This is a genomic window from Pseudomonas sp. Pseusp18 (genome assembly GCF_059506005.1).
Map to the genome: position 1 here is coordinate 1,097,843 of NZ_CP169240.1, position 57,671 is coordinate 1,155,513.

The window sequence follows — 57,671 nt, forward strand, 5'->3', positions numbered from 1 at the left end:
GTTCAAGAAACTGACAGTCATGCACCTGTGGGTGGCGGCTCTGCTGGCCAGCCCTTGGGCTTATGCCGCCAAGGAAACGCACGTGTTTGAGGTGTACGTGACGATTCCGACCCAGGCGTTCTATGTGATTCCCGCCGACCCTGGCTGGATTCATCGCGAGCAGCGCCTGCCGTGGAACCTCTCGGCGTCGACACTGGGCAGCCTGCGCAAGCATTTTGATGTGAAAAATGAAGCCGGTTCGATTGAAGCCAGGCTTGAGGGGCGGCCTTATCTGTCGAACGGTACCGATGCCCATGACATCGGCTTGCGCGTGCTGTTCAACGGCGTACTGCTGAGCGAGCTGGATAACCGCGAAGTGCTGCCAATGAGCGAAGCGGCGCTGGGTAAACGGGTGCCGTTGGAGATCGTGCCTGTACCGCCGGTTGATGGGGTTTACAAGCCCGGCAATTACTCTGGCAGCGTCAACATGATCTTCAACGCGTTGATGCCAGGTGCTTGATACCGACTTTACGAGGTTGAAGGGATGAACCGTTTCCAGGTGTTCAAACGATGTGCAGGTGCGGGTTTTTTCCTGTCGATGTGGTTGTCATCCGCCTGGGCTGAGGAGGTGTCGATTCAGGCTTCGTTCAAGCCGGATTCGGCGAATCCGCAACGCAATAATTTCAACAACGATACGCCGCCCAGCGGGTATTGCGCCACTTTCCCTCAGCAATGCATTGACAACGCAATGTTCAGCTTGCGAGTACCGATTCGGTTCGACTCCATTACACCGATTCTGGCCAATCATCCATCTGAACGTCAGGGCGCCATGTTCAAAGTCCCGGCGCAATGGCGGGACCTCACGGTTTTTCATGAGAGCACCGGTGAAAGTGAAACGCTGAAAGTCCGGATTGCCGGACTCGGTTCGAAGTATGTGACCGAAGACATCATGAAGTTGGTTGGCCCTACTGCTACTCCCCGGGATGCGCATTGGAAGTTGTGGGACGGCACATGGGTTAACGCACCGCCGCCCTGTACATACAGCGGCGTGGGGATAGTCTGGCCAAACGCCTACGGTTTTTTCTGGAAGACGCCCACGGATGGGGTGTGCTCAAGGCAGGCGAAGTTTGATATCCCGTGGCTGCAATATGAGTACCTTGACTTTGCCTATGAACTGGTCACCCCTAACCCGCTGGACATGTCCTCGGGAAAGTACTCCGGAAAACTGATCTACACCCTGGGCCCCGGGATGGACTTCGACATGGGCGACATCATGCAGCCCAGCAGTTCGACCCTGGGCTTGAACTTCGTTCTGGACGTTCAACACACGCTAAAAGTCGATGTACCGCCGGGCGGCAATCGCATTGAACTGATACCCCAGGGTGGCTGGCAATCGTGGCTGACGCAGGGGCGAAAACCGACGCGCCTGTTCCGCGACCAGACCTTCAATATCTCCGCCAGTTCGCGTTTCAAAATGCAGATGGAGTGCCAATACAGTCAGGACAGCCAAACGTGCTCATTACACGACGCGATGTCTGGCCATGCTGTACCGCTGAACGTCAGCGTCAGCCTGCCCCATGGATTGACCGACGCCGCAGGCCAATCGGTCAATCGCCGGCCATTGCGGCGCGATGGCAGCGGCACTGAACTGTTCCAGCCAGGGTTTTATGTAGATCGCAAGCCGGGCACTTTGCATTTCGAGATTCCTGCGAGTGAAGTCGCCGAGATGATCCACCCCGGTGTACAGCGGCAATACAAGGGGAGCGTGACGGTGATCTGGGATTCGGAAGTTTAGGAGCTTGAGTCTGTGATACGGAGTGTAAGAGTCTTGAATACAATAAAGAAATTTGGCGCCATTACTGGCTGGGTGTTGGCAGGGCTATTTTCGATAGCGCTCGTGAATTCCGTCAATGCAGTAACGCTGGAGATGAGCGCGGTGTTCCGTCCAGACCCGGCAAACGCCATGCGTAACGTTTTTGAGAACACCACGCCGCAAGGGGGGCATTGTAAAGATCACCCGACTTATTGCGCACCCGGAGTCTTCAGTATTGGCGTGCCGATACGATTCAAGGCATCCGCGCCTATTGAGGCTAAGCATGAACAGCGTCAGGGGCCGATGTTCCAGCTGCCGTCCTCCTGGAAGGAAGTGGCCGTCATCAATGATAGTACCGGCGATTCCGCGATCGTTAAAATGCGAATTAGCGGTATGGGGGCCGCCTACACAATCAAGGAGCCCCTGCTTAGTGGCCACTGGACAACGAGTTGGGGATGGCCAAATCCTCCCTGTGTCAGCGGTGGAGTCAGTTACGGTAGTCCGTTTTTTTACGCTTTTTTCTGGCAAGTGCCGCTCAAGGGTGGTGTTTGTTCCAAGCAGGCTCAACTGCCGATCACGGAGAACTACGGCTTTGCGTATCAAAGTTTGAGTTTTTCATACGAAATGCAAACGCCGAGCCCCCTGGAAATGATCACAGGTACATACCGGGGCGTACTGAATTATACCGTTGGGCCTCATGGCGATTTCGACATGGGCGATATCATGTTGCCCGACGACGAGTTGATCACCCTCAATTTTACGTTGAGTGTCGAGCACACATTGAAAGTCGATGTCCCGCCCGGAGGCAACCGCATCGAACTGGTGCCGCAAGGCGGCTGGCAGGCCTGGCTGTCGCAGGGGCGTAGACCCGCTCGGTTGTTTCGTGACCAGACATTCAACATTTCCTCCAGTTCACGCTTCAAAATGGAGGTCGAATGCCAACACACCCCGGATAACAAACGCTGTGGTGTGGTTGATCCTGTGTCTGGTCAAGGCGCGGAGTTGAACGTCAGTATCAGTCTTCCCCATGGCTTGACGACCGCCAGCGGACAGCCTGTCAATCGCATGCCCTTATTGCAGGGCGATGGTATCGGACCAATCGTGCCCGGTTTTTATGTGGATCGAAAACCGGGAACCCTGCATTTCGAGATTCCATCATCGAGTATGGAGTCGATGATTCGGCCTGGGCGACAACGGCAGTATTCAGGAAGCGTGACCGTCATCTGGGATTCGGAAGTCGGGTAAGCGCGGGATGTGCCCTGAAGGCGTTGTTTGCCTTCAGGGCACTGGTGACTACCCGACGCTTTGCAACGCCTGCCGGGTCAGACGCCTACCCAGTTGTTTTTCCTCGTAGCCAAGGTCATTCAGCAATCCGTCGTAGACCTCGTCGCTCATTTCTTCATCGGTGAGCACAAGGTTCTCCTGGACGTTCAGTTGCCGGGCCAGCCCCAGCAGTCGTTGTCTGAGCGCCTGTCTCTGTGCAATCACCCGTCCTTTGGAGTTCGCCCACGCGCGTTGGGCTTCGCGCAATTCCTCCACTAGCTCGGTCCTGAGCTCGTACGTGCGGGCATTACGCCTGAATTCGGCGGGATAGGTGTCGTGCAGGTATTTCTCCCAGAACGACTGTTCTAGCATGTGGTTGATCAGTCCATCGCCGTTTTCCATCGACATCACGGTGTCGAACGCCGTATCGAGGGTTTTGGCACTCACGCCAGCAATCGGCCGGTAGAGCATGCTCTGCGACTGCCAGGGTAAGTCGAGACGCTGGGCAAGGCCGGTCTCGTAAGCGAGGAACACTTCGACTTCATCAGGATCACCTTCCCGGCTGGCGAAATCGGCCCGGGCGATGTCATCCACCCGTTCGAGACGGGCGGCGCCTTTTGCCAGGGCCACTAATTTGCTTTCAAGGATCGCGGTTGATGTCGACTGGGCGTAGGCCTCGCTGACCAATACTTTGATGCCCATGTTGTTGAAGACCTGGGCGCCGGCGTCAGCGCACGTGGTCGGTGTGGTCGCCATTTCGAACAGTTCCTTGCGCAATGCCTTGTCCAGGTCGATGGCTTCGATCATTCGCCATACACGGTCACTTAGTTGTTTGCGCCGCTCACCACCGGCGAGGTAGTCGGCAGACTCGGTCTGCTTCTGGATCAAGCTAAAGAACCCTCGGGAGTGTGGTTCGGTCATCAGGTCGTGCCAGGCTTCTACCCTGAAGATGCCCACGCCTGCGGCCTTGTCGCTCCACCATCGCGAGTCGTCAGCCATGGGCCACTGATTGATCGCCCGGTCCGCAAGGGCGGAGTAAGGATGTTCAGGGCTGATGCCCACTGATCGTCGGTAGTCTTTGTAGACAATCAGGTTGGTGTCAGAAAGGTCTGTCGGAAACAGTCGCGTACGTGCCACGAGGCGCGCGTCCTCTGAACCGGGAACGACCAGGGGGATGTCGCGCAACGGGTTTTGCATCAGGTCCAGATAAAACCCGCGTGGGCGGCGCCTTGTGAACAGGCCTTCAGGCCAGGCGGTTGCGCCGGTGTTGCTCAAGCTCAGAATCTTCAGTTTCGGCATCCGTTCGACGCTCGGCAGCAGACCCAACTGCGGGTTGTCATCGAGCCTGAGCGTTTCCATATGCGTCAAATGCCGCAATCGCTCGACCGACGACCGGGTCAACCGGATCCGGTTGTTGATCAAGCGCAGTGTGCGCAGGAAATGCATGTTGCCGATGGCGACAGGTAGCTTTTCCAACCCGCAGCCTCGGGCACTCAGTTGCCGAAGATTAGGGAAGTCCTTCAACAACCCCGTGGCGCTGCTGGAAAAGCCGGTACGGTCCAGATTGAGCGTATTGACTTGGTCGAGGTAGTACTTGAGGTCAGGCAGTTCACGCCACCATAGTTCAAGATCCAGAGTGTTGAAATCTGTTGACAGGTCCAGCACATACCCACCTTCGAGTGTGAAGCTACGCTCGCCAAAGGCCGTCGACTTTCTTTGAAAGCAGGCGATGAGCCGCTCGGAAATATGCAGCCCGCCGCCATTCACGAACCCGTTACGATCCGGGCCCCAGGCTTCAGGCTGCTGATACCGCCATTTGTTGAGTTTGACTTGAAGATCGTCCAGTTCGCGGTCAAGTCGATCGAGGGTCTTGCGTGCCTGAGGTTCTTCGCCCAGCGATCGGACAAAGGTGCTGACCTCGCGCTCGTTCAAGTGCGGGTAAATGTCCTGCACCCGTTCCGACAAAGTGGCCTTTTGTATGGAAAAGCCCGGGCCACGCAACAGCAGCAGGGTGTCGGGGTCGGCGATCAGGCGAATCGGCGGTTCTGCCAGTGCGATCCGACGCTCGGCGGGGGCCTCGGTTTTGACCATCACCCATTGTCTGAACCAGGTTCCCTGGCCTGGACGATAACCCAGTTGCGTGCGTTTACTGGCCGGCAGGGCATTGAGCACCGATTCGTAAAAGTCGTCGGCTTCATGCAGTTTGTGGTTGTCGGCGTCCCACACTTCGTACCGTGCCCCGTCATCCTTGATCAATACCCGGATGACCGAAGCGTCTTCCGCACCCACGCTGCATCGTAAGGGCCCGATGTCGGAACCCTGCCGAATGTCGATACGCAAATCGCCGAACGCGTCGGTGTGAATTCTGAGTGCGTTCAGCACCAGTCGCTCCGTCTCTGGAACCCAACGGGCAGCATCGGTGAAACCTTCATAGGCGTGGTTGGCCCGGGTTTCGAAGGCCGCTTCACGGGCCTGGTTTTTCAGGTCCAGCGGCAGGCGTTGGTCCCGGGCCATGCGTTCGAGTTCAGCGCTGCCGGCCTTGTTGAGCAGTACCGTCGCCGCGCGGGTCGGCAGCTCTGGAGCCACGTCGCGTAGCTGTTGAATCTGCGGGTTGGCGCTCGCTTGTGTGGCCTGATAGCGCTGATTGAAGATATCGGGCCGGAGGCGGTCTGCCTCGTCAGCCAGTTGATTGCGCAGAGCCTGGATCCGTTCTCCCCTGGCGACGCCTGGGCCGATCAGCACTTGAAGTTCTTCTTCGCTCAGGAACTCGACGAGCTGCTTGGGCAGATCCCCCTGCATGAGTTGGGTGAGGCTGGTGCCGAGCGTGTGTTCGTCGCTCGCCTGGGCATTACCGTAAGTGCGAAACCGGCCTGTCAGGTCGGTGTTTTCGTAAACTCTCAGGGCCTTGTCCGAGGGCCAGCCTTCAAGGTAAGTCGCCAAGGGTTCGAACCAGTAAGAATCGGGATCGAGAGGCCGTCCGGAGCGAATGTCATGAATAGCCTGCTCGGTTTGCTGCTGAATACCTGCGCGTTCAAGGCCATCGGTGAGCAACGGAGGCGGGGCGGTGTTTTCGACGTACATTCGGCGTAACGCCCCCGCTTCGGTGCCGCTGGCAATACGAATTTGTTCCAGTTGCGCATCGTTGAAACCGTCGACGGAGTGACCGAGACGCCGCATCAGCCTGGGGCTGTCCCAGTCTCGCGGGTTTTCCGCTTCATGTGTCCAGGCGCCGTAGCCGTTGTGTTTCAGCTCAGGTGAATAGGCCTCACCACGATGGGGGTGTTTGACACGATAGGTGCCCGTTTTCGGGTCTTTCTGCACGGCGTACTGTTTTTCATCCAGCGGCAGAATCTTTTGACCTTCGTGGGTATGCAAACCCAATGCGTCAGGCGTGGAGTCGGCCGGTAACCCGACGTTCGGCTGCTCGTAGGGCTTGAGGTCGGGATACCACAGGCGTTGCTGGCCGTTGGGCAGTTCCACCGGCTTCATGCCTTCGATCAGTGGTGAGAGTTTGAGGCGTGCGAGCTGGCCGATCTGCGCACCGGCGGCGAAAGCGGCCAACTGAACGACGTCCGTCACGACCCCGACAATATGTTCGGCGGCTTCAATCCACAGGCCGAGCGCCAGGTCCACGGCGGATTCGACTACGTCGGTAGTGATCTGGTAAGCGGTGTACGCCATCATCAATTCACCCAGCCCCGGGACGAACGGGGTGGCGACCATCAGCGCGGCATTGAAGATGTCCGAGACAATTTTTTTGAAGTTCTCCCACCAGGCCCATCGGGCATTGCGATCGGTATCGGCGGTGGACACGGCGATGTTTCGCGCATCATTGAGGATTTTGTTCAGCTTTTGCTGATAGAGGTACTCCCACAATTCACCGTTGATCGGTGTGGCGTTGAAGTACAGGTAGGGGTTGTCGACCGGTTCTTCCCGCCAACTAGGGCGTTGGTCCAGCGGTTCCTTTTGATGCCATTTAACCTCGAACAGGCGTTGCTCCAACCCGCCGAAAAAATGCCCGCGCTCGGGTTGGTTTACGAACCGGCTGAAGTACTGACGATAGGTCATTCCGGTAGACGATAGGGTGTTGTTATCGCGTAGCTGGCGAGTCAGCTCATTCATGAACGCGGCGGTTGACGGGTACTCTTTCAGTGGATGCTCCGGGTCTTGCGGGACGTAAGCAAATATCGGTACGACATCGCGGGTTCGTTCCAGGTCCGGCGTAATCAGCACGATCCCGGTCAACGGGCTGTCCATGATGGACAATTCAGCGAAGTGCATCACCCGGCCTTTACGGGTGAGATTGCGCTGACCATCAAGCATCTTCAGGATCAAATCGCGGGCGTCGGCGTCAATGTCATTGGTCATCACGGCCTGTTGAGCAGCCGCTTTGAACGCGGTTTTCTCGTAATTGACGATGTTGAGTTTCAACATGACCTGTGCAAGGCCGTCACTGGGCAGCAACTGTTCTTCGAGGTATCGGGTGTAGCGGGCGCCGATGTCCAACTCGCGACATAAGGTCTGGAACTGTGCGATGGACATTTTGCGTTTGATCGGCTGAATGTCGAAGTGCCCGCGCGCATCGGGCTGACTGATAAAGTCCGAGCCCGATTCGCAGGTTTCGGTCAGCGCAAAGTTGTGCAGGGCGGCGTCCAGCAGTGAGACCGTACGGGTCACCACGCCGCCGGAGAGGTCAACGACATACCAAGGGCGCTCTTTGGGTAAGTAAAGATGCAAGCAGGTTGTCTTTACATCAACGTCGACACCGTACTGTTTCAACAACGCGTCGGTCAGCAGCGGCTCGGCGAACTTATAAATGTTTTGTAACTCTTCAAGAATGCGGTCCACTCTGTTCTGAGCGGACCAGAGTTTAATGTTGGATTCTTGTAACCGGGTGTGATCGATGTCTGTGGCGGTCTTTATCCATGTCCCGATTGCCGTTTGAGTGAGGGTTAGTCCCTGAACCCTTTGTAAAGAGGCGTTTTTGAAGATGGGGTGGATCCGGTTCTGGATAAAATCGTAATGGCGGCCTTTTAAATCGGCAGTTTCCGGTAATGAACCACCTAATATACTTCCTTGTATTTCAGACATGTTTTTATAAAGCCTTGAATGTTTATAGGAGTCACCAGCCTAACTCCCAAGGCTCAAAGTAAAAGTCTGAATTACTGTTCTTGAATACGTGTGGATACTTGCCGACGCATTGAGATTATCAATGCCGAAAATAATTAATTACCACCCGTGATCAGTGTCGGGCGACTTCAACAGGCAGGCATCCTGTATGACTCCCCGGTTGCAGGTAAGGCATCAGAATCGGCGCCATGCCCTTGAGCACTTGCACGGGCAACGCCGAGGTAAATTTGAAGGCTTCGGCCGAGCGCCCCGGCACGTAGGCGGTCAAGGTGCCGAAATGGCTATCGCCGATGTAGAACACGAACGTTGCAGTGCGGTTGATCGATTTCGAACTCAGAATCCGCCCTCCCGGACCGATGGCTTCGATGCGGTTGTCGCCGGTCCCGGTTTTGCCGCCCATGGCCAACGGGGTGCCGTTAGCCAGTTTGAAACTGCCTGCCACGCGTTTGGCCGTGCCGGCATCCACCACTTGCGACAAGGCCTCGCGCATGGCGGTTGCCACCTCGGAAGGCATCACGCGTTTGCCGACGACCGGATTGTTCATCAGTTGGGTTTCATAGGGCGTACCGGCCGCGAAGTGCAGGCTGTCGATACGCAGCGTCGGCAGGCGTACACCGTCGTTGAGGATGGTGCCGATCAGCTCCGCCAGCGCGGCGGGGCGGTCGCCGGAGCTGCCGATGGCGGTGGCCAGCGAGGGCACCAGGTGATCGAACGGGTAGCCGACTTTCTGCCAGCGTTGATGAATGTCGAGGAACGCCTCGATCTCCAGCATCGTGCGGATGCGGCTGTCACGGGCGCCCTTGTGTTTGCTTTTGAACAGCCAGCTGTAAACCTCCTGGCGTTCGAATTCGCTGGCTTTGACGATCTGGCTGAACTTGGCGTCGGGGTTGTTCAGCAAGTAGCCCATCAGCCACAGATCCAGCGGGTGGACCTTGGCGATGAAGCCCTGGTCCGGCAGGTCGTAGCTGCCCGGGCCGTAACTCAGGTACAGGCGTTCGAGGCGTTCGTCGGTGAGTTTTTCCGTGAGCTTGGCGCCCTTGAGGTGTGAGCGCACGAAGGTGTTGAAGCTTTCCTGGTCGGCCTGCGGGAACAGGTAGCGATGCACGGCAGCCATGCGGATCGGTGTCGGGTGCATGCTGTCGAGGAAGGTCTCGAGGCGGGTCTGGGTGTCCTTGTTCTGGTACTTCTTCCAGAACCGCAACAGGAATGCGGTGCCTTCGCGGTCGGCGAACTGGGCCAGGTATTCCTGACGCCGCGGGTCGCGGTCGTCCTTGAGCAATTCGGCGCTGCTGTTGGGGCCTGCGTAGGTGCTGTAGCGCACCAAATCACGCATCAGCCGGATGAACGGCAGGTTGATCGACTCACGAATGGCATCGCGCAGGGTCGGCATGCGGCCGTTGTCTTCCTTGCGGAAGTTAACGAACGTGTGCAACCCGCCACCGGTGAAAAACGCCTCGCCGGGGCTGGCGGAATATTTGCGATCCAGTGCGGCGCCGAGCATTTTTGGCAGGCTGCGGTCGGTGTTCTGAATCATGTAATCGACGGCCCAGCTGCTCAGGCGATCCTGTTCGGCGACTTCGGTTTTCTTCAGTTCGGCAACGGTCATGCCTGCGTAGCGATCGTGCAATTCGGAGATGATCTGCAGGTAAGTGGTGAGCACACGCATTTTGGCGGTGGAGCCCAGTTCCAGCTTGCTGCCTTCATTGATGTCGAACGGTTGGTCGGTGCTGTCGGTCTGCACCCGCACCCGCGAGCCGTCCGGGGTCAGTTCGAACAGGGTGAAGCTGTAGCGCACCTGCGTGGTGCTGGTGGGGGTGAGCAGGCGTTCGCCGATCAGGCCGATTTCCGCTGCATAGGCTGGGTCGGCCAGATGCTTGAGGTATGCGGTGGCCTGGGTTTGCAGCTCGCCTTGCAAGGTGCTGGTGGCGGAAAGGTCGAGGCGGTCGAGGTCATACAGCGGACGGTTGAGCAAACTGCCCAGGCGACTGCGCGCGACACTGATGCCTTTGTTGGTTTCGATCGGTTGGATGGTGGGCTGGGTCTGCCAGTCGCGGTAGGTCACTTGGCTGGACAGTGCCGCCGCCGCGAGCGGCGCATCGATCACCCCATTTTGTGACAGCAGGCGAATATGGCTGTCGGTCAGGCTGGCCAATTCATCGCGGCCCTTGGTCAAGTAGTGCGAAGGGCGGCGTTGAGCAATCATCAGCGACAGCATTTCACGCAGGGCCAGGCCTTTTTCCGCCAGGCTTTTCTGATCGGTGTCGGTGCTGGCCAGCCGTTCGTTGGCCTTGTTGAAGTCGGTGCCGTACCACACACGCAAACCTTCGGCCATGCCGTGCACTTCACCGTGGCCCGGTACCGCGGACAGCGGAACACTGTTGAGGTAATCGCGAATCACATTTTGCCGTACCTGAAGGGTTTCCGGCCCCGTCTGATAGGCCCGCACGCTGGCGGAAATCATTTGGCGGATTTTTTCCGCGCCCGACACGGTCAAGCCATCGGGCGAATGTCGATATTTCTCAAGCTGTGTCGCCAGTGTACTGCCGCCCGCCGATTGGCCGGGCAGGCGCAACAGCTTGGCTACCTGGGACCACGCCGCCATGCCGAACCGTGGCCAGTCCACGGCGGGGTTGGCCAGGGGCTGGTGCGGATCGAGCAGAAAGCGGTTTTCGATGAACAGCAAGCTGTTGACCACCACCGGCGGGATCGCGGCAAAGCTTGAATAGAGCTGTTGTGGATACTTGAACTGATACAGCGGGGCCGCACGGCAATCTGTGATCGACAGCCCGGCCTGGATTTTCTCGGTATAGGGAATGAAAAAGCCCTTGTCGCTGTACTTCATCAGCGCAGGCGAAAAGCGGGTTTGCGCCGCTATCACGTAATCGCGCTTGAGCAGGCGCGGCAGAAATTCATCCAGGGAGCTGTAGCCCAGACGCTGATCGAACGGACCTTCGCCAGGGTAGCGAATCGCGTCGCTGGGGCCGGGTTGCAGTTCGTATTTCAGCGAGGCGGCATATTTGCTGATTTCCCGGGCCTGGAACTTGGAGGTGCGCATTTCCTTGGCTGCGGCCAGGCCCAGGACAATCAGGATAATCAGCAGCAGCAACCAGAACGCCCCCCAGCCGTGTCGTGAGCGACGGGGTTTTTCAGGTAAAGGCGCTTCATCCACACGTTCAGTCGGAACCACAGTGTCACTCGAATCGGTTTGCCACAAAGCGCCCATAGTCGACTGATCCATTCACGCAGATTGATCGGACTTGTTTGAAGCTTAGACGGTGGTTGGCATTGGTGAAAAAATTGTGAACAACCAAATATCAGATGCGCATCATTACCTGTGGAGAAGGGCTGTTGTGGCCAGGGAGCTTGCCTGTGGCGAGGGAGCTTGCTCCCGTTGGACTGCGCAGCAGTCCCCAAAACCACCAACACCGGATTTTTTCAGACACACCGCATGTACAGGATTCACGACTGCTGCGCAGCCGAGCGGGAGCAAGCTCCCTCGCCACAGGGTTATGGTGCTGCTGGGTTCATAGCCAACAGGCATCCCATAGTGGGTAATCGCCAATTTTATTGACCAACCCTGCGCGCAATGGATTGGCAACAATGTAACGAGCGAATGGCAGGAGTCCTTCTCCATCGCGGATTGCCCGGTCGTGGTAGCCGCTTTGCCAAAAAGCCCCTTCATTGTTTGACGCTCGGTTGATGGAGAGTGTGCTGCGAGATTTGGTGGCTTGCATGAGTTGCGCCAGGGAGTGTTGTTCGAGTTGTACCAACCAATGGAAGTGATCTGGCATGACGACCCACGCTATTGAGTTGACCCATTTCTGGTCGTGGGCCCGCTTGAGTTCGGCAACTAACAGACGTCCCAACCGCCAATCAGTGAATATTCGGCGGCGTTGGTGCACAACTGCTGTGATGAGATAGGCCCGACCCTGTTCTGAACATCGTCCATGGCGTAGCAGATGTGAATTTGGTTGTGGATGCATTCCTTGCGCCCTTTTGAAGTTCCCCTTTGACCCTAGTCCCTATCTCCAAACCTGAATCTGCAACATTTGACTGAAATTTCCGAGAACCATGCAGGATCCAATTGGGAATAGCGCTTTTGTGGCGAGGGAGCTTGCTCCCGCTGGGCTGCGAAGCGGCCCCAATTCCGGACTTGTCTGATAAATACGATTCACCGGGTTTGCGACTGCTGCGCAGTCGAGCGGGAGCAAGCTCCCTCGCCACAAGGGGGAGGTCGTCTGAAAGGGTTGAGCTAGACGCATCAGCGAGGTAAATGCTGCCTAGGTAGGGGCATGACGATGCACCATTGCTGTGCAATACTCCGTGCGGTTTCAGTGGCGAAAAAACCTGCATAAGCCAGGTAATGCCACTCCGTTTTACGCGAATTACCCGTTAGTTATCGCTGAATATTGTGTTTTATATAGTTAAAACACCTGTCATTAGCTTTTTATACTGCACGCCCCGCTGATCTTGGAGGTTTTGTCCTACAAGACGTGTCTGTCCACAAGACAGGCCCGGTTTCACCAGGCACTGGCTTATCGGCCGGCGCTTCGACACTCGGTGGTCATATCCAATAACAAGACGAGGTTGCACCCCTATGCCAGTCGGCAATCACCTGCCTCACGGCGAGACCGCTCAGGGCGGCCCGCTTAAACGCGAACTCGGCGAACGGCATATTCGCCTGATGGCACTCGGTGCCTGTATCGGCGTCGGCCTGTTCCTGGGTTCGGCCAAGGCCATCGAAATGGCCGGCCCGGCCATCATGCTCTCCTACATCATCGGCGGTCTGGCGATCCTGGTGATCATGCGCGCCCTCGGCGAGATGGCCGTGCATAATCCGGTCGCCGGCTCGTTCAGCCGTTATGCCCAGGATTACCTCGGGCCTTTGGCGGGTTTTCTGACCGGCTGGAACTACTGGTTCCTGTGGCTGGTGACCTGCGTCGCGGAAATCACCGCAGTGGCGGTGTACATGGGCGTCTGGTTCCCCGACGTGCCGCGCTGGATCTGGGCACTTGCCGCGTTGGTCAGCATGGGCTCGATCAACCTGATCGCGGTGAAAGCCTTCGGTGAGTTCGAATTCTGGTTCGCCCTGATCAAGATCGTCACCATCATTGCGATGGTGGTCGGCGGTATCGGCGTGATCGCGTTCGGCTTCGGCAACGACGGCGTCGCCCTGGGGATTTCCAATCTGTGGGCCCACGGCGGCTTCATGCCCAATGGCGTGCAAGGCGTGTTGATGTCCCTGCAAATGGTGATGTTCGCCTACCTCGGCGTCGAGATGATCGGCCTGACCGCCGGTGAAGCGAAGAACCCGCAGAAGACCATACCCAATGCGATCGGCTCGGTGTTCTGGCGGATTCTGCTGTTCTACGTCGGCGCCTTGTTCGTGATTCTGTCGATCTACCCATGGAACGCCATCGGCACCCAGGGCAGCCCGTTCGTGATGACCTTCGAGCGTCTGGGCATCAAGACCGCCGCCGGCATCATCAACTTCGTGGTGATCACCGCGGCGTTGTCGTCCTGCAACGGCGGCATCTTCAGCACCGGGCGCATGCTCTACAGCCTGGCGCAAAATGGCCAGGCCCCGGCCGGTTTCGCCAAAACCTCGAACGGCGGTGTGCCCCGTCGTGCGTTGCTGTTGTCGATCGGCGCGTTGTTGCTGGGCGTGCTGCTCAACTACATGGTGCCTGAGAAGGTTTTCGTCTGGGTTACCGCGATAGCCACCTTCGGCGCGATCTGGACCTGGGTGATGATCCTGCTGGCCCAGCTCAAGTTCCGCAAAGGCCTGAGCGCCAGCGAACGTGCCGGCCTGAAATACCGCATGTGGCTGTACCCGATCAGTTCGTATCTGGCGCTGGCCTTCCTGGTGCTGGTGGTCGGCCTGATGGCGTACTTCCCGGACACCCGAGTGGCGCTGTATGTGGGCCCGGCGTTCCTGGTACTGCTGACGGTGTTGTTCTACATGTTCAAGTTGCAGCCGACCAATGTGACGCAAGGCGCGGTGCGTTCGGCTTCGTAAGTTGTAACGCCAGCCTTACAAAAGCCCCGGTCAGAATGATCGGGGCTTTTGCATTTGGAAGATCAAAAGATCGCAGCCTTCGGCAGCTCCTACGGGTGAAGCGCGATCTGCTTTTGTAGGAGCTGCCGAAGGCTGCGATCTTTTGATGTTAAACGGCTGCCACGGGTATCGGCATGTTCAACCGCTTATTGAAATCCAGCCAGGCCCCCAGCAACGCCATCAACCCGACCCCCAGCATTGCGCTGAATAGCTGCATCGCCAATACGTTCCCACCCAAGGCATTGAGCATGTCCGCCAACGGCGCCAGCAACACACCAAAACAGAACACCTCCAGAGAATATCGGCCCATGCGACAGCTTTGTCGTGCCAGCCAGTGTTGCGTCCAGCCCGTGTCCGGCAACAACCTGGCGGTGACGTAGGCGAGGGCGAGGAAGTGCAGCAGACGCGCCGGTGAGAGGTTGGTCTTGCTGATCGGATAGAGCCATTCGCCGAGCCATTGGGGCATGAACGCGTCATGCACGGTCGGCCATTTCCACGACAGCGCGATCATCCCGGTCATTACCAGATAGGTCAGAGCCGCGATGAGAACCGGCTGTCGAGTCAGCGGTCGAGGTTGCGGCGCCCGAGGCCTTTGCCGGTGAATCGCCGCCGCGCCCCCGAGAATAAACAGCAGCTGCCAGGCCATCGGATTGAAAAACCACACGCCCCCGTCGGTGCCCGCCAGGTTCCACTGCAACCATGGCGCCAGCAGGTACAACACCACCGACAGCCCCACCACGTATTCCGCCTTGCGCAGCAGTATCGGCAGTACCAGCGGCAGGCCGAGCAGCAACAGAATGTACAGCGGCAACGGGTCCATCAGGTTCGGCTTGAAGCGCAGCAGCAACTCGTCCATCAACGCCTGCTGCGGATTGCTGAGGAAATACTGCAAGCCCATTTCCTGCACCAGATCGCGGGTTTCCACGTGGCTGTTGGCGAAAAACACGATGCCCATCAGCAGCGCCAGCAAAAAGATGTGCACTACATAAAGCACCCAGGCGCGTCGCAGGATTTTCACCGTGGCGACCATGAGCCCGTCGCGCCGGGCGATCTTGCCGTAGGCCAGCACGGCCGCGTAACCGGCCAGGAACACGAAAATCTCCGCCGCATCGCTGAAGCCGAAGTTACGCACCGTGAACTGCGCGAGCGGGTTCTGCGGCACGTGGTCCCAGAAGATAAAGATCAGGGCCAGGCCGCGGAAAAAGTCGATTCGGTGATCGCGTCCAGACGTCATGAAGGCGGGCTCTTGAACGGGCTGTTGAATAAGGAGTTGCCGGCGCCGCAAAAGAGGGGGCGCCGCACATTGGCGGCGCGCAGGGTGCCGTTATTCACAGGCAATTGCAAAAGGCTGGATATTACCGAATGTCTCAGCTGCTTATAGCGAACGGATCGAGCGGCGTGGCCGTCGGTCTGCCGGACAGTTCGCGTACCGGAACTCCCCATGATGGCATCTGGCGAGCATCTACACTTCGGTTCTCAGGAGTGTGAAACGTGAAGGTTTCGCTGATTGTTCCGGTATTCAACGAAGAGCAGGCGATCAGTCTGTTCCACCAAGCGGTGCGTCGTGAGTTGAAACTTGACCCTTATGAAGTCGAGATCGTGTTCATCAACGACGGCAGTACCGACCAGACGGCTGAGCAGGCCAAGGCGCTGGCCCAGGTCGATGAACAGGTATTGCTGATCAATTTCTCGCGCAACTTCGGCAAGGAGCCGGCGTTGTTTGCCGGGCTGGAGTACGCCACCGGCGATGCGGTGATCCCCATGGACGTGGACCTGCAGGACCCGATCAGCGTCATCCCGCGGTTGATTGCCGAGTGGCAAAAGGGTGCCGATGTGGTGCTCGCCAAACGCCGGGATCGTACCAGCGACAGTTATTTGAAACGCCACAGTGCGGCAATGTTCTACCACCTGCTGAACAGGATTTCCTACACCCGTATCGAAGAGAATGTCGGGGATTTCCGCCTCATGGACCGCAAGGTGGTCAATGTGATTCGCGCACTCCCCGAGCATCAGTTGTTCATGAAAGGCGTTCTGTCGTGGGCCGGTTTCACCACCGTGGTGGTGGAGTACGAGCGGGCCCAGCGGGTGGCGGGACGCAGCAAATTCAATGGCTGGAAGCTGTGGAACCTGGCGCTGGAAGGCATTACCTCGTTCAGCACCGTACCCTTGCAGTTGTGGACTTACATCGGCGGCGGCATTTCAATCTTCGCGGTGCTGTATGCGGTGTACATGGTGCTGGACAAGATTTTCTTCGGCAACAGCGTCCCCGGTTACCCTTCGTTGATGACGGCCATATTGTTTCTGGGCGGTGTGCAACTGATCGGCATCGGCATTCTTGGAGAGTATGTCGGTCGCATCTACATCGAAGCCAAGCATCGGCCCCGGTATGTGATCAAAGACGTCATCGGTGGCAAAGACCGGGTCGGGCTTTAGCATGGGCAGACTGAGCGATTTTTTTAGCGGCGAAATCGGCCGTCGTCGGGTCTGGCTGTTTTTTCAACTCGCGACGCTGATCTATGTCATTCCGCTGATCCTCGCCGACTATCCCTACATCGATGACAACTGGCGTTCGCTGTCCGCCGGCACGGACTGGGTGGGGCAGGGGCGGTTGTTCACCGAGCTGTTCTACAACGCGCTGACCTTCAGCGATGCCGCGCCGAACATCTTTCCGTTGCCGCTGTTGATAGCCTCCCTGGCCATGACTTTTGCGTTGACCAGCCTGACGTTTCATTACTACCCGCAGCCGACGCTATCCTGCTGCATGGTGGTGTTGCCGCTCTGGTACAACCCGTTCTTCCTGCAGAACCTGTCGTATCAATACGACGGACCGACCAATGCCTTGAGCCTGGTGGCGGTGATCTATGCGATCACGTTTCGTCATCCTTCGCGCATCCTGCAATGGCTGGTGCCGGCCTTCCTGATTGCCCTGGGGCTGGGGCTCTATCAGGTGAGTATTAATGTGTTTCTGGGCCTGTGTTGCCTCGAACTGCTCAGGGGCGCGAACGATAAATGGGCCTGGCCGCAATGGTGCGAGTTGATCGGCTGGAAACTCGCGCAGGTGGTGCTCGGCGGCTTGATCTACAGCGTCACCGCTTATCCATACATGGATCAGACCCGTGTTTTGTTCCTGAACTGGGCGGCAGCACCCTGGCTGCAACTGGAAATCAACATTGGTCGCGTGCTGGAAAAAGTCGTGCTGCTGTTTCACGGTGGATTCACCTGGGTGTTCGCCGTGCTGCTGTTGTGCGCCATCGCGGGCAGCGTGCAGCTGGCCCGGAACGTAGTGGCACGCCAGGACACAGGGTTGAGAAAAGTCTTGATGGGCCTGGCGTGTGTGTTGACCGTGCCGGTCGTGATTTTTCTAGTGTCGGGGGCTGTGTTGTTTTTCCGGGATTTCAATGAAGGCGCCAGAACCTTGATGGGGTTCGCAGTGCTGTTGGTGCTGCTGTTCTATTTGAGCCATCTGGCGCTGGCACATATTCATGAGCGGCTGACGCTGCTGTTGGTGGTTCCGCTGCTGGCCATGCTTTCGATGTCCTACGCCTATGGTCGCGTACTGTCGGTGCAGAACACCTTCGCTTCCAGCGCGTTGTTTTCCCTGGGGCATGACATTGCATCCCATCGGCAACTGCGCGAGGCCAAGCGCATATACATGTCGGTGAGTTATTCCGATCACTGGCTGGTGGAGGCTGCAGGCTCGTTCAAGCAGATGCCGGTTTTGCATTATCTGCTGAACATCAACTTCTACATGCTGGCGGAAAACCTGCCGAAAGCGGGCATCACCAACGTGGTAGCGGAGCGGGAGCGACGCAACGCGACGCTGATGGGTTATCAGGGTTATCCACCGCTGGTGGATAACAAGTTCTACAGCCTCTATCTGTTGGGTGACTACGGTTTCATCGTGATGAAAGAGCCGACGCCGATCGCCGCGCTTGCGTGGTGAAATCGGTGAGCTTCTCTTCGATCTCTCTCAAAAACGTTTCATCCAGAGTGGCCGAGGGGGCAGGTCTGCTGGCGGTGCTGGCGATCGCGCTGTTCGCCAGGTTTCACGCCATCACCGTGCCGGTCATCTGGTATGACGAGGCCTACAGCATATTGCTGGCCGAGGGTTCGCCTGCGTATATCTGGGCCACGACGGCTCGGGATGTTCATCCGCCGCTTTACTATGTCTTGCTGCATTACTGGATGTTGCTGTTCGGTCATGGCGTGTTGTCCGCGCGGTCCCTGAGCGCGCTGGCCGATGTCGGCACGCTGTTGCTGGGCATTAAATTGATGAGCCTGTTGGCGACGCGAAGGGCGACATGGATCGCAGCATTGTTGTTGGCGTTGCTGCCGATATCGGTGCGCTACAGCCAGGAAGTGCGAATGTACACCTTGTTGGGGTTCTGGCTGATGGGGGCGACCGTGGCGCTGGTGTGTTGGGTCAAGGCGCCGGATCAGAAGCGTTACCCGGTCGTTTACGTGCTGTTGATGACGGCGGCTTTTTACACGCACTACTTCGCCGCATTGTGCGTGTTGGTGCATTGGCTTTTTTGGTGGCGAGTGCGCAAGGTCCAAAGCACGGTACCTGTATGTGCGTGGATACTGGCCAACAGTGCAATCGTCGTGTTGTACCTGCCGTGGGCACCGCCTCTCATCAGTCAATTGTTGCGAATGGACGGGCTCGAATGGATACAGCCACTCACCTGGCCGACGGTGCTGACCTTCGTTTGGCAACTGGTGGTGATGGAGGGTTCGACCAGTGACTTATGGCGCGTGACACCCTTGGTCTTGATCATTGTTTGCGCCGCTGCGGTACTGCTCAAAGCACGTAATGAACGACCTTTCAGCGTCTTGCTGGTGAGTTATTTCTTCGTGCCGGCGCTGACCGTGTTTCTGGTGTCGCTGATCGTGCCGGTTTTCAATGCCAGGTACCTGGTATTCGCCGCCGCTGCGTTGCCTCTTATCGTTGCGCTCGCACTGGACGCATTGAGCCAACGCCACGCTGTCCTTGCTGCTGTCGCCATGGTTTTTATTGTGTTGGTGGAAGTGCACGGGCTGTCGGCGATTTATGCACAAACGGATGAGATGAACGGCACCAGCATTCGCAGAGACGCCAAGCTGGACGCCGTGGTCGCAGATCTTGGCCGCGAAGTGCATCCGGGTGACGAAATCGTTGTGGATAACCTGTATTGGTACTTGCCGTTCATGTACTACAACTCGACAGGCATTCAGCCGAGGCTATACGTCTTCAAAACAGCGACCGGCACCCTGTGGGGAACCGCCGAATACGGTGGCTGGGCACTCATTCCCCGTCACCTGCACTCGATTTTCTTCAATGACTTTTCGACCCTGAAACTCAATGCCAGGAGAGTCTGGTGGGTAACGGGTACGGCTCGTCCTGAACATGACGCCTTGTTTCCGAAACATTGGAAGCAGGTGCTGACGCTAAGGGAAGGGGGCAGTGAGGCTCGTTTGTTCATCGTGGAGGACGCGCCAATCCCTGAGATTGGCGCGCAAACACAGCCTATGCCTATGCAGCCGCCGCATCATTAGGCTCAAAACTATCCGCCCGTGCCATCTGCCACATCCGCGAATAAAACTCGCCGTTCACTTCACCCGTGAGCAATTCCCCCGGTTTCAAGAACACATGCAACTGCGAGAACAGCTTGATCTCGGTCGCCGACATGCGTCGCACCAGATGCTTGGCCGACAGCTGTGAAGGATGATCGAGCCCCGCGGCGGCGAGCATTTCGGCCAGGGCTTTGAGCGTATTGCGGTGGAAATTGAACACGCGCTGGGCTTTGTCCGGAACCACCAGGGCGCGCTGGCGCAGGGTGTCCTGGGTGGCGACGCCGGTCGGGCATTTGTTGGTGTGGCAGCTTTGCGACTGGATGCAGCCGATGGCGAACATGAAGCCGCGCGCCGAGTTGGCCCAGTCGGCGCCGATGGCCAGGACGCTGGCGATGTCGAAGGCGCTGACGATTTTGCCGCTGGCGCCGAGTTTGATCTTGTCCCGCAGGTTCAGGCCCACCAGGGTGTTGTGCACGAACAACAGGCCTTCACGCATCGGTACGCCGATGTGGTCGGTGAATTCCACGGGCGCGGCGCCGGTGCCACCTTCCTTGCCGTCGACCACGATGAAGTCCGGGAGGATGCCGGTTTCCAGCATGGCCTTGGCGATGCCCATGAATTCCCACGGGTGACCCAGGCAGAACTTGAAGCCCACCGGTTTGCCGCCGGACAGTTCACGCAGTTGTGCGATGAAGTGCATCATTTCGATCGGCGTGGAAAACGCGCTGTGGCGCGACGGCGAAATGCAGTCTTCGCCCATCGGGATGCCACGGGTTTCGGCGATTTCCTGGGTGACTTTGTGCTTGGGCAGAATCCCGCCGTGGCCGGGTTTGGCGCCTTGGCTCATTTTGATTTCGATCATCCGCACTTGCGGGTTCTGTGCCTGGGCGGCGAAGCGTTCCGGGTCGAAGCGGCCATCGGCGGTGCGGCAGCCGAAGTAGCCGCTGCCCAGTTCCCAGGTCAGGTCGCCGCCGTTTTCCCGGTGATAGGGGCTGATGCTGCCTTCGCCGGTGTCATGGGCGAAGTTGCCGAGTTTGGCGCCCTGGTTCAACGCGCGAATGGCGTTGGCGCTGAGGGAGCCGAAGCTCATGGCCGAGATGTTGAACACCGACGCCGAGTACGGCTGGGTGCACTGCGGGCCGCCGACCATCACCCGGAAACTGCTCGGGTCGCTCAACGGTGCCGGGCGCATCGAGTGGCCGATGAATTCGAAACCCGACTGATACACGTCGATCAGCGTGCCGAAAGGTTTGTCGGCGCTCTCGTTCTTGGCTCGCGAATACACCAGCGAACGCTGAGCCCGGGAGAAGGGCAGGGCATCGCTGTCGGATTCGAGCAGGTACTGGCGGATTTCCGGGCGAATGCCCTCCACCAGATAACGGATATTGCCCAGGATCGGGTAGTTGCGGCGCACCGCATGAGGACTTTGCAACAGGTCGAACAGACCCACCAGGCTGAGGACGCCGGTGACGGCGGCGATCGGCCAGAGCCAGTCGTATGCCAGGAAGGGCAGGCTGGCGAGGGTGAATATCACACAGACGGCAAAGAAGGCGTAGCGGCTCAGGAGTGACAGGCTCATACGGTTTCCTTGGGTTCGGACTCGGTCATATAGGACCGTGGTATACAGGCTTTTGTGGCGAGGGAACTTGCTCCCGCTCGGCTGCGCAGCAGTCGCAAAACCTGCTGACGGGATTTGTCTGACTGAACGCATTGCCTGTTTTGGGATCGCTTCGCGATCCAGCGGGAGCAAGCTCCCTCGCCACAGAGATCTCCTGTGTTAGCACAGAGCGTCAGGCATTCTGCGCCTGGAGAATAAACGAAAACAGCCTGGATTGAGATTTGATCCCTTGTTCGGCTGGTCAGACAGCCGCTTTCGATTGGCGCATCGGCAGCTCGACCCGAAACGTGGTACCCACGCCGACTTCGCTGCGTACCGAAATATCGCCCCGGTGTTTTTTCACGATGCCATAGGACAGTGACAACCCGAGCCCTGTTCCCTGGCCCACCGGTTTGGTGGTGTAGAACGGGTCGAATATTTTCTGCAGGCATTCCGGTTCGATGCCTGATCCGGTGTCCGCGACTTCGATCGACACCGTTTCACCTTCAAGCCCGGTACGCAGGGTGATGGTGCCCCGTTCCGGACCCATGGCCTGAGACGCGTTGACGATCAGGTTCATGATCACCTGATTGATCTGCGACGGCAGGCATTCGATGTCAGGCAGCGTTTGATACTCCTTCACCACATCGGCCTTGTACTTGAGTTCATTGGCGACGATGTTCAGCGTCGACTCGATGCCCTGCTGCAGGTTGGCCCACTGCCATTCCTGATTGGAGTCGACGCGGGAGAAGTCCTTCAGGTCCTTGACGATCTGCCCGACCCGATTGATCCCGTCCTTGGATTCCTTGATCAGCAGCGGAATGTCTTCGCGCAGAAACTCCAGCTCGACCTTTTCACGGAGCTGGCCGAGACGTTCGAGAACCTCGCTTGAGGTAATGGCCGCCTCCGCCTCCCGATAGGCATCAAGCATGGCCTGCAGTTGTTTGAAATAGCCATCGAGGGTGCCGAGGTTGGAGGAAATGAAACCGATGGGGTTATTGATTTCATGGGCGACCCCCGCCGCCAGTTGCCCCAGCGAGGCGAGTTTTTCCGACTGCACCAGTTGGCTTTCCAGTTGTTTGCGCTCGTCGATTTCCCGCTGCAATGCTTCGCTGGCCTGTTTGAACTGGGCCGTGCGCTGGTCCACCAGATGCTCCAGATGGCTCATCTGGATAGACGCTCGTTCGGTCATGTCCCATTTGGTGAGCAGGGTGTTGGCCATCTGCTGGACTTCAATGTTGTCGAACGGTTTTTTCAGAATCAGCAGGCGGTCGTGGGCGTGCAGGCGCTCCAGCAGTTCATCCCACGAATAGTCGGAATAGGCGGTACACACCACCACTTGCAGGCTCGGGTCTTCCTGCCACAGGTGTTCGATCGTCTGTGCACCGTCCCAGCCCTCGGGCATGCGCATGTCGACGAAGGCCAGGGCGTAGGGGCGGTTTTCCTGTAAGGCCTGGACGAGTTTGCCCAGGCCCTCCTGACCGCCATAGGCTGAATCCAGCTCGAACAGAAGCTGGGTGGATTTCACTTCGCTGCCGAACAGCGCGGCCTCCATTTCGTCCAGTTCCGCATGTTTGGCCGATGTCGGGGTGAGGATCTTGCGAAAGTCATCATGGATGGACGGGGTGTCGTCGATCAGCAGAATGCGGCGGTTCGAAAGGTCGCTCATGCTTCCTCCATGACGGGTTTCAACGGGATCTGCAAGGTGAACAGGGCGCCCTTGCCCGGTCCGTCGCTGTGGGCGGTGAGATGGCCGTTCATTTCGATCGCGGCCAGCGCGCAGCTGTGCAGGCCGAAGCCGTGGCCTTCCTTGCGGGTGGTGAAACCGTGGGCAAAGATCCGCGTCATGTTTTCCGGCGCAATGCCTTCGCCGTCATCCTTGACGCTGATTTGCAGGATCGTGTCCTCGACGACTTTTACCCCAAGGGTGATCTGTCGGGCTCGGTTGCTGAGGTCGGACATGGCGTATTTGGCGTTGCTGATCAGGTTGATCAGGATCAGCAACAAGCGGTGCTTGTCGCCCATCACTTGCGGTACGTCGCCGTACTCCTTGACCACTGTGACGTGATGCCGGGTCAAGGCGCCTGCGTTCATGCGCAGGGCGTCCTCGAGTAGTTCGCTGATGTACAGCGGTTCCACCAGGTTGTTGGCCCCCGCGTAGGACTGCTGGGTGGCGACGATGTCTTTGATGTGATCGACGCTTTTGCTCAGCTGCGCGAGTTCCTCGGTCATGCCTTGCTGTTCGAGGGCAATCGCCTCCACCAGTTGATTCAAATAGCCGGGCAGTAATTTTCCTTTCTCGTTCTGGGTCAGAAAGGTCCCGAGGTCGCTTTGATGCTCGTTGATCAGCTGCATCGCCTTGCCCAGCCCCTGGGCCTTGCTGCTACGCAGCCGGCGGCTGACCAGATCGGCCGAGATGTTCACGCTGTTGAGCACGTTGCCGACGTTGTGCAGCACGTTGGTGGCGATTTCGGCCATGCCGGCCTGACGCGCGGTGTCGAGCAATTCGCTCTGGGTATCCTTGAGTTCGCGGGTGCGCTCTTCGACCCGTTGTTCGAGGACTTCGTTGGCGTTTTGCAGTTCCTTGTTGACCCGCTGAGTCTCCCCGAAGCTGCGCATCAGGCGAATTGCCAGGTACACCAGCACCAGCACCAGCAGCGTCGAAAACACCAACATGTAGAAGTGGTAGCGCTGGTCGATGGCATCGGATTGCTGCTGGTCTTTGTTCAGCAGGCCGGTAATGTCGTCCAGTCGTTCGGCCACGGGAATGGCCTCGATGTTTTCCAGTAACCGATTGACCACCGGTTGTTCACGCAGGATCAGCGCGATGTGGTTGCTCAAAATATCGATCGGGCTGTGAAACTGCTCCGGCAATCGCTGCTTGTTCACCCCCAGTTTGTTCAGCCCCAGCAGAATATCCGCCGCTCTATCGTCGGAGGTGACCTGGGCGAACTCCAGGCTGCTGAGCAGCAAGTCGTAGGTGTCGGTGGCAATGTTCTGCAGTTGCAGTTTGTCTTCATCGGGCAGTCGGGTAAGCGGTTGCTGGATGTCGTCTTCGGCCGTGGGCAGGAACGCCAGTGAGTTGCGCAGCACCGCGTTGTGGGATTTGAACTGCTCCACCAAGCGGGTTTTTTCCTGGATGGCGGCAAGGTATGCCTCATGACTGGCACGCCAGGTCGGCGTGTCGTTGCGGCCGTGACTGGACTCCATGCTCTCGAACCGCTGCCACAGGCGCGTCATCTCGCTCAACGGTGTCACCAGTGGATCGTAGTTGTGACTGATGGCGATCCTGGCCTTGAGAATCTCGGTTTCCCATTGCGCGTTCAACTGTTTGATCCGGCCGATCAAGTCCCGGGACTCGGCGTAGGTCGACGTCTCGCTCGAACTGGATTTGAGGTACAGGAACAACAGCGTCGAGGCCAGCAGCACGGCCACGGCACCGAGCAGTGCCAGGTTGCGGCGGGGGAACGTTTTCATAAAGGTTTGCCTCCCCATTCACCGGTCAGGGTCTTGAGGAATTTGATGATCAGGTCCTTGTCCTTGTCGGAGGGCACACGGCCGAGCTGGAACTTGAACATCACGTCTACCGCCTCTTCGAGGGTTTTAGCCGAGCCGTCGTGAAAGTACGGCGCGGTCACCGCGACATTGCGCAGGCTCGGCACCTTGAACACGTTGCGGTCCTCTTCGGCCTTGGTGACCAGATAGCGGCCCAGATCGGCTTCGGTGGGGTTGCCACGAGCCTGAAAGTAATCACCCATGACCCCGAATTTCTGGAACATGTTGCCGCCGATGTTCACCCCCTGATGGCAGGCAATGCAGCCGTAGTCCTTGAAGCGTTGGTAACCGTACTTCTCGTCAGTCGTGAGAATGTCGGTATTGCCCGACAGGTATTGGTCGAAACGCGAGTTGACGCTGATCAGCGTGCGCTCATAGGTGGCCAGGGCACTTTGCACATTGTTCATGGTGACGCCGTCCGGGTAGGCCTTGGTGAAAGCGCTTTTGTAATCCGGGTCGGCGGACAGCATCTGGACCACATGCTCCCAATGACTGCCCATTTCACTGGGGCTCTGCACCACTTCGTGGGCTTGGGTTTCCAGAGAATCGGCGCGGCCATTCCAGAATTGCCGGAAGTTCAGGCTGGCGTTGAACACGCTCGGGGTATTGATCGTCAAGGGATCGCCCTTGAAGCCAGTGGACAATGCCTTGTCGTCGGCGCCGCCGATTTCCAGACGATGGCAACTGGCGCAGGACAGGCTGTTGTTGACCGACAGCCGTGGTTCGTTGAACAACCGGCGACCGAGTTCGACTTGCAAGGGATTCTGCTCGGGCACTGCGGGCAAGGGTTTGAGCGGTTCGTCCAGCGGTGCGCCACTGGCTATCAGACAACAACCGAGTAGAGGCGCAAGGAGCAAGTAGCAGAAGGAACGTGACATCTTGTGATTCCTTGGCTCAGGGCCTGTGTGTCGTTGCACATCGTTCAGGAGATTGGCTTTACGGAGGTCAGGTATTGCACGAAGGCGTCCGGCTCCACGGCTTTGCTGAAGTAGTAGCCCTGGCCTTCCTCGCAATGGAGCGCCTTGAGAAAATTCAGTTGTTCGAGGGTTTCCACCCCTTCGGCAATGACCGTCAGATTGAGGCTTTTGCCCAGGCTGATGATGGCGCCGACCAGGGCCGCGTCGTTGCTGTCACGGCCCAGGCCACGAATGAATGATTGGTCGATTTTCAGTACATCGATGGGAAACCGTTGCAAGTAACTCAGGCTGGAGTAGCCGGTGCCGAAGTCATCGATGGCCAGCCGTACGCCCAAAGCCTTGAGCCGATTCAGCGCGACCATCGTGGCATCGACGTTCTGCATCAATACGCCCTCGGTGATCTCCAGCTCCAGCAACGCGGGGTCCATACCGGTTTGCTGGAGTATCTGTTCGATGCCTTCGACAAAATCCCGCTGGCGGAAATCAATGGCCGACACGTTCACCGACATGCACAGATTCGGCAGGCCATTTGCCTGCCAGGTACGGGCTTGCCGACAGGCCTGGGCCAGCACCCATTTGCTCAATGGCACGATCAAGCCGCTGTCTTCGGCCACACCGATGAAGTCTGTCGGGTAGATCCAGCCTTGCCCCGGTTTTTGCCAGCGGATCAACGCCTCGGCGCCGACCACCTTGCCGCTGCCCAGGTCGAGTTTCGGTTGGTAGTGCAGGACAAACTCGTTCCGCTCCAGTGCCAGGCGAATCCCCGACTCGATGGTCTGCTGTTCCCGGGCGCGCTGGTTCATCTCATCGATGAAAAAGCTGAAATCGTTGGGGCCGCTTTCCTTGACGTTGCGCATCGCGGTTTCGGCTTTCTTGATCAGAGCGATGGCATCGAAACCGTCATCGGGATAGATGCTGATGCCCAGGCTGGCCGTCACGCTCAGGTCATGTCCGGCGACGTGCTGGGGCGCACGTATGGCGTTCAACAGTTTTTCGGCGATGCCCTTGGTCTGTTGGGGGTGGTGGATGTCGGCCAGGATCACCACAAATTCGTCGGAGCCGTAGCGAAACACCGAGTCGGAGGCGCGCACGCAGGCCACCAGGCTTTGCCCGACGCGCTTGAGCATCTCGTCACCGGTCGGGTGACCCAACGCATTGTTGATGCGCTTGAAGCGGTCGAGCCCCAGAAACATCACCGCCAGTTGTTTGTCATGGCGCCTGGACAAGGCCAGGGACTGGTTCAACCGGTCACCCAGCAAGGTGCTGTTGGGTAGCTCGGTCAACACGTCGTACTGCAACAGATGAGACACCTTGAGCAGTTCGTGGACCCGTGCTTCGATGGTTTGCTCCAGGCTCAGCACTTTCATCGCCGCGTCCTGCGCCATCTGCCACTTCCAGGTCAGGGCGCTGGCCATCTGGCGGATTTCCAGGCTGTCGAAAGGTTTTTTCAACACCAGCAATTGATCGCCGAACTCCAGCCGTTCGGCCATGGCTTCCCAGGTGTAGTCGGAGAACGCCGTGCACAGCGCGATTTGCAGGTTAGGATCGGCTTTCCAGAGCCGTTCGATGGTTTCCAGGCCATCCCAGCCAGGCGGCATGCGCATGTCGGTGAACGCCATGGCGTAAGGGCGACCTTCTGCCTGGGCTCGCTTGACCAGTTTGAGTGCTTCCTGGCCTTGATAGGCGGAGTCGAGCTGGAAGACCAGCCGAGTCGTTTGTGGGGTGTCGAACAGCGCAGCTTCAGTGCCGGCGAGGGTGAGTTCATCGTCGGTATCGGCGCCCAGAATCTTGCGGAAGTCCTCATGGATCGAGGGCGTGTCATCGATGATCAGAATGCGCCGGTTGGCCTGGATGAACGAAGTTTTCATTCCTTGTCCTCCGTGGCACGTTGCGAATCGCCCGGCATTGCTCCGGGATTTTGATTCGCGTGCACGATGCTCCCGGCCTTCAACAGTTCGGCGGCCTGCTGGCTGCTGACCGCTTTGCTGAAGTAGTAGCCCTGGGCATTCATCGGTGAACCGGTGGCCATCAGCGAAGTACGTTGCTCCTGGGTTTCGACACCTTCGGCGATGATGCCGATCCCGACGTCGCGGGCGAAATTGATAATGGCCCGCAAGGTGGTGGCGCTGGCCGCGTCGTGGGCGGCGGTGTCGATGAACGCCTGAGCGAGTTTCAGGTGATTGACCTGGTAAGTCTTGAGGTAGTCGAACGAAGAGTATTCGGTGCCGAAGTCATCGATGGCGATCTTCACCCCCAGCTCATGCAGGCGCGGCAGGATATCGTTGTGCGTCCACTTGGTCTGGGCCAGGGTCGCTTCGGTGACGTCGAAACGCAGGTCCCACGGGCACAGATCCCAGCGGGCAGTGGTGCGCAACACGTCATAGATCAGCTCGGGACCACTCTTGAGCTGGGCCAGGGACAGTTTTATCGCCACCACCGGTGGTGCCATGCCTTCGTCGCGCCACTGGTGCATTTGCCGACAGGCGCGCTCCAGCACCCAGTGACCGAGGGCGATGATGATGCCGGTCTTTTCCGCCGCAGGCAGGAATGCCGGGGCTTCCAGTAAACCGCGTATGGGGTGATTCCAGCTGACCTGCGCTTCCATGCCGAGGATCTTGCCACTGCTCAGGTCTACTTCTGGCCAGTAACGCAGTTCGAGCTCGTCGCGTTCGATGGCGGTTTTCAAGTCGTTGGCGATGGTCATGCGCTCGACCACTTCCTGATTGATTTCCTCGGAGTGGAAGTGGTACTGGTTGCGGCCCTTTTCCTTGGAGCGATACAGCGCCATATCGGCCTGGGTCAACAGGCTGTCGGCGCTGAGGCTGACCTGGGTGTAGCTGCTGATGCCGATACTGACCGAGACCCGCACGTCGTTGCCGGCCAGGGAGTAGGGCAGCACCAGCGCATCGCGGACCTTGGCGGCCAGGGCCGCTGACTGGGTCGGATCGCCGACGTCCAGTTGCAGTATCGCGAACTCGTCGCCCCCCAGGCGGGCGACCACGTCGTTTTCCCGCACGCAGGTTTTGATCCGTCGGGCGACCTCCTGCAGCAACAGGTCACCCACCGGGTGGCCCAAGGTGTCGTTGATGCGCTTGAAGTGATCCAGGTCCAGGTAAAACATGGCGAACGGGGTGGCCCCTCGCCGGGCGGCGGCGAACGCCTGATGCAGGCGCTCGATCAGCGTCGCGCGGTTGGCCAGCCCGGTCAGCCCGTCGGTGCGGGCCAGCAGGGCAATCTTTTCCTCGGCCAGTTTGCGTTCGGTGATGTCGATGATGATGCCTTCGACTTCCAGCAAGCGGCCTTCATCGTCGCGCACCGGGATGTAGCGGTTTTCGACCCAGCGCCAGTCACCGTCGCCGGTGCGCATCCGGAATTCGATGGAAGCACCGGCTGCATGGCGGTCCAGCACCCGCGCCATGGCGGTGTCGACTTTCTCTTGATCGTCGGGATGGATCAGCTCCTGAGCCCAGTTGGACGAAGCCACCAGGGCCGCCGCGATGTGGCCGTATTTGGTGATGTTGTGGGAGATATACATCAACGGAAACGACGGTTCGCCCCGCAGCCGATACAGAATGGTCGGGCTGTTCTGCACAATGATGTTGGCGTCGGACAGCTCCCGGGTGCGCTCCTCGACCGCTTGCTCCAGCAGGGACATCTTCAGCGCCGCGTCTTCGGTCATTTGCCACTTGGCGGTCAATGCGCTGGCCATCTGGCGGATTTCGATGGCATCGAACGGTTTTTTCAGGATCAGCAGGCGATCGCCCAGATCCAGGCGCTCGTCGATGTCTTCCCAGGAATAGTCGGAATACGCGGTGCAGAGCGCCACTTGCAGCTTGGGATCGACCTGCCACAGGCGCTCGATGGTTTCCAGGCCGTCCCAGCCCGGCGGCATGCGCATGTCGATGAAGGCCATCGCGTAGGGCGAGTCATTCGCCAGCGCGGTCTCGACCTTGTCCAGCGCCTCACGGCCCTGAAACGCGGATTCGATGATAAAACCTTGCGACGATACCGACACGGGGGTGCCGAACAGGGCGTTTTCAGCGCTGGCCAGACTGTCGTCTTCGATCGATGACGGGCTGAGAATCTTGGCGAAATCCTCGTGGATCGACGCGGTGTCGTCGACGATGAGGATCCGACGATTAGTCCGCGCAAGCAGCGTATTCACTGACATGCGCCTGTACCGACAGCAGTTTGGTGCGATGAGCTCATAGAGGGTATCCCTTCCCTGAGTGCTGGACGGAGCGGGCATCGTTTGGATCCGAGTGACCTGAGCATAGTCGTCCGGTCGGATATTCGCCCGGTTGACTGAAACGAATCATTTGCGGAGTCGGTCGGAAAATCATCTAGCCTGTAGCTCAGGCTCGGGAAAGTCAGAGGAAGTTTTTTCGCGCCTGACATAAAGAGGCTGGTTTCACTTGAGGTATCGCCATGGAAGAGCAGCTCCCCACGACTGTGACCGATAAACCCACGTTACTGCTGGTCGACGATGAGGAGTCGATTCTCAACAGCCTGCGCCGCCTGCTGCGCAGCCAGCCCTACGAGGTGCTGCTGGCCACCAGCGGTGCCCAGGCCCTGGAAATCATGGAGCAGCGGTCGGTCGATCTGGTGATGAGTGACGCGCGAATGCCCAATATGGACGGCGCCACGCTGCTGGCCCACGTCCATCAGCGCTACCCCGACACCACCCGGATCATGTTGACCGGTTATGCCGACCCCTCGGCTATTATCAAAGCCATCAATGAAGGGCAGATCCATCGTTACATCAGCAAGCCCTGGCACGATGAGGAAATGCTGCTGACGCTGCGGCAATCGCTGGCCTATCAGTATTCCGAGCGTGAGCGGTTGCGTCTGGTGCAGGAGACGTGGGACCAGAACGAAAAACTGAAGCTGCTCAACACCACCCTGGAAAAACACGTCGCGGCCCGTACCAGCGAGCTGCAACAGACCGCTGACATGCTGGACCTGGCTTACGAAGAGCTCAAACGCAGCTATGTCACCGGCACGGAAGTGTTTTCGTTGCTGGCCAACCTGCGCCTGCCACCTGCCAAGCAGACCAACCGGCAGATCATCGAACTGGTGCGGGTGTACTGCAAACTCCATCACCTGGACGAAGGCACCAGTCGTGATCTGACCATGGCGGCGGCGCTCTACAACATCGGTAAGTTGAGCTGGACCGACAGCATGATGGGCACGCCTTCGGATCTGCTGCATCACAATGACCGCGAGCGCTATCGGGGTTATCCGAAGCAGAGTGAGTCGCTGCTGATGACGCTCGACCCGATGAAAGATGCCGCGCGGCTGATCCTGCACCACCAGGAGCGTTGGGACGGCAGCGGTTTTCCCGATCGGCTCAAGGGCGAGGCCATTCCGCTCGGTTCGCGGTTGCTGAAACTGGCGGTGGATTTCATCGAGTTGCAGCGCGGGCTGATCCTCGAACGGCAGATGAACAGCGATGAAGCCCTGGTGTATATCCGCCAGTACGCCGGTCGGCTCTATGACCCGGAACTGGTGGAGGATTTCATTAAGGTCTGTGCTGCTTACCTGAGCGATGTGACGCTGGCCGATCCGACGGTCAAGGTGCTGACCACCCGGGACCTGGCGGCGGGCATGATCCTGGCGCGCAACCTGAATGCCGACAACGGCATGCTGCTGCTCAATGCCGGCAAGGTGTTGAACGGGCCGCTGGTGGAGAAACTGATCGCGTTCGAGGCGATGGAAGGTGCCAAGTACAGCATTTTTGTGAAAGTGCCGGAGGAAGTGGCGATTCTCGAGACGAGTTGAGCTTTCAGCACTGATCAACAGTGGGAGCGGCCTGTGGCGAGGGGGCTTGCCCCCGTTTGAGTGCGTAGCACTCACAAGATCTTTGATACATCAGAGACTTTGGGGCTGCTTCGCTGCCCAACGGGGGCAAGCCCCCTCGCCACAATGCTTTTTGGCGTGACGAAAAGCCGGCGCTCATGTGATCCTTGCGCCTTTTACCCAAGGCCAATCCTGATCCATGACGCTTTCATCCACCGCTTCGCCCCGCATCATCCACATTGCCGCTGCCCTGTTGATCGGCCCCGACGGTCGCACCTTGCTGGTGCGCAAGCGCGGCACCCAGGCGTTCATGCAGCCGGGGGGCAAGATCGAGGCTCATGAGCAACCGGTCCACGCCCTCGCCCGTGAGCTGGAGGAGGAGCTGGGACTGGTCATCGATCCGGCGCACGCCACCTACCTGGGGCCATTCTCGGCACCGGCCGCCAACGAGCCGGGTTTTGTCGTACAGGCCGAACTGTTTCAGCTGACTATCGACTCTGACGTTTGCCCGGCGGCGGAAATCGAAGAGGTGCGCTGGATCGACCCGGCTACCGACGGCGATCTCACCCTGGCGCCATTGACACGCGACCTGATCTTGCCGTTTTATCGAGCTTCACTGATCGAAACCGCCTGATTACCCAGACGGTCTGACTTCAAGGACAGGATGCCCATGATTCCACTTCAAGACTTACTGATTTTTGCCGCCGCGGCGTTGCTGATGGTACTCACGCCGGGGCCGAACATGATCTACCTGATCTCCCGTTCCATCTGCCAGGGACGCAAGGCCGGGGTGACGTCATTGCTGGGTGTGGTCGCGGGATTTCTAGTGCACCTGTTCGCTGCCGCAGCGGGTTTGACCGCGGTGTTCATGGCCGTGCCGGTGGCTTACGAGGTGCTGAAGTGGGCCGGTGCGTTGTACCTGCTGTGGCTGGCCTGGCAGGCGGTCAAGCCCGGTGCGCGTTCGCCGTTCGAGGCGCAGCAGTTGCCGGCGGACTCGTCACGCAAATTGATCACGATGGGTTTTCTCACCAGTGCTCTGAACCCGAAGATCGCGGTGTTTTATCTGTCGGTGTTTCCACAGTTCATTTCCCCTGAGCACGGTTCGGTGTTCAACCAGAGCATCATCCTCGGCCTGACCCAGATCAGCGTGAGCTTCAGCGTCAACCTGCTGATCGCGCTGTTCGCCGCAGGCATCGCCTCCTGGTTCGTCAACAACCCGAACTGGCTGGCGATGCAGCGCTATTTCATGGGCTTCGTCCTGTCCGGGCTGGCGGTGCGGTTGATGTTTGAGCAGCGGCGAGTGGCCTGAACATGTGGATTCAGCGGCTTGATGCCAGTCATGCCCTGGATTATCGGGCGCTGATGCTCGAAGCCTACGACTCGCATCCCCAGGCGTTCACTTCCAGCGTGCGCGAGCGCGCCACGATGCCGCTGGGGTGGTGGGAGTCGCGCCTGACCAGCAAGCTGGACCGGGTGCTCGGGGCGTTCGAGGAAGGGGAACTGGCAGGCATCGTCGGCCTGGCCTTCGAGTCTCGGGAAAAGGCCCGGCACAAGGCGACGCTGTTTGGCATGTACGTGACCGGCAAGGTGCGCCAGCGCGGGCTCGGTTATCAACTGGTACAGGCCGCATTGGCTGAAGCGCAGGCCCATGAGGGCCTGAGGCTGATCCAGCTGACCGTCACCGCCGGCAACGAAGCCGCCTTCAGGTTGTATCAGCGCTGCGGCTTCGTGCAATTTGGCCTGGAACCGTTGGCGGTGCGGGTCGGCGAAGACTACTTCGACAAGATCCACATGTGGCGCGAGCTCACCCCTGAGCCTTGATCGTTCTATCGGACGGCACTAACCCCATCCAGCGTCGAAAACGACGTGTCCTTGGCCGTCAGCAAAAAGTCGCGCATGTACGGCGCATCCAGCATGTCGGCGCGGATCCCGGCATACAACGTCGCAAACAATCCTTTCTCCCCCAGTCGCTTGGCCTTCACATAACCCCGTGAACTGTACTCATGCAGCGCCCAATGGGGCATGCCGCAGACACCGCGACCGCTGGCCACCAGTTGCATCATCATCACCGTCAGTTCCGAGGTGCGCACCTGCGCCGGTTCGATGTCGGCCGGCTCCAGGAAGCGGGTGAAGATGTCCAGCCGATCGCGTTCAACCGGGTAGGTGATCAAGGTTTCCGTGAGCAGGTCTTCGGGCACGATGTACGGCTTGCTCGCCAAGCGGTGTTGGTTCGCCACCGCGAGCATGGCTTCGTAGGTGAACAACGGCACGTAAGTGATGCCCACCAGTTCCAGCGGATCGGAGGTCACCACCAGGTCCAGGTCGCCTCGGGCCAGCGCCGGCAGCGGGGCGAAGGAGAAACCCGAGGCCAGGTCCAGCTCGACTTCCGGCCAGGCATCGCGGAACTGGTCGATGGTCGGCATCAGCCACTGGAAGCAACTGTGGCACTCGATCGCCATGTGCAGACGCCCCGCCGTGCCACCGGCCAGCCGTGCAATGTCGCGCTCGGCACTGCGCAGCAACGGCAGGGTGGCGTCGGCCAGTTGCAGCAGGCGCAAACCGGCACTGGTGAAGCGCACCGGTTTGGTCTTGCGCACGAACAGTGGCATGCCCATGCGTTCTTCCAGCTCCTTGAACTGGTGGGACAGCGCCGACTGGGTCAGGTGCAGGCGGTCGGCCGCATCCACCAGGCTGTCGGCTTCGCGCAGGGCGTGCAGGGTTTTCAGGTGACGGATTTCAAGCACCGAGGGCTCCATGAGGAAAACTTGTGATCAACACGAAAAGGTTGAGTTTGTCTCATGTTGGCTGAGCTGTCGACAATAGCAGCATGTTTTACAGCATCCTTTATAGAGAGAAATTCACCATGGCCCTGGCCCACACACTTGGTTTTCCGCGCATCGGTGCCGACCGCGAACTGAAAAAAGCCCTCGAAGCCTACTGGAAGGGCGACCTCGACCAGGACGCATTGAAAAGCGTCGGCCGCCAATTGCGCGCCACCCACTGGCAATTGCAGAAAGACGCTGGCATCGACCTGCTGCCCGTGGGCGACTTCGCCTGGTACGACCAGGTGCTGACTCACTCGTTGACCTTCGGCGTGATCCCCGAGCGTTTCGACAGCGCCAAGGATGAACGCGGCCTGCCGACCCTCGACACCTTGTTCGCCATGGCGCGTGGTGCCACCGCGACCTGCTGCGGCGGCGAACATGCCAAGGCGCAATACGCCCAGGAACTGACCAAGTGGTTCGACACCAACTACCACTACCTGGTCCCGGAATTCAGCGCAGACCAACCATTCAAACTGAGCTGGGAACAATTGTTCGATGAAGTCGAAGAAGCCAAGGCCCTCGGCCACAACGTCAAACCGGTGATCATCGGCCCGCTGACTTACCTGTGGCTGGGCAAAGCCAAAGGCAACGACTTCGACAAGCTCGACCTGCTGGAACGCCTGCTGCCGATCTACGGTGAAATCCTCGGACGCCTCGCCGCCCAAGGCGTGGAGTGGGTGCAGATCGATGAGCCGATCCTGACCCTCGACCTGCCACAGTCCTGGAAAAACGCCTTCGAACGCGCTTACCACATCCTCCAATACTCGCCGCTGAAAAAACTCGTGGCCACCTACTTCAGTGGCCTGGAAGACAACCTCGGGCTGGCCGTCGGCCTGCCTGTACAAGGTTTGCACATTGACGCGGTGCGTTCGCCGGATCAGCTCGGCCAGGTTTTGGATCGACTGCCGACCTACAAGATTCTCTCGGTGGGACTGGTCAACGGCCGCAACGTCTGGCGCTGCGAACTGGAGCAAGCCCTGGCACAACTGCAGTTTGCCCAGGAGCGCTTCGGCGATAACTTGTGGGTCAGCAGTTCCTGCTCGCTGCTGCACAGCCCTGTGGACCTTGCGCATGAAGACAAACTCGACCCCGAACTGAAAAGCTGGCTGGCGTTTGCCGTGCAGAAGTGCGGTGAGATCGCCGTGCTGCGCGATGCCCTGAACGATCCGCAAGCGCCCAAGGTGCAAGCCGCCCTGGCTGAAAGCCGTGCCATTGCGGCCAGCCGCGCCCAATCGCCGCGTATCCACAAGGCGGATGTTCAGGCCCGCATCAACGCCATCGGCGCGGCAGACAGCCAACGCCATTCGCCGTTTGCCAAACGGATCGAGCAGCAGCGTGCGCGCTTGCAGCTGCCGGCATTCCCGACGACCACCATCGGCTCGTTCCCGCAAACCGGTTCGATCCGCCTGGCTCGTCAGGCCTTCAAGCAAGGCAAACTCTCGGCCAACGATTACACCGATGCCATGCACAGCGAAATCCGCCACGCCGTGCAAATCCAGGAACGCCTGGGGCTGGACGTGCTGGTGCACGGTGAAGCCGAACGCAACGACATGGTCGAGTACTTCGCCGAACAGCTTGAGGGGTATGCCTTCACCCGGTTCGGCTGGGTCCAGAGCTACGGTTCGCGCTGCGTCAAACCGGCGATCATCTACGGCGACCTGAGCCGCCCAAACGCCATGACCGTCGACTGGATCACCTATGCTCAGAGCCTGACCGACAAGGTCATGAAAGGCATGCTCACCGGTCCCGTGACCATGCTGATGTGGTCATTCCCACGTGAAGACGTCTCGCGCAAAATCCAGGCGCAACAGTTGGCGTTGGCCCTGCGTGATGAAGTGGTCGACCTGGAAGCTGCCGGCATCAAGATCGTGCAGATCGACGAAGCCGCGTTCCGCGAAGGCCTGCCGCTACGCCGGGCGCAATGGCAGGAATACCTCGACTGGGCGGTGGAAGCGTTCCGCCTGAGTGCATCGGGTGTGCGTGACGAAACCCAGATCCACACCCACATGTGCTACAGCGAATTCAACGACGTAATCGAGTCCATCGCCGCCATGGACGCCGACGTAATCACCATCGAAACTTCGCGCTCGGACATGGAATTGCTGGAGGCCTTCGAAGCCTTCGACTACCCGAACGACATCGGCCCGGGCGTCTACGACATCCACTCGCCACGGGTGCCGGACACGGCCGAGATGGTCAAGTTGATAAGCAAAGCGGTGAAGCGCATTCCGGCCGAGCGGTTGTGGGTAAACCCCGATTGCGGGTTGAAGACCCGGGCGTGGCCGGAGACCGAGGCGGCGTTAGTGAACATGGTGGCGGCGGCGCGGCAGTTGCGGAGTCAGTTGGCTTAAGGACGCAGCAGGCTCTCTCCAACATTAAACGGGGCCGTGCGCAGTGATATTCGCTGGGCACGGCCCTACTGTTTTGGTGAGACTTCGGTCTAGCCATAGGTCACCGACTGAGTGAAGACTTTTGAGATTGGATAATTCCCGTATATCCCTTGAACACTGATTTGGTATACGCCCGAACCCACTCCAAATAGTCCCGACTGCCAGAATCCATTTGCACCTACGTAAATTCGGTCTAGAACGATCCCTCCATTAAGCAGTACCCGCACCTGGGTGCCGGGGGCGGCAACGCCATTGATACTGATGCCATAGGTTGTGGTGCGCTCGTTGTCATACAGGTTCTGACCTCTGGCATTAAGTGCCAGCAAGATATGGGGTGTGATGGGCTGAGGTTGAGGCGCCAGGACACTGAACGTCCATAGGTTCGAGGGCTTCCCGTCAGGTTGCACTTGAACGGTCAGCCGATGAAACGACGAGGCCGTCACGGTGAAGGTGTAACTCCAGTTGCCGTTGGCGGGCACTTTGAATGTGCCGATGGGTTTCGGGACATTATCGTTTTGGAGCAGTGTAAGTGTGCTACCCGGTTTACCCGTGCCGGACAACGTCACACGATTGGTTTTGGTGCTGCCGCCGTTGAGAATCCGAGCGCCTGTGTTGGCATCGATCGCTTTCTTGATGAGCAGACTCCGTGTCTTGTTCAGGATGGTTAATTCACGAACAGGGAAAAACGTGTCGACACCACCCTTATCGCTGAAGTTTGCAATCGATAATCCCATCGCCTGGGAGCCATCCTTGAACAGCTCCAGTTGTTGACGGTTAATGACACCGCTCAACCCACTTTTCACATGATCCGCAGTAATCACGCCATCGAACAACATGATGAGGTGATCAGTCTCGGCCGCATTGCTTCCACCCAAGGCTACGCGCATTCGCGTCCCGACAGCGATAAACAGCCAGGGCGCCAGACTCCAGCGCGCATCGCCTTCAAACGTACTGAGGTCCAGCGTCTTGTGATCCGGCGCTTGTGCAATGCTCAGGCTCGGAAAGACGATGGCTTCATCGGGTATCGCGGTGACTTCATAGGTGGTGACGCCGGAGAATTGGTCAGGTAGTCCAGGCTGCGAAACACGGTAGTAGAGCTTCATACTGTGGCGGAGGTTGGCGGGTACGGTCATCAGTCGCAAGCTGATTCGCAGCGTGCCGCTGGCATTCCCTTGTTGCGTTGGCACGACCGGGCTACCAAAGCCCGAGCGCCCAGCGACGATTAACGTGACTTTATGGACGGTGGACATGCCCTCGTAGGCGATCTCGACAGTCGTGCTTTTTTCGGTGTGCCGCGGATTGATTAGGTTACCAGCAGGTACTTCAACAAGTGTCGGAGGGGCAAGTCCCAGAGCCACATTCCCAATGAGCAATACCAGTTCGGTTGCCGTCAGCGGCAGTGCCCGGTTGCGTTCAATGTGCCAGTCGATACGGATGACCTGGTGTTTCAGCGAGTCGATCAGTTCGAATGCCAATCTGAACTCAATGTCTTTACCGATGTGAGCGGCGGTAATCGGTAGCGAGTCGACCCAGACAAGTCTGTCATCAGCGGTCCACACCTGGAGGTAAACCGTGTCGCCAACCTGGGTATGGGCCTTTGCCGGGCAAATGGCCGGCGTGCCGAAAGGAATGTCCTTGGGATCGAGTACACCGTTTACATCCTTGCCGACATCGACGACACCCAAGGTGTTTTTGACGGGGCCGATGTGCAAAAGCAACGCATGAGATTCCAGAGGGGCGAGGTGATTTCCCCCGGTTACAGTGTAGGTAACCCGGAATGTGCCACTCCGGTACGTGTCAAAGTGCCTCGTATCGATCTCGAACGGCACGACGGTTCCCACTCCTGGAATCACCATCGATCGCGTGACAAATCGCTCAAAGGTTTGCAGGCGAGTGGTGCCGCCTGCGCTCGTACTCAGACAGGTCAACGTTACCTTATCGCCAATTTCCAGCCCCTTGATGTCCGGGCCGACATACACCACCGTCTCTGCAAGGTCTGGCGACAGTTCGCCGCCATGGGCCTGAGGGGCTGTAGGGGCGGGACCGCGATATTTTTCGCCGACCAGCTCCAGAAAATAGGAGAAGGACGGGGTGCGCTCCTCTACACCCGACACCTTTCTTATACGTTCGTAGTAGAGCTCTATAGTTGCCGGTGCCAGATTTTTCACTGTTTCGTAAGGTACCTCGATCACGAGGGTGCCTCTTTTGTAATCAAACGGACCATAGGATCGGGTGACTCCGGTCGTGGGGTCGTAGAGAAAGCATTCCACTTTATCTCCAGCGACGGCATCGGCGCGTTCCACGAAGATTTCGACTTTCATGGAGGCCTGGTCGAGGTGGTCGAGGTGGAGAACATCTTTTATTGAACCAGGCACTGAAGGTGCTTCTAGATAGGTAACTTCCGGAATCAGCGTTCCTTTACCTGTTTCGGACGTGAGGCTGCTGTTGTGTACCTGGTCACGGATTTTGTAACGCACCAACAACGGGTCAGCGGGACCGATTCGCTTGAGGATGGCAGACGACACGAACATCACAACGTTCTGGCCCACCTCATCATTCTTGAGGGTGTATTCGACGATTTGATTGCCGATCGTCAGGGTAATAACGTCACCGACGGTCATGATTGGCCAGGCAGGAACAATGACTTTAATCCCAGCCTCTACCATCGCCTGATCGATAATCGATGGGAACTCAGGGGCTTGCAAAGGCACTCGTTCGCTGGAGTTGCCCGTCGGATCGAGGCTGTCCGGGAAGGTCGGCTTGAACCATACGACGATTCCGTCCGAGGGTTCGGGACCATTGCCACTGGTGCGCTCGACGGTGTACCACATCCAGTGGATGCCCGGTCTTTCAACGGCGGCTCTGGGAATGAAACCGACTATGTCCTGGCTGTCGTGATCGGAAGGGACCACGACTGTCTTGATCAGGGTTCCTTCCTCTGTCGGATCCGGGACCTGGCCCGGCTCAAGGCGTTTGCCCATGTACAGCCGTATCGTGTCTTGCGCCGCCATCAATTTGTAGGAGATGAAGAGAATCCACCAGCCAATTCCGGCGCCAGCCGTTTCGTCAGCGTTGACCCCGTACGATGCCACGGGATAGTCGACCTTGTGCCAGCCAGGAATCAGGGCAGGAAACAGATTGAGTATTCCATCCAGCGTAAATACCCCCTCTGACTTTATCTCGGCGAAAAGATCGACCGGTTGCAGCGGGCTTTCTATTTGCAGTGCGGCCAACTGTTCGGCTGTAAAAACGCTCATAGCATGCTCCGATTTTGAGATGGTGCCTGAACAGCTGCGGCATTGGTGCGTCAGAGGATTGAAGTCTCTAAGCTGGAGGCTGGCTACTGTCAGAAATAACAGGTACGGGGTGTTTTCCGATGAGTGGTAGATTTCTCATGCTCCACGACCGCTCGGCACTCTTCATCAAACTGTCACGTAACTGTGGCAGCGCGCTTGAACAAACTTCATCAGACTCGCGCTCTACTGGGGTTCTGCGTTTCGGTGTTTTTCATGCGTGCACGATTTTTATCCACAGCGGTCTTTCTGATCGCTGTGTTGTTCAATTTCCCGTCTTTGGCGGCGTCTCGTTGCGATGTCAATGTTCCGACCGAACGGGTCGATCTGGATCAGGTGAGTCTGGCGTACCAGAGCATCGGCCGTGCGTCCGACCCTGCGTTGTTGCTGGTGATGGGCCTGGGCGGGCAGTTGATTCACTGGCCGGACGAAGTGGTGGTCGCGTTGTGTCAGCAGGGTTTCCGGGTGATTCGTTATGACAATCGTGATGTCGGCCTGTCCACTTGGCGCCAGGCGCCGGTTGAGGCCAACCTGACGTTCGAAGTGCTGCGCTACAAGCTCGGTTTGCCGGTGGCCGCACCTTATACGCTGACGGACATGGCCGATGATGCACTGGGGTTGATGGACGCGTTGCACGTCGAGCAATTCCACGTTTTGGGCGCGAGTATGGGTGGCATGATTGCCCAGCATATGGCAGCGATGGCGCCGCAGCGGGTCGAGAGCCTGACGCTGTTGATGACCAGTTCGGGGGCCGAAGGCTTGCCGGCGCCGAGTGCGGCGCTGGTGCAGTTGCTCGCGCGACGCGGCGCGCCGAATCGTGAAGTGGCGCTGGAACAACAGGCTGATCTGCTGGCGGCGCTGGGCAGTCCGTCGGTCACTGATGATCGGCAAGCGTTGCTGCATCAAGCGGCGCTGTCTTATGACCGGGCGTTTAACCCCGAGGGCGTGAAGCGCCAGATCATGGCGATCCTTGCCGAGCGCAGTCGTGTGGATCTGCTCAACCAACTTCGCGTGCCGACGCTGGTGGTTCACGGCACCGCCGATCCATTGTTGCCGGTGATGCATGGCGTACACCTGGCGGCACACATTCGTGGCAGTCAGTTGAAGTTGATTCCGGGGCTGGCCCATCGATTTCAGGAGGCGTTCAAGGCGCCATTGCTGGCGGCGGTGTTACCGTATTTGCAGGCCCACCGCGAAGATACTTCGCACTGGGCACAGATTGATCCGGTGGTTGAGCACAACCTTCTCTGACACTTGAAGCCAATGTGGAGTCCCTGATACCCCCATGTAGGAGCTGCCGAAGGCTGCGATCTTTTGATCTTGATCTTCAGCGATCTGGAAGAAGATCAGGATCAAGGTCAAAAGATCGCAGCCTTCGGCAGCTCCTACGGGTGTATCGTTCGAATTTTGCGGCATGATTCAAGTCTGCGAGGTGAGCGATGAGTACCCCCCTGAAAATCGATTTCGTCAGCGACGTGTCCTGCCCCTGGTGCGTCGTCGGCCTGTACGGCTTGACCAGGGCCCTGGATTTGCTGGGTGACGAAGTCCAGGCCGAGATCCGTTTCCAGCCATTCGAACTGAACCCGAAGATGGGCCCCGAAGGGCAGAACATCACCGAACACATCACCGAAAAATACGGCTCGACGCCTGAACAGTCGCAGAAGAACCGCGAAATGATCCGCGCGCGCGGCGCCGAGGTCGGGTTTGCCTTTCGCACGGACGGCAACAGCCGCATCTACAACACCTTCGATGCTCATCGCTTGCTGCATTGGGCGGGGCTGGAAGGGTTGCAGCTCAACCTCAAAGAGGCGTTGTTCAAGGCGTATTTCACTGAGGGCGGCAATCCGTCCGATCACGGGCAATTGGTACAGATCGCCGAAAGCGTCGGGCTGGACCGGCAGCGGGCTGAGGCGATTCTGGCTTCGGACGAATTCGCCAAAGAGGTTCGCGAGGAAGAACAGTTGTGGTTGTCGCGCGGCGTGAGTTCAGTGCCGACGGTGGTGTTCAACGGGCAGTACGCCGTCACTGGCGGGCAGCCGGTGGAGGCGTTTGTTGGCGCGATACGGCAGATCATGAGCGAAGAAAAAGGTGGACGCGTGGACTGATCGCGGTCGCGGAGCGCTTTTGTGGCGAGGGAGCTTGCTCCCGCTGGGCTGCGAAGCAGCCCCAATAACAGCGACTGTTTCCGTCAGAGATACCAGGTACACCGGTTTTGCGGCTGCTGCGCACCCGAGCGGGAGCAAGCTCCCTCGCCACAGTTCACAGTTCACAAGTCACAGATTTCAAGGAAAGGGGGTTAGCCGTGCAGGCGCACCCACACGCTGACCAGCACCGTCGCCGCCATCAACCACGCCACTGCCGCCACCGCTAGCGAAGCCTCCAGCCGCATCCGGTCGACCATCACATACAAGGTCGCCAGATAGACGAAGTACGGAATGATCGACCACATGCCAAACACGATGGTGGTCTTCAGGTCATCCAGTGAACGTCCTTTGCCGACAATGTAGTGAGCGATCAGCGCAAAGGTCGGAAACAGCGGCACCAGGCCTGCGATGTAATAGTTTTTGGTCTTGGCCAGCATGGCGAGGATCACCACTACCGCCGCGCCCAGGGTTGCTTTGAAAATCAGGTCCATCAGTGGCTCAGCCCGTATTTCTTCACTTTGTCGAACAGCGTGGTCTTGGCCATTCCCAGCTCCTGGCTGGCTTGGGTCAGGTTGCCGCCGCTGCGCTGCAAGGCATCGCTGAGCAGGTTGCGTTCGAAAGCTTCCACCGCTTCGGCGAAGGCCAGGCCCTGATTGCTGCCGCTGGCGCCGGTCTTCTTGAAGGCCGGCAGGCCGAGGGCGAAGCGTTCGGCGACGTTGCGCAGTTCGCGCACGTTGCCTGGCCAGTCGTGGCTCATCAGAATCGACACGGTCTGGTTGTCCAGTTCAGGCAGCGAGCGGTCGAAGCGCAGGGATGACTGCTGCAAAAAGTGCTCGAACAATTGCAGGATGTCTTCGCGGCGTTCGCGCAGCGGTGGCAGTTCCAGGGTGACCACGTTCAGGCGGTAATACAGGTCGCTGCGAAACTCGCCAGCCTTGCTCGACTCATCCAGATCGGACTTGGTCGCGGCGATCACCCGGCAATCCACCGCCACGCTCTGGTTCGAACCCAGGCGTTCGAGGGTGCGTTCCTGCAGCACCCGCAGCAGTTTGATCTGCAACGGCAGCGGCATGCTTTCCACTTCGTCGAGGAACAGCGTGCCACCATCGGCGTGTTCGATCTTGCCGATCCGCCGTTTGCCGGCACCGGTGAAAGCGTTGGCCTCGTGGCCGAAGATTTCGCTTTCGAACAGATTCTCCGGCAGGCCACCGCAGTTCAGCGCGACGAACTGTTTGCTGTGCCGGCGGCTGAAGTCGTGCAGGCAGCGCGCAACCAGTTCCTTGCCGGTGCCGGTCTCGCCTTCGATCAGCACGTTGGCCGACGTATCGGCGACGTTGGCGATCAGTTCCCGCAGGTTTTGCATGGCCGGCGAGCGACCGATGATCCGGCCTTCGAGGGAATCACGCTCGAACAGTTGTCGACGTAACGAGGTGACTTCCCGCGCCAGGCTGCGTTGCTCCAGCGCGCGGCGGGCGACGTCCACCAGGCGTTCGGGGGAGAAAGGTTTCTCCATGAAGTCGTAGGCGCCTTTCTGCATCGCGCCGACGGCCATCGAGATGTCGCCGTGGCCGGTAATCAGCACCACCGGCAGGCTGCGATCACGGGCCTTGAGCCGGGTCAGCAGTTCCAGGCCATCGATGCCCGGCAGGCGGATGTCGCTGATGACGATGCCGGCGAAGTTATCGCCCACCCGCTCCAGCGCTTCTTCGGCGCTGCCGACGCCGATGCAGGGAATGTCTTCGAGCGTCAGTGCCTGTTGGCAACCGAGCAGCACATGGGGGTCGTCTTCGACGATCAGCACACTAAGGTCGTTGTTCATATTGGCTCGGCGGGAGTGGGGCTTACCAACGGTAAACTGAGGACGAAGGTGGTGCCACCGCTGGCCGGGTGTTCGACACCCAGATGCCCGCCCGTGGCGGCTGCCAGGCTCGCCGACAGGGTCAGGCCGAGGCCCAGGCCCTGTTCGCCGGGTTTGGTGGTGAAGAACGGTTCGAACAGATGCTTGCGTGCTTCGGCATCGATGCCGTGGCCGTTGTCGCGCACCCGCAGGCGATACTTGCCGTCGTATTCCTCGCCTTCGAGCCACAACGTCGGTTGGGGCTGCGACTGCATGGCATCGAGCGCGTTGCCGATCAGGTTGACCAGGATCTGCTCCAGACGGGTCTGGTCGATCTGCACCTGCACGTCGGCAAAGTCGCGATGCAATTGCAACGGCACGTTCTCCATCCGGCTGCCCAGCAATTGCAGGGCGGCGTCCACGCCTTTGCCGAGGCTGGCCTGGCCTTGGTCATCGCCACGCCGGGCGAAAGAACGCAGGCTGGCGGTAATCCGGCCCATGCGGTCGATCAGTTCATTGATGGTCTTGAGATTGGTGCTGGCTACATCCAGCTGACCGCGCTCCAGAAAGCGCACGGTATTGCCGGACAAGGTCCGCAAGGCTGCCAGCGGTTGGTTCAATTCGTGGGCGATGCTGGTGGACATCTGGCCGATGGCCGCCAGTTTGCCGGCCTGGACCAGTTCATCCTGAGCGCGGCGCAAGGTTTCTTCAGCCTGTCGACGCTCACGAATCTGCCCCTTGAGCCGTTCGTTGCTGGCACGCAGGTCAGTGGTGCGTTCGGTAATCCGACGCTCCAGTTGATTGTTGGCTTCCTGCAAGGCTTCCCGCGCCGCGAGGCGGGTGGCGATCACTTTGCGCCGCTCGTTCCAGGCGATCAGCAGGAAGGCCACCAGGGCAAACGCCACCGCCACCAGAATCCCCTGATTGATCGCTTCACGCCGCAGGTCTTGCAGGGGCGTGAGCAGGGTGAAATTCCACGGGGTGTCGCTCAGCGGCCGGGTTTGCGACAGGTAGCTGATGTTCTCTTCATCGGACACCAGTTCGCTGTTGGCGGGGAAGGTCAGTTTTTCCTCGCCTTCAGCCAGTTTCTCTCGGGCCAGCGGTTGCAGTTCATTCAGCGGATACCAGTAGTACTGAAGGCTGCGGGCCAGGCGTTCCTTGGTGTCGTCACTCAACGGCAGCACCGACTTGAGCCGCCGCGCCGGATCGCTGGAGAGAATGATGATGCCGTTCTCGTCGCTGACGAACGCTTCCAGGCGCGCGCGCTGCCAGCGTTCTTCCATGGCTTCAAGGCGCACCTTGACCACCGCGACGCCGGTGATCTTGCCGTGTTCCTCCAGGCCATGAGCCAGGTAATAGCCAGGTTCGCCGCTGGTGCTGCCGATGCCGTAGAACCGCCCCGGCTGGCCGCGCACGGCGTTCTGGAAGTAGGCGCGGAAGGACAGGTCTTCGCCCAGATAACTGTCGACATCGCGCCAGTTGCTGGTGGCCAGTACGCGGCCGGTGGTGTCCATCACATAAATGGCCCGACTGCGGCTGCGCCGGTTCAGGCCTTCGAGGTATTCGTTGACCGTCTGCCGGTGTTCCGGCGACGGGTCGGCCAGCAGCTTGGAAACACTCGATTCGAGTTCCAGCAGGCTGGGCAGGTAGGTGTATTTGCTGATCTCGCTTTCGACGGCGCGCGCGTGCAGTTCCAGCTGACGCTGGCCGTTCTCGCTGAGGCTGCGAATGCCATAGTGTTCACTGACCCAGAAGCCGATGTAACCCAATCCGATCATCAGGGCGATGATCAGCGGCGGCAGGAACAGATGGCGAATCAAACGGGGTTTCACGGCGAGTGATGGCGGCGCGGCGCGATAGAGAGTGGAGTCGCATTTCATCACAGATGCCTTGGGTCAACCACAACACAAATATCCATATCCCCACGGGTTCTGTGGGAGTTGCTGTGTGGCGAGGGGGCTTTTGTGGCGAGGGGGCTTGCCCCCGTTGGGTCGCGAAGCGGCCCCAATATCTGGATTCGGGTTGTATCTGACAATCCGAGTATTCAGGTATTGGGACGGCTACGCAGTCCAACGGGGGCAAGCACCCTCGCCACAGCAGCCCCCTCGCCACAAAAGCCCGCTCCCACAGGGGGAGCGGTGTCTTCCTTCTTAGTGCTGCAGAATCTTCTCGAGGAAATGCTGCGCGCGCTCGGAGCGGGCGTTGATATCACCGAAGAATTCTTCTTTCTTGCAGTCTTCGATAATCTTGCCGGCGTCCATGAAGATCACCCGGTCCGCGACCTTGCGGGCGAAGCCCATTTCGTGGGTCACGCACATCATGGTCATGCCTTCGTGGGCCAGTTGCACCATCACGTCGAGTACTTCGTTGACCATTTCCGGGTCCAGCGCCGAGGTCGGTTCGTCGAACAGCATGACGATCGGGTCCATCGCCAGCGCACGGGCAATCGCCACACGCTGTTGCTGGCCACCGGAAAGCTGGCCAGGATGCTTATGCGCATGGGCAGACAGGCCGACGCGCTCAAGCAGTTGCAGGCCTTTCTTGGTGGCTTCTTCCTTGCTGCGGCCCAACACCTTGATCTGCGCGATGGTCAGGTTTTCGGTGATGGTCAGGTGCGGGAACAGTTCGAAATGCTGGAACACCATGCCCACGCGCGAGCGCAGTTTCGGCAGATTGGTCTTCGGGTCGGCGATGGAGGTGCCGTCGACCACGATGTCACCTTTCTGGAACGGTTCCAGGGCGTTGACGCACTTGATCAGGGTGGATTTGCCGGAACCGGACGGCCCGCACACCACAATCACTTCGCCTTTTTTGACCTCGGTGCTGCAATCAGTCAGTACCTGGAAGTCCCCATACCACTTGTTGACGTTCTTGATAGAGATCATACGGCGAACCTTTTTTGCAGACGCTTGACCAGCTGCGAGGCGGCAAAGCTGATGATGAAGTACGTGAGACCTGCGAAGATCAGGAACTCATTGGAGCGGCCGATGATGTCACCACTGGCACGCGAGGCATTGAGGAAGTCCACCAGGCCAACCGCGTAGACCAGCGAGGTGTCCTGAAACAGGATGATGCTCTGTTGCAACAGCAGCGGGGTCATCTTGCGGAACGCTTGCGGCAGGATGATCAACCGCATCATCTGGCCATACGTCATGCCCAGGGCCTGGGCAGCGCCCATCTGGCCCTTGGGAATCGACTGCACACCAGCCCGGACGATTTCGCAGAAGTACGCGGCTTCGAACATCATGAACGCCACGATGCACGAGGCGAACGCGCCGATCGGGGTGTCTTCTCCGGTGATCCAGCGCAGTACGAACGGCACCGCCAGGTAGAACCAGGTGATGACCAGCAGCAGCGGAATCGAGCGGAAATAGTTAACGTAGGCGCCGGCAATGTTCGACAGCAGTTTGCTGTGGGACAGGCGCATCAACGCGAGGATCGTGCCGAGGATGATCCCGCCGCTCACGCCCAGGGCCATCAGCTGGAGGGTCATGACCATGCCGTTCCACATGCCCGGCAGGGACGGAATGATGCCCGAGAAGTCGAATTCCATCATTTACCCCCTACGGAAATCAGGCCCGGTACGGCGACTTTCTTCTCGACCGCGCGCATCAGCAGCATCAGGCTCATGTTCAGCGTGAAGTAGATCAGCGTGGCCAGGGTGAAGGCTTCGAACAGGTTGGCGGAGAACTCGGCGGTCTGTTTGGTCTGCGCGAGCAGCTCCATCAGGCCAATCAGCGACGCGACGGAGGAGTTCTTGAACACGTTCAGGAATTCCGAGGTAAGCGGCGGAATGATGATGCGATAAGCCTGGGGCAGCAGCACGTTCCAGTAGATCTGCGGCAGCTTGAAACCCATGGCGCGGGCAGCGGATTCCTGGCCGCGGGGCAGCGCCTGGATACCGGTGCGCACTTGTTCACAAACGCGAGCCGTGGTGAACAGGCCCAGGCACACGACGACGCTGAGGAAGGCCGAGGTGGTCGGGTTCAGGTCCTGCTTGTACCAGTCCTGCAGGTTTTGCGGCAGCAGGTCGGGCACCAGGAAGTACCAGATGAACAGCTGAACCAGCAGCGGCACGTTACGGAAAAGTTCGACGTAGCAGGTCGCGATGCCCGATACGATGCGATTCGGCACCGTGCGCATGACGCCCAGGATCGAGCCCAGCAGCAGCGCGATGATCCAGGCGGCGACGGCGATGGCGATGGTCCAGCCCAAACCGGAGAGGTACCAGTCGAAATAAATTTCGCTACCCACGCCGGTGGACTTGAAGAACACGCCCCAGTCCCAGTTGTAATTCATTAGGGTCTCCCCTCGGATTCGATCGATGTACAAGTGCCCGCCTGGGGAAGCTCCGTTCCCGCCTGAGCATGACGCACAGGCACACGCGAACGGCTCGACAGCCACCGGTTCGAGTGTTTCCAAAAATGCCAGCAGGGAGTGACAACCCCTGAAAGGGCAGAGGCCTTTTCAGGGGATAAGGTTAGTCAGAAATCAGGATTTCTTTTCGTCAGCCGCTTTGTCGGTCGGATTGGCGAACAGGGCCTTGAGCTCGGGGCTCATCGGGAACATCAGATTCAGGCCTTTTGGTGGAATCGGCGACTGGAACCATCTGTCGTAGATCTTGTTGATCTCGCCCGACTTGTAGGTCGCGATGATTGCGTCGTCGACGGCTTTCTTGAATGGCGCGTCGCCCTTGCGAACCATGCAGCCGTAGATTTCGAAGGACTGTGGTGTGCCGGTCACGGCCCAGTCATCCGGCTTCTTGGCCTTGGCCATTTCACCGGCCAGCAAGGCGTCGTCCATCATGAAGGCCACGGCACGGCCGGTTTCCAGCATCTGGAAGGATTCGCCATGGTCTTTGGCGGAGATCACGTTCATGCCCATCTGCTTGTCGGCGTTCATCGACTTGAGGATGCGCTCGGACGTGGTGCCGGCGGTGGTCACGACGTTCTTGCCTTTCAGATCGGCGAAGTCTTTGTAAGGCGAGTCTTTCTTGGTCAGCAGCTTGGTGCCGATTTCGAAGATGCCGACGGAGAAGTCAACTTGTTGCTGACGCTCGACGTTGTTGGTGGTGGAACCGCACTCGACGTCCACGGTGCCGTTCTGCACCAGCGGGATACGGGTTTGCGAGGTCACCAGGTTGTATTTGACCTGGAGGTTGGGCATGTCCAGGTCTTTCTTGATGGCTTCGACGATTTTCAGCTGGATATCGTGGGAGTAGCCAACCGGTTTGCCGGAAGCGTCCGCGATATAGGAAAACGGAATGGAAGCGTCACGATGCCCGAGGGTGATGGTGCCGGACTCTTTGATCTTCTTCAGTGTGCCGGTGAGTTCGGCGGCGAAAACTGGAGTGCTAATCAGAGCGGCAGCAATGGCTGCGCCCAGGAGATGGGGAACGATGCGCATCAAATTTTCCTCGACATTGTTTTTATATGGAGCCAGTTCATCGGCCCTTTTTGGTGCTTCGAATGCCTGACGGCTCTTGAAGGAGTAGCACAACAAACATTCGTCCGAGAGTGTAGAGCATGACTCGTGCCAGACCGGGCGATATGGAACAAGTTGTTGATTTTTAAGGGTATTAAATATTTATGGCATAGAAATTGTTGTCGGGCGATCCGGTTTACCGAACCGACCGACAAGTCGCGTTCGGAAAACCGAATGGATCACGGGGTATGAAAAAGCCCCTGAATCGTGAGATTCAGGGGCTTTGGTTTAACCGGATATCCGATCAGGCCGCTTCGATCTTGCTGCGGTTCTGTTCGAGCTTGTTCAGGTAATCCTTGAGCTTCTGCTGTTCCGCCGCAGTGGTGAACAGCCCAAGCTTGCTGCGGCGCCACAGGATGTCATCGGCGGTGGTCGCCCATTCTTCGCTGCACAGGTAGTCGACTTCGCGGGTGTAGAGGCCGCCGCCGATGTGTTCACCCAGGTCACCGAGGTTTTCCACGCCTTCGAGCATGCGCCAGGTGCGGTTGCCATAAGTGGTGGACCAGCGACGGGCGATTTCGGTGGGGATCCAGTCGAACTTGTCGCGGATCCGCGAACTCAACGCCTGCGGAGTCGTCATGTCTTCGCCACCGGGCAGGGGCGCGGTGGCGGTCCAGCTTGGCTTGATGTGCGTGAAGTACGGGGCCAGTTGCGCCAGCGCCGACTCGGCCAGTTTGCGGTAGGTCGTCAGCTTGCCGCCGAACACCGACAGCAACGGCGCGTCTTCACCAGAACCCGACAACGCCAGGGTGTAGTCGCGGGTGACAGCCGACGGGTTGTCGGATTCGTCGTTGCACAGCGGACGAACGCCGGAGTAGCTGTGCAGGATGTCCGCGCGGCTGAGTTGTTTCTTGAAGTGGGCATTGACCACTTTCAGCAGGTAATCGGTTTCGCCTTCAGTGATCGCCACTTTTGCCGGGTCGCCGGTGTACTCGCGGTCGGTGGTGCCGATCAGGGTGAAGTGGTTCAGGTACGGAATGGTGAAGACGATGCGCTGATCTTCGTTTTGCAGAATGTGCGCGTGTTCGCCTTCGTACAATTTCGGCACGATCAGGTGGCTGCCCTGGATCAGACGGATGCCGTACGGCGATTCCATCTTCAGGTCGTCACGAATGAACTGGGCGACCCATGGGCCAGCAGCATTCACCAGTGCCTTGGCGCGGATCGAAAACAGGCTGCCATCGGCGCGTTCCAGGTTCATGTGCCACAGGCCCTTGGCGCGACGGGCACTGACGCAACGGGTTTGTGTATGAACGTGGGCACCTTTCTCGCGGGCAGCCATGGCATTCAGCACCACGAGGCGTGCGTCATCGACCCAGCAATCGGAGTATTCGAAGCCTTTGGTGATTTCGCTTTTCAGCGGGCTGTCCGGGCCGAACTTCAGGCTTTTCGAGCCTTCGAGTTTTTCCCGTTTGCCGAGGTGGTCATAAAGGAACAGGCCGGCGCGGATCATCCAGGCCGGACGCAAGTGCGGGCGGTGCGGCAGCACGAAGCGCATCTGTTTGACGATGTGCGGTGCCTTGGCCAGCAGCACTTCGCGCTCGGCCAGGGCTTCGCGCACCAGGCGGAATTCATAATGCTCCAGGTAGCGCAGGCCACCGTGGATCAGCTTGCTGCTGGCCGACGAGGTGTGGCTGGCCAGATCATCCTTTTCGCAAAGGAACACCGAAAGGCCGCGACCGGCGGCATCCGCTGCGATCCCCACGCCATTGATCCCACCACCAATGACGGCGATATCGTAGACCTCGGCGAGAGGGGGCGTAGGCAAGGTAGAAGTGGGCATCGGCTGGCCTCGGTTTTTTTGGATTTCTATATTTGAATTCGAACATTAATGTTCATTTGCGAAAATACTAGCCCATAAAGACGTCCACGACCAGCCAGCTTCGATTGAAAATACTGATCGAAGGGCGGTTAAAGGAAAATTTTCGAACATTGAATGATGGTGGAGAGTGCTTTTTGTGGCGAGGGAGCTTGCTCCCGCTGGGCTGCGAAGCGGCCCTAAAACCGGCTACCGCGGTATCTCAGGAAGAACATGTTGTCTGATTGGCGTCTGCTGTGCAGCCGAACGGGGGCAAGCCCCCTCGCCACAGGGGGGATGTGCTTACACGACCTCCAGCCGGATCTTGTGCTGGCTCAACAACTGCGCCAGGGCCGGCGAAGGCGGCTGGTCGGTGACCAGGCAATCGATCAGGCTGATCGGCCCCAGGCGAATCATGGCGTTGCGTCCGAATTTGCTGGAATCCGCCGCGAGAATCACCTGTCGGGCGTTGGCGATGATCGCCTGGGACACCCGCACTTCCTGATAGTCGAAATCCAGCAAGCTGCCGTCTTCATCGATACCACTGATGCCGACCAGGGCGAAGTCGACCTTGAACTGGTTAATGAAGTCGACGCTGGCCTGACCGACCACGCCACCGTCACGCCGTACGTTGCCACCGGTCAGCAGCACGTCGAAGTCGTCCTTGGCGCTGAGCATCGAGGCCACATGCAGGTTATTGGTGATGATTTTCAGGTGGCTGTGGTTGAGCAGCGCCCGAGCAATGGATTCGGTGGTGGTGCCGATATTGATGAACAGTGAGGCGTGATCGGGAATCTGCGCCGCAATGGCTTCGCCGATACGCTGCTTTTCATCGCGCATCTGATCGGCGCGCATGGCGTAGGCGGTGTTTTCGACGCTGGAGTCGTAGGCTGCGCCGCCGTGATAGCGACGCAACAGATTCACTTCCGCCAGTTGATTGATATCGCGGCGGATGGTTTGCGGTGTAACGACGAACAGCTGGGCCATTTCCTCGATGCTGACATAGCCGCGTTCGCGGACCAGTTCGAGGATTTGCTGCTGACGGGGAGGCAGATTCATGGGGCTTCCTTTGGGCTGCCGTGCAAAATTTGCCCATGATGCCGCAGGAATCCGCTCCCGACCAGTTACAACCGGATACGAGTCCGGTCCCTGGCTTATTCAGCTCCTTCGTGCGGTTCCCAGTCGCGAGTGCGGCTGACGGCTTTTTTCCAGCCAGCGTAGAGTTTTTCCTTCGCGGTTTCGTCCAGCGCCGGTTCGAACTCGCGCTCGATCACCGCCTTGCCGCGCAACTCCTCCAGGCTGCCCCAGAAGCCGCAGGCCAAACCCGCCAGGTAAGCGGCGCCCAACGCGGTGGTTTCGCGCATTTTCGGACGCTCGACCTGAGTGCCGAGGATGTCGGCCTGGAACTGCATCAGGAAGTTGTTCGCCACTGCGCCGCCGTCCACGCGCAGGGCTTTCAGGCGTTCGCCGGAATCCTGCTGCATGGCGTCCAGAACGTCACGGGTCTGGTAAGCAATCGACTCAAGCGCTGCACGAATGATGTGATCCACGCGTACGCCACGGGTCAGGCCGAACAGCGCGCCACGGGCATACGGATCCCAGTACGGAGCGCCCAGGCCGGTGAAGGCCGGCACCAGGTACACGCCGTTGCTGTCCTTGACCTTGTTGGCGAAGTATTCGGTGTCGTGGGCGTCGTTGATGATCTTCAGTTCATCACGCAGCCACTGCACGGTGGAGCCACCGTTGAACACCGCGCCTTCCAGCGCATAGGCCACTTCGCCACGCGGACCGCACGCGATGGTGGTCAGCATGCCGTGCTTGGACTTCACCGCTTTGTCGCCGGTGTTCATCAACAGGAAGCAACCGGTGCCGTAGGTGTTTTTCGCCTGGCCTGGCTCGACGCACATTTGGCCGAACAGGGCGGCCTGTTGGTCGCCGGCGATACCGCCAATGGCGATGCCGCTTTTGGTGTGGCCGTAGATTTCGGACGAGGACTTAACTTCCGGCAGCATCTCGCGCGGGATGTCGAGGACGTCCAGCATCTTCGCGTCCCACTCCAGCGTGTGGATGTTGAAGAGCATGGTGCGCGAGGCGTTGGTGTAGTCGGTGACGTGCACCTTGCCGCCGGTAAATTTCCAGATCAGCCAGCTGTCGACGGTGCCGAACAGCAGTTCACCCTTGCGCGCCCGCTCACGGCTGCCTTCGACATTGTCGAGGATCCACTTGAGCTTGGTGCCGGAGAAGTACGGGTCGGTAACCAGGCCCGTGGTGTCGCTGATGTATTGCTCGTGGCCATCGCGCTTGAGCTGCTGGCAGATTTCGGTGCTGCGGCGGCACTGCCAGACGATCGCGTTGTAGATAGGGCGGCCAGTGGTCTTGTCCCAGACCACGGTGGTTTCGCGCTGGTTGGTGATGCCGATGGCCGCGACCTGGTCGTGATGCAGGCCGGCTTGAGCCAGGGCCTCGACCATCACGGCGCTCTGGGTGGCGAAGATTTCCATCGGGTCGTGTTCGACCCAACCGGCTTGCGGGTAATGCTGTGCGAATTCACGCTGGGCGGTGCAAACCACGTTCGCGTCGCGATCGAAAATGATCGCGCGGGAGCTGGTCGTACCCTGATCGAGGGCAATGATGTAGTTCTTATTCTGAATGTCGGTCATGTCGATTGCCTTGGACGAAATAAGGAAGTGAAGTCAGGCGCGGGATCAAAATGGGCAGGATCACGCGCCAACGGTTTCAAGACGTTCTTGGTTTGCCGTCAATGGCCAGTGCTGCGTCCTTTGTAGCAGGTATGGCGCTGGGCAGATGACGGGCAATCAGCCCGCGATAAGCTGCAGCACCGAGACAGGCACCAACAATCGGTGCGAAAACCGGAATCAGGAAGTACGGGATATCGCGTCCGCCAGTGAAGGAAATTTCACCCCAGCCTGCGAAGAAAGTCATCAGTTTAGGACCGAAGTCGCGGGCCGGGTTCATCGCGAAACCGGTCAGCGGCCCCATCGAGCTGCCGATCACGGCAATCAGCAGGCCGATCAACAACGGCGCCAGCGGTCCTTTGGGCAGGCCATTGTTGTCGTCGGTAAGCGACATGATCACGCCCATCAGAATGGCGGTGATGATCACTTCAACCAGAAAGGCCTGGCCCGTGGACAGGGCAGGGTTCGGGAAGGTGGAGAACACTGAGGCCAATTCAAGGCTGGCCTCGGTACCACGAACCATTTGGTGAGTTTGTTCGAAATCGAAGAACAGGTTGCTGTACAGCGTGTAAACCAACAATGCCCCGCAGAAGGCGCCGGCAACCTGGGAGAAAATATAAAAAGGCAGTTTGCGCTTTTCGAAGTCAGCGAAAATGCTCAGCGCGATACTCACGGCAGGGTTGAGGTGCGCACCGGAAACGCCGGCGGTGAGGTAGATCGCCATACTGACGCCAACCCCCCAGATGATGCTGATTTCCCACAGTCCGAAGCTGGCACCCGCGACCTTGAGCGCGGCGACGCAGCCGGTACCGAAAAAGATCAGCAGTGCAGTGCCCAGAAACTCGGCCATGCATTGGCTCGAGAGCGACGGTTGTTGTAAAGCAGTTGTCATTGAAAACCTCGTTTTTGTTGTTGTCTGGCGCTTTTCCATCGAGGTCAAAGCGCGATTTTCACCGAGGCAGGATCCCCATCCTGTGCTCGGCTTACTGCCGGGTGCTGCGGTGAGACGTTCGTGCTGTGTTCGCATTCGAAAAAATATAGACAAGAAGCACTGCTGTCAAAGGTCGAAAGTGAACCATCAGTCATATTTAAACTATTAGTCCTGTGAATGATCGCATCGTTCATCTGGCGAGAGGCGTGTGGACGAACGACCGAAAGCCCGGCCAATCCTTGGAAATAGCAGCGCAATAGAGCCTTTTATCGATCAATGACCTAGAATCCTGCGCAGTATTTTTCTTCTGCCGCCAAGTCTGGAGCTGTCATGACCCCCGCATTGGATTTGTTGAAAAAAGTTCGTGCCGAACATCGCGTGCACAGTTACGAACATGATCCGAAGGCAGCGTCCTATGGTCTGGAGGCCGCGGAAAAACTGGGCCTGGATCCCGCGCAGGTGTTCAAGACGTTGCTGGCGGCCAGCGAGAAGGGGGAGTTATTGGTAGCGGTGGTGCCGGTCGTCGGAAGTCTGGACTTAAAAGCGCTGGCGCAGGCTGCAGGCGTGAAAAAAGTTGAAATGGCCGATCCTGCCGCCGCGCAGCGTTCGACGGGGTATCTGTTGGGCGGTATCAGCCCGCTCGGGCAGAAGAAGCGCCTGCGCACGTTTATCGATCATTCGGCCCAGCCGTTTTCCAGCATCTTCGTCAGCGCCGGGCGGCGCGGTCTGGAAGTCGAACTGGCGCCTGCCGTGTTGGCCGAACACACCCAGGCGAAGTTCGCCGATATCGGTCGTGCCTGAGCAAAAGGTCTCGGGCTTACAACCCGGCGCTGTATGGTGGAAATTGGTTCGTTCTGTCACTGGTGAAGGGCTATGCCAGACTTCATGCTCGGCGACCTGAAGAAAGGGAGAAGTGCCATGCAGCTTGAGTTTCATCAGATCGATGCGTTCAGTGATCGGCCGTTCAGTGGCAACCCGGCGATGGTGTACCGGCTCGATGCCTGGCTTGACGATGAGTTGATGCAAAAAATCGCCGCCGAACATAACCTCGCCGAAACCGCGTTCCTGGTGCGTGAGGGTTCTGTCTGGCGCATCCGCTGGTTTACCCCGATCACTGAAGTCCCGTTGTGCGGTCATGCGACCCTGGCCAGCGCCTACGTACTGTTTGAACTCTATAAAGAACCGGTCGAGCGACTGGACTTCATCTGCAAGTCCGGCCCGTTGAGTGTCACCCGAGAGGGTGGGCGCTTGTGGCTGGATTTCCCGGCAGTCGTGCCGTCGGAAGTGGGCGTGACCCGGGATGTCGAGCGCGCCTTGGGCGTCGAGGCGGTCGATGTGCTGGGCTCGAAGGAATTGTTCGTGGTGCTGGAGTCCGAGCAGGCGGTGCTCGATTGTCAGCCGGACATGATCGCCCTGGCGAAACTGCCGTGGCCGGGCGCCATCGTCACAGCCAAAGGCAACAAGCATGACTTTGTGTCGCGCTACTTTGCCCCGGCGATCGGCATCAACGAAGACCCGGTGACCGGTTCAACCCATTGCAGCCTGATTCCGTACTGGTCGAAACGCTTGAGCAAGTCGAGTCTGACGGCTTATCAGTGCTCGGCGCGGGGAGGGGAGTTGTTTTGTCAGCTGGAAGGGGATCGGGTGAGTATTGGCGGGAATGCGACGCTGGTCGCGAGCGGAACGCTAATACTGGGTTAAACGAAAATCCAATAGGTGGGAGCGAGCTCCCACCTATGTCCGTATTGTTCAGCTGGCGGCGCTGTAGCGCCGAACACCGGACTCGATCATCGGAATCTGCGCCGCTGTGCTGCCGGAGGCCTGGAACAGCACCAGATGTTCCGCCGCTACCCGAATGCCGACTTCAGCACCGACCAGATGATCGGCATGGCTCGGGAAAATCGACTCCAGCTGTGCGCCCGTAGGCAACTGCAAGCGATACAGCGTTGAGGCACCCTGGAAGCTCTTGCCGACAATCCGCGCCCTCAGTGGGCTGGACGGTGCATAGACGATGTCGTCCGGACGCAGCAATACGTCCACGGCGCCACCGATCGGCCAGGTGTAGGCACGGTTGCCGCGCAATTCACCCAGCTCGGTCTGCACCGACTCCGGGCTGCTCAACTGACCGCGAATGAAGTAACCCTGACCAATGAAGCTGGCCACATACGGTGTCAGCGGTTCGTGATAGAGGTTGTAGGGGGTATCCCATTGTTCCAGGCGACCTTCCTTGAAAACGCCGACATGGTCGCTGACCGCGAAGGCTTCTTCCTGGTCGTGGGTCACCAGAATCGCACTGGTGCCGCGAGCCTTGAGGATGTCGCGTACTTCATGGCTGAGCTTGCGTCGCAATTCGCCGTCTAGGTTGGAGAAGGGCTCGTCGAGCAATAGCAGTTGCGGTTCCGGCGCCAGGGCGCGGGCCAGTGCGACCCGCTGCTGCTGGCCACCGGACAGCTCATGGGGAAAGCGCTTGCCGAGGTTTTTCAGGTTGACCAGTTCGAGCAATTCTTCGGTGACACGATCCTTTTGCGGGTGCTTGCGGATCCCGAAGGCGATGTTCTCGGCCACGCTCAAATGCGGAAACAGCGCGTAATCCTGGAACACCATGCCGA

At 58.8% G+C, this 57,671-nt stretch carries 40 protein-coding genes (2 of these 40 running past the window's edge); 16 read left to right on the plus strand and 24 right to left on the minus strand.

What is annotated here, in order from left to right:
* The 3 genes in view from ACEN9A_RS04790 to ACEN9A_RS04800 are tightly spaced (at most 33 nt apart) and all read left to right on the plus strand, a layout consistent with a single transcriptional unit that may run on beyond the window.
* On the plus strand, window positions 1-499 hold the 3' portion of the coding sequence (locus ACEN9A_RS04790; protein ID WP_258672480.1) for a fimbrial protein. 2 nt of this gene lie to the left of the window's left edge; 499 of the gene's 501 nt are visible here — the last part of the coding sequence; the start codon is cut by the window's left edge — 1 of its three bases falls inside, at window position 1; its stop codon occupies window positions 497-499.
* Window positions 500-523: 24 nt separating this feature from the next.
* Complete coding sequence (locus ACEN9A_RS04795; RefSeq protein ID WP_258672481.1) at window positions 524-1,774, plus strand: hypothetical protein; 1,251 nt, start codon at window positions 524-526, stop codon at window positions 1,772-1,774.
* A gap of 33 nt (window positions 1,775-1,807) precedes the next feature.
* Window positions 1,808-3,037: a hypothetical protein gene (locus ACEN9A_RS04800; RefSeq protein ID WP_258672483.1), complete on the plus strand. Its 1,230-nt coding sequence runs from the start codon at window positions 1,808-1,810 to the stop codon at window positions 3,035-3,037.
* A 48-nt stretch (window positions 3,038-3,085) separates the two neighbouring features.
* Here ACEN9A_RS04800 and ACEN9A_RS04805 read toward each other — a convergent pair whose 3' ends face one another.
* From ACEN9A_RS04805 to ACEN9A_RS04815, 3 genes are all read right to left on the minus strand, one after another.
* Complete coding sequence (locus ACEN9A_RS04805; RefSeq protein WP_408981107.1) at window positions 3,086-7,903, minus strand: NEL-type E3 ubiquitin ligase domain-containing protein; 4,818 nt, start codon at window positions 7,901-7,903, stop codon at window positions 3,086-3,088.
* 394 nt (window positions 7,904-8,297) lie between these two features.
* A complete protein-coding gene (locus ACEN9A_RS04810) occupies window positions 8,298-11,408 on the minus strand; it encodes a transglycosylase domain-containing protein (RefSeq protein ID WP_258672485.1) in 3,111 nt (1,036 codons plus the stop codon).
* Window positions 11,409-11,709: 301 nt separating this feature from the next.
* On the minus strand, window positions 11,710-12,168 hold the full coding sequence (locus ACEN9A_RS04815; protein WP_258672486.1) for an REP-associated tyrosine transposase: 459 nt from the start codon (window positions 12,166-12,168) through the stop codon (window positions 11,710-11,712).
* 614 nt (window positions 12,169-12,782) lie between these two features.
* Between ACEN9A_RS04815 and ACEN9A_RS04820 the strand changes: the two genes are divergently transcribed.
* Window positions 12,783-14,204: an amino acid permease gene (locus ACEN9A_RS04820; protein WP_019581581.1), complete on the plus strand. Its 1,422-nt coding sequence runs from the start codon at window positions 12,783-12,785 to the stop codon at window positions 14,202-14,204.
* Window positions 14,205-14,352: 148 nt separating this feature from the next.
* On the opposite strand, the gene ACEN9A_RS04825 is transcribed toward ACEN9A_RS04820, so the two are convergent.
* A complete protein-coding gene (locus tag ACEN9A_RS04825; protein ID WP_018926641.1) occupies window positions 14,353-15,477 on the minus strand; it encodes an OpgC family protein in 1,125 nt (374 codons plus the stop codon).
* Between the two features lie 257 nt (window positions 15,478-15,734).
* Here ACEN9A_RS04825 and ACEN9A_RS04830 point away from each other — a divergent pair, with 257 nt between their 5' ends.
* From ACEN9A_RS04830 to ACEN9A_RS04840, 3 genes are read left to right on the plus strand one after another with little or no spacing between them, the layout of a single operon-like run.
* On the plus strand, window positions 15,735-16,676 hold the full coding sequence (locus ACEN9A_RS04830; RefSeq protein WP_019651333.1) for a glycosyltransferase family 2 protein: 942 nt from the start codon (window positions 15,735-15,737) through the stop codon (window positions 16,674-16,676).
* 1 nt (window position 16,677) lies between these two features.
* Complete coding sequence (locus ACEN9A_RS04835) at window positions 16,678-18,186, plus strand: glucosyltransferase domain-containing protein (RefSeq protein WP_258672487.1); 1,509 nt, start codon at window positions 16,678-16,680, stop codon at window positions 18,184-18,186.
* A complete protein-coding gene (locus ACEN9A_RS04840) occupies window positions 18,183-19,778 on the plus strand; it encodes a glycosyltransferase family 39 protein (protein WP_413387227.1) in 1,596 nt (531 codons plus the stop codon). Before ACEN9A_RS04835 ends, ACEN9A_RS04840 begins: the two co-directional genes overlap by 4 nt.
* Here the strand turns inward: ACEN9A_RS04840 and ACEN9A_RS04845 are convergent.
* The 6 genes from ACEN9A_RS04845 to ACEN9A_RS04870 all read right to left on the minus strand — a co-directional run bounded on the left by ACEN9A_RS04845 (window position 19,756) and on the right by ACEN9A_RS04870 (window position 30,036).
* Window positions 19,756-21,375 carry an FMN-binding glutamate synthase family protein gene (locus ACEN9A_RS04845; RefSeq protein ID WP_019651336.1) on the minus strand — a complete coding sequence of 540 codons (1,620 nt, stop codon included), beginning with the start codon at window positions 21,373-21,375 and terminating at the stop codon, window positions 19,756-19,758. The two genes, ACEN9A_RS04840 and ACEN9A_RS04845, sit on opposite strands and share 23 nt — an antisense overlap.
* A gap of 280 nt (window positions 21,376-21,655) precedes the next feature.
* Window positions 21,656-23,062, minus strand: coding sequence for an ATP-binding protein (locus tag ACEN9A_RS04850; protein WP_258672489.1), 1,407 nt, complete (start codon window positions 23,060-23,062; stop codon window positions 21,656-21,658).
* Window positions 23,059-24,870 carry a DAHL domain-containing sensor histidine kinase gene (locus tag ACEN9A_RS04855; protein WP_258672490.1) on the minus strand — a complete coding sequence of 604 codons (1,812 nt, stop codon included), beginning with the start codon at window positions 24,868-24,870 and terminating at the stop codon, window positions 23,059-23,061. Before ACEN9A_RS04855 ends, ACEN9A_RS04850 begins: the two co-directional genes overlap by 4 nt.
* Window positions 24,867-25,826, minus strand: coding sequence for a cytochrome-c peroxidase (locus tag ACEN9A_RS04860; RefSeq protein WP_258672491.1), 960 nt, complete (start codon window positions 25,824-25,826; stop codon window positions 24,867-24,869). Before ACEN9A_RS04860 ends, ACEN9A_RS04855 begins: the two co-directional genes overlap by 4 nt.
* 44 nt (window positions 25,827-25,870) lie before the next feature.
* The gene (locus ACEN9A_RS04865; protein WP_258672492.1) at window positions 25,871-27,733 is read right to left on the minus strand and encodes a putative bifunctional diguanylate cyclase/phosphodiesterase; all 1,863 of its coding nucleotides are present in this window, start codon (window positions 27,731-27,733) and stop codon (window positions 25,871-25,873) included.
* Window positions 27,730-30,036: a GGDEF/EAL domain-containing response regulator gene (locus ACEN9A_RS04870; protein WP_258672493.1), complete on the minus strand. Its 2,307-nt coding sequence runs from the start codon at window positions 30,034-30,036 to the stop codon at window positions 27,730-27,732. Before ACEN9A_RS04870 ends, ACEN9A_RS04865 begins: the two co-directional genes overlap by 4 nt.
* 257 nt (window positions 30,037-30,293) lie before the next feature.
* Here ACEN9A_RS04870 and nosR point away from each other — a divergent pair, with 257 nt between their 5' ends.
* From nosR to ACEN9A_RS04890, 4 genes are all read left to right on the plus strand, one after another.
* Complete coding sequence (gene nosR / locus ACEN9A_RS04875; RefSeq protein WP_258672494.1) at window positions 30,294-31,646, plus strand: response regulator c-di-GMP phosphodiesterase, NosR family; 1,353 nt, start codon at window positions 30,294-30,296, stop codon at window positions 31,644-31,646.
* Window positions 31,647-31,863: 217 nt separating this feature from the next.
* Window positions 31,864-32,298 carry an NUDIX hydrolase gene (locus ACEN9A_RS04880; RefSeq protein ID WP_019581570.1) on the plus strand — a complete coding sequence of 145 codons (435 nt, stop codon included), beginning with the start codon at window positions 31,864-31,866 and terminating at the stop codon, window positions 32,296-32,298.
* A gap of 36 nt (window positions 32,299-32,334) precedes the next feature.
* On the plus strand, window positions 32,335-32,973 hold the full coding sequence (locus tag ACEN9A_RS04885) for a LysE family translocator (protein WP_019581569.1): 639 nt from the start codon (window positions 32,335-32,337) through the stop codon (window positions 32,971-32,973).
* Window positions 32,974-32,975: 2 nt separating this feature from the next.
* A complete protein-coding gene (locus tag ACEN9A_RS04890) occupies window positions 32,976-33,485 on the plus strand; it encodes a GNAT family N-acetyltransferase (protein WP_258672496.1) in 510 nt (169 codons plus the stop codon).
* A gap of 5 nt (window positions 33,486-33,490) precedes the next feature.
* On the opposite strand, the gene metR is transcribed toward ACEN9A_RS04890, so the two are convergent.
* The gene (gene metR, locus ACEN9A_RS04895) at window positions 33,491-34,408 is read right to left on the minus strand and encodes a transcriptional regulator MetR (RefSeq protein ID WP_018926627.1); all 918 of its coding nucleotides are present in this window, start codon (window positions 34,406-34,408) and stop codon (window positions 33,491-33,493) included.
* A gap of 119 nt (window positions 34,409-34,527) precedes the next feature.
* Here metR and metE point away from each other — a divergent pair, with 119 nt between their 5' ends.
* Entirely contained in the window at window positions 34,528-36,840 is a 2,313-nt protein-coding gene (metE, locus tag ACEN9A_RS04900; RefSeq protein WP_258674144.1) for a 5-methyltetrahydropteroyltriglutamate--homocysteine S-methyltransferase, read from the plus strand.
* 89 nt (window positions 36,841-36,929) lie between these two features.
* On the opposite strand, the gene ACEN9A_RS04905 is transcribed toward metE, so the two are convergent.
* On the minus strand, window positions 36,930-40,136 hold the full coding sequence (locus ACEN9A_RS04905; RefSeq protein WP_258672497.1) for a hypothetical protein: 3,207 nt from the start codon (window positions 40,134-40,136) through the stop codon (window positions 36,930-36,932).
* Between the two features lie 252 nt (window positions 40,137-40,388).
* On the opposite strand from ACEN9A_RS04905, the gene ACEN9A_RS04910 reads away from it, so the two are divergent.
* Window positions 40,389-41,423 (plus strand): alpha/beta fold hydrolase, encoded by a 1,035-nt coding sequence (locus tag ACEN9A_RS04910; protein WP_258672498.1) that lies wholly within the window; start codon window positions 40,389-40,391, stop codon window positions 41,421-41,423.
* 188 nt (window positions 41,424-41,611) lie between these two features.
* Entirely contained in the window at window positions 41,612-42,277 is a 666-nt protein-coding gene (locus ACEN9A_RS04915; protein WP_258672499.1) for a DsbA family oxidoreductase, read from the plus strand.
* Window positions 42,278-42,468: 191 nt separating this feature from the next.
* Here the strand turns inward: ACEN9A_RS04915 and ACEN9A_RS04920 are convergent, their stop codons facing one another.
* From ACEN9A_RS04920 to ACEN9A_RS04970, 11 genes are all read right to left on the minus strand, one after another.
* Complete coding sequence (locus ACEN9A_RS04920; RefSeq protein WP_176466865.1) at window positions 42,469-42,798, minus strand: GlpM family protein; 330 nt, start codon at window positions 42,796-42,798, stop codon at window positions 42,469-42,471.
* Between the two features lie 8 nt (window positions 42,799-42,806).
* The gene (gene aauR / locus ACEN9A_RS04925) at window positions 42,807-44,135 is read right to left on the minus strand and encodes a two-component response regulator AauR (protein ID WP_019651348.1); all 1,329 of its coding nucleotides are present in this window, start codon (window positions 44,133-44,135) and stop codon (window positions 42,807-42,809) included.
* Window positions 44,132-46,033, minus strand: a complete 1,902-nt coding sequence (gene aauS, locus ACEN9A_RS04930; RefSeq protein ID WP_258672501.1) for a two-component sensor histidine kinase AauS — start codon at window positions 46,031-46,033, stop codon at window positions 44,132-44,134. Before aauS ends, aauR begins: the two co-directional genes overlap by 4 nt.
* Before the next feature lie 270 nt (window positions 46,034-46,303).
* On the minus strand, window positions 46,304-47,038 hold the full coding sequence (locus ACEN9A_RS04935; RefSeq protein WP_007938941.1) for an amino acid ABC transporter ATP-binding protein: 735 nt from the start codon (window positions 47,036-47,038) through the stop codon (window positions 46,304-46,306).
* Window positions 47,035-47,706: an amino acid ABC transporter permease gene (locus tag ACEN9A_RS04940; RefSeq protein WP_258672503.1), complete on the minus strand. Its 672-nt coding sequence runs from the start codon at window positions 47,704-47,706 to the stop codon at window positions 47,035-47,037. The genes ACEN9A_RS04935 and ACEN9A_RS04940 overlap by 4 nt, the downstream gene beginning before the upstream one ends.
* A complete protein-coding gene (locus tag ACEN9A_RS04945) occupies window positions 47,706-48,452 on the minus strand; it encodes an amino acid ABC transporter permease (protein WP_018926619.1) in 747 nt (248 codons plus the stop codon). The genes ACEN9A_RS04940 and ACEN9A_RS04945 overlap by 1 nt, the downstream gene beginning before the upstream one ends.
* Window positions 48,453-48,644: 192 nt before the next feature.
* Entirely contained in the window at window positions 48,645-49,559 is a 915-nt protein-coding gene (locus ACEN9A_RS04950; protein ID WP_258672504.1) for a glutamate/aspartate ABC transporter substrate-binding protein, read from the minus strand.
* A gap of 322 nt (window positions 49,560-49,881) precedes the next feature.
* Entirely contained in the window at window positions 49,882-51,420 is a 1,539-nt protein-coding gene (gene glpD, locus ACEN9A_RS04955) for a glycerol-3-phosphate dehydrogenase (RefSeq protein WP_019651352.1), read from the minus strand.
* A gap of 318 nt (window positions 51,421-51,738) precedes the next feature.
* Window positions 51,739-52,494 carry a DeoR/GlpR family transcriptional regulator gene (locus ACEN9A_RS04960; protein WP_007938932.1) on the minus strand — a complete coding sequence of 252 codons (756 nt, stop codon included), beginning with the start codon at window positions 52,492-52,494 and terminating at the stop codon, window positions 51,739-51,741.
* 95 nt (window positions 52,495-52,589) lie between these two features.
* Window positions 52,590-54,095 (minus strand): glycerol kinase GlpK, encoded by a 1,506-nt coding sequence (gene glpK, locus ACEN9A_RS04965; RefSeq protein WP_258672505.1) that lies wholly within the window; start codon window positions 54,093-54,095, stop codon window positions 52,590-52,592.
* Between the two features lie 76 nt (window positions 54,096-54,171).
* Entirely contained in the window at window positions 54,172-55,023 is an 852-nt protein-coding gene (locus tag ACEN9A_RS04970) for an MIP/aquaporin family protein (RefSeq protein ID WP_019581559.1), read from the minus strand.
* A 369-nt stretch (window positions 55,024-55,392) separates the two neighbouring features.
* Between ACEN9A_RS04970 and ybaK the strand changes: the two genes are divergently transcribed.
* Complete coding sequence (gene ybaK / locus ACEN9A_RS04975) at window positions 55,393-55,863, plus strand: Cys-tRNA(Pro) deacylase (protein WP_007938929.1); 471 nt, start codon at window positions 55,393-55,395, stop codon at window positions 55,861-55,863.
* 117 nt (window positions 55,864-55,980) lie between these two features.
* Entirely contained in the window at window positions 55,981-56,763 is a 783-nt protein-coding gene (locus ACEN9A_RS04980) for a PhzF family phenazine biosynthesis protein (RefSeq protein WP_258672506.1), read from the plus strand.
* A gap of 48 nt (window positions 56,764-56,811) precedes the next feature.
* Here ACEN9A_RS04980 and ACEN9A_RS04985 read toward each other — a convergent pair whose 3' ends face one another.
* Window positions 56,812-57,671, minus strand: the 3' portion of a protein-coding gene (locus ACEN9A_RS04985) for an ABC transporter ATP-binding protein (protein WP_258672507.1). 250 nt of this gene lie beyond the right edge of the window; only the last 860 of its 1,110 coding nucleotides appear in the window; its start codon lies beyond the right edge, outside the window; its stop codon occupies window positions 56,812-56,814.

Coding starts and splice junctions, on each gene's coding strand:
- ACEN9A_RS04795 (WP_258672481.1), top strand. CDS start 524: ATGAACCGTTTCCAGGTGTTCAAACGATGTGCAGGTGCGGGTTTTTTC.
- ACEN9A_RS04810 (WP_258672485.1), bottom strand. CDS start 11,408: ATGGGCGCTTTGTGGCAAACCGATTCGAGTGACACTGTGGTTCCGACT.
- ACEN9A_RS04815 (WP_258672486.1), bottom strand. CDS start 12,168: ATGCATCCACAACCAAATTCACATCTGCTACGCCATGGACGATGTTCA.
- ACEN9A_RS04820 (WP_019581581.1), top strand. CDS start 12,783: ATGCCAGTCGGCAATCACCTGCCTCACGGCGAGACCGCTCAGGGCGGC.
- ACEN9A_RS04825 (WP_018926641.1), bottom strand. CDS start 15,477: ATGACGTCTGGACGCGATCACCGAATCGACTTTTTCCGCGGCCTGGCC.
- ACEN9A_RS04835 (WP_258672487.1), top strand. CDS start 16,678: ATGGGCAGACTGAGCGATTTTTTTAGCGGCGAAATCGGCCGTCGTCGG.
- ACEN9A_RS04845 (WP_019651336.1), bottom strand. CDS start 21,375: ATGAGCCTGTCACTCCTGAGCCGCTACGCCTTCTTTGCCGTCTGTGTG.
- ACEN9A_RS04850 (WP_258672489.1), bottom strand. CDS start 23,062: ATGAGCGACCTTTCGAACCGCCGCATTCTGCTGATCGACGACACCCCG.
- ACEN9A_RS04855 (WP_258672490.1), bottom strand. CDS start 24,870: ATGAAAACGTTCCCCCGCCGCAACCTGGCACTGCTCGGTGCCGTGGCC.
- ACEN9A_RS04860 (WP_258672491.1), bottom strand. CDS start 25,826: ATGTCACGTTCCTTCTGCTACTTGCTCCTTGCGCCTCTACTCGGTTGT.
- ACEN9A_RS04865 (WP_258672492.1), bottom strand. CDS start 27,733: ATGAAAACTTCGTTCATCCAGGCCAACCGGCGCATTCTGATCATCGAT.
- ACEN9A_RS04870 (WP_258672493.1), bottom strand. CDS start 30,036: ATGTCAGTGAATACGCTGCTTGCGCGGACTAATCGTCGGATCCTCATC.
- nosR (WP_258672494.1), top strand. CDS start 30,294: ATGGAAGAGCAGCTCCCCACGACTGTGACCGATAAACCCACGTTACTG.
- ACEN9A_RS04880 (WP_019581570.1), top strand. CDS start 31,864: ATGACGCTTTCATCCACCGCTTCGCCCCGCATCATCCACATTGCCGCT.
- ACEN9A_RS04885 (WP_019581569.1), top strand. CDS start 32,335: ATGATTCCACTTCAAGACTTACTGATTTTTGCCGCCGCGGCGTTGCTG.
- ACEN9A_RS04890 (WP_258672496.1), top strand. CDS start 32,976: ATGTGGATTCAGCGGCTTGATGCCAGTCATGCCCTGGATTATCGGGCG.
- metE (WP_258674144.1), top strand. CDS start 34,528: ATGGCCCTGGCCCACACACTTGGTTTTCCGCGCATCGGTGCCGACCGC.
- ACEN9A_RS04905 (WP_258672497.1), bottom strand. CDS start 40,136: ATGAGCGTTTTTACAGCCGAACAGTTGGCCGCACTGCAAATAGAAAGC.
- ACEN9A_RS04910 (WP_258672498.1), top strand. CDS start 40,389: ATGCGTGCACGATTTTTATCCACAGCGGTCTTTCTGATCGCTGTGTTG.
- ACEN9A_RS04915 (WP_258672499.1), top strand. CDS start 41,612: ATGAGTACCCCCCTGAAAATCGATTTCGTCAGCGACGTGTCCTGCCCC.
- aauR (WP_019651348.1), bottom strand. CDS start 44,135: ATGAACAACGACCTTAGTGTGCTGATCGTCGAAGACGACCCCCATGTG.
- aauS (WP_258672501.1), bottom strand. CDS start 46,033: ATGAAATGCGACTCCACTCTCTATCGCGCCGCGCCGCCATCACTCGCC.
- ACEN9A_RS04935 (WP_007938941.1), bottom strand. CDS start 47,038: ATGATCTCTATCAAGAACGTCAACAAGTGGTATGGGGACTTCCAGGTA.
- ACEN9A_RS04940 (WP_258672503.1), bottom strand. CDS start 47,706: ATGGAATTCGACTTCTCGGGCATCATTCCGTCCCTGCCGGGCATGTGG.
- ACEN9A_RS04945 (WP_018926619.1), bottom strand. CDS start 48,452: ATGAATTACAACTGGGACTGGGGCGTGTTCTTCAAGTCCACCGGCGTG.
- ACEN9A_RS04950 (WP_258672504.1), bottom strand. CDS start 49,559: ATGCGCATCGTTCCCCATCTCCTGGGCGCAGCCATTGCTGCCGCTCTG.
- glpD (WP_019651352.1), bottom strand. CDS start 51,420: ATGCCCACTTCTACCTTGCCTACGCCCCCTCTCGCCGAGGTCTACGAT.
- ACEN9A_RS04960 (WP_007938932.1), bottom strand. CDS start 52,494: ATGAATCTGCCTCCCCGTCAGCAGCAAATCCTCGAACTGGTCCGCGAA.
- glpK (WP_258672505.1), bottom strand. CDS start 54,095: ATGACCGACATTCAGAATAAGAACTACATCATTGCCCTCGATCAGGGT.
- ACEN9A_RS04970 (WP_019581559.1), bottom strand. CDS start 55,023: ATGACAACTGCTTTACAACAACCGTCGCTCTCGAGCCAATGCATGGCC.
- ybaK (WP_007938929.1), top strand. CDS start 55,393: ATGACCCCCGCATTGGATTTGTTGAAAAAAGTTCGTGCCGAACATCGC.
- ACEN9A_RS04980 (WP_258672506.1), top strand. CDS start 55,981: ATGCAGCTTGAGTTTCATCAGATCGATGCGTTCAGTGATCGGCCGTTC.